Source organism: uncultured Ruegeria sp. (assembly GCF_947500045.1).
In the GTDB taxonomy this organism is placed as follows: domain Bacteria; phylum Pseudomonadota; class Alphaproteobacteria; order Rhodobacterales; family Rhodobacteraceae; genus Ruegeria.
In genome coordinates, this window is sequence record NZ_CANMQQ010000006.1 from 169,423 (window position 1) to 226,118 (window position 56,696).

The 56,696-nt window shown below is 56.3% G+C and carries 59 protein-coding genes (2 of these 59 only partly in view); 22 read left to right on the forward strand and 37 right to left on the reverse strand.

The features are described from left to right. From Q1B46_RS12250 to Q1B46_RS12310, 13 genes are all read right to left on the reverse strand, one after another. Positions 1-189: the 5' end (the start) of a Xaa-Pro peptidase family protein gene (locus Q1B46_RS12250; RefSeq protein ID WP_299948328.1), read on the reverse strand. It extends 900 nt beyond the left edge of the window; the window shows 189 of its 1,089 coding nt (coding positions 1-189); it begins with the start codon at positions 187-189; its stop codon lies off the left edge, out of view. Between the two features lie 24 nt (positions 190-213). Next, positions 214-1,017: an aspartate/glutamate racemase family protein gene (locus Q1B46_RS12255; protein WP_299948330.1), complete on the reverse strand. Its 804-nt coding sequence runs from the start codon at positions 1,015-1,017 to the stop codon at positions 214-216. A 12-nt stretch (positions 1,018-1,029) separates the two neighbouring features. Next, positions 1,030-1,830 (reverse strand): aspartate/glutamate racemase family protein, encoded by an 801-nt coding sequence (locus Q1B46_RS12260; RefSeq protein WP_299948332.1) that lies wholly within the window; start codon positions 1,828-1,830, stop codon positions 1,030-1,032. Next, complete coding sequence (locus tag Q1B46_RS12265) at positions 1,827-3,473, reverse strand: hydantoinase B/oxoprolinase family protein (RefSeq protein ID WP_299948334.1); 1,647 nt, start codon at positions 3,471-3,473, stop codon at positions 1,827-1,829. Before Q1B46_RS12265 ends, Q1B46_RS12260 begins: the two co-directional genes overlap by 4 nt. Next, entirely contained in the window at positions 3,470-5,551 is a 2,082-nt protein-coding gene (locus Q1B46_RS12270) for a hydantoinase/oxoprolinase family protein (RefSeq protein ID WP_299948336.1), read from the reverse strand. The genes Q1B46_RS12265 and Q1B46_RS12270 overlap by 4 nt, the downstream gene beginning before the upstream one ends. 1 nt (position 5,552) lies before the next feature. Beyond that, complete coding sequence (locus Q1B46_RS12275; protein WP_299948338.1) at positions 5,553-6,035, reverse strand: GAF domain-containing protein; 483 nt, start codon at positions 6,033-6,035, stop codon at positions 5,553-5,555. Next, a complete protein-coding gene (locus Q1B46_RS12280; protein WP_299948340.1) occupies positions 6,032-6,829 on the reverse strand; it encodes an ATP-binding cassette domain-containing protein in 798 nt (265 codons plus the stop codon). The genes Q1B46_RS12275 and Q1B46_RS12280 overlap by 4 nt, the downstream gene beginning before the upstream one ends. Next, positions 6,826-7,695 carry an ABC transporter ATP-binding protein gene (locus Q1B46_RS12285; protein ID WP_299948342.1) on the reverse strand — a complete coding sequence of 290 codons (870 nt, stop codon included), beginning with the start codon at positions 7,693-7,695 and terminating at the stop codon, positions 6,826-6,828. The genes Q1B46_RS12280 and Q1B46_RS12285 overlap by 4 nt, the downstream gene beginning before the upstream one ends. After that, positions 7,692-8,525, reverse strand: a complete 834-nt coding sequence (locus tag Q1B46_RS12290) for an ABC transporter permease (RefSeq protein ID WP_299948344.1) — start codon at positions 8,523-8,525, stop codon at positions 7,692-7,694. Before Q1B46_RS12290 ends, Q1B46_RS12285 begins: the two co-directional genes overlap by 4 nt. Continuing rightward, positions 8,525-9,550 carry an ABC transporter permease gene (locus Q1B46_RS12295; protein ID WP_299948346.1) on the reverse strand — a complete coding sequence of 342 codons (1,026 nt, stop codon included), beginning with the start codon at positions 9,548-9,550 and terminating at the stop codon, positions 8,525-8,527. The genes Q1B46_RS12290 and Q1B46_RS12295 overlap by 1 nt, the downstream gene beginning before the upstream one ends. A gap of 58 nt (positions 9,551-9,608) precedes the next feature. Then, the gene (locus tag Q1B46_RS12300; RefSeq protein ID WP_299948348.1) at positions 9,609-11,177 is read right to left on the reverse strand and encodes an ABC transporter substrate-binding protein; all 1,569 of its coding nucleotides are present in this window, start codon (positions 11,175-11,177) and stop codon (positions 9,609-9,611) included. Continuing rightward, a complete protein-coding gene (locus tag Q1B46_RS12305; RefSeq protein WP_299948350.1) occupies positions 11,174-11,821 on the reverse strand; it encodes a cupin domain-containing protein in 648 nt (215 codons plus the stop codon). The genes Q1B46_RS12300 and Q1B46_RS12305 overlap by 4 nt, the downstream gene beginning before the upstream one ends. Positions 11,822-12,456: 635 nt before the next feature. Next, positions 12,457-13,143 (reverse strand): response regulator transcription factor, encoded by a 687-nt coding sequence (locus Q1B46_RS12310; protein WP_008756096.1) that lies wholly within the window; start codon positions 13,141-13,143, stop codon positions 12,457-12,459. A gap of 161 nt (positions 13,144-13,304) precedes the next feature. Between Q1B46_RS12310 and ribA the strand changes: the two genes are divergently transcribed. Beyond that, positions 13,305-14,399, forward strand: coding sequence for a GTP cyclohydrolase II (gene ribA, locus Q1B46_RS12315; protein ID WP_299948352.1), 1,095 nt, complete (start codon positions 13,305-13,307; stop codon positions 14,397-14,399). Further along, the gene (locus tag Q1B46_RS12320; RefSeq protein WP_299948354.1) at positions 14,396-14,896 is read left to right on the forward strand and encodes a L,D-transpeptidase family protein; all 501 of its coding nucleotides are present in this window, start codon (positions 14,396-14,398) and stop codon (positions 14,894-14,896) included. Before ribA ends, Q1B46_RS12320 begins: the two co-directional genes overlap by 4 nt. Here Q1B46_RS12320 and Q1B46_RS12325 read toward each other — a convergent pair. Then, positions 14,880-15,539, reverse strand: a complete 660-nt coding sequence (locus Q1B46_RS12325) for a YggS family pyridoxal phosphate-dependent enzyme (protein WP_299948356.1) — start codon at positions 15,537-15,539, stop codon at positions 14,880-14,882. The two genes, Q1B46_RS12320 and Q1B46_RS12325, sit on opposite strands and share 17 nt — an antisense overlap. 102 nt (positions 15,540-15,641) lie before the next feature. Then, entirely contained in the window at positions 15,642-16,649 is a 1,008-nt protein-coding gene (locus Q1B46_RS12330; protein WP_299948358.1) for a porin, read from the reverse strand. Positions 16,650-16,930: 281 nt separating this feature from the next. On the opposite strand from Q1B46_RS12330, the gene Q1B46_RS12335 reads away from it, so the two are divergent. The 4 genes from Q1B46_RS12335 (at position 16,931) to holA (ending at position 21,520) form a co-directional block, all read left to right on the forward strand. Beyond that, on the forward strand, positions 16,931-17,419 hold the full coding sequence (locus tag Q1B46_RS12335) for a DUF3576 domain-containing protein (RefSeq protein WP_299664321.1): 489 nt from the start codon (positions 16,931-16,933) through the stop codon (positions 17,417-17,419). Between the two features lie 72 nt (positions 17,420-17,491). Then, positions 17,492-20,026 (forward strand): leucine--tRNA ligase, encoded by a 2,535-nt coding sequence (gene leuS / locus Q1B46_RS12340; RefSeq protein ID WP_299948360.1) that lies wholly within the window; start codon positions 17,492-17,494, stop codon positions 20,024-20,026. Then, positions 20,013-20,504 carry an LPS assembly lipoprotein LptE gene (gene lptE, locus Q1B46_RS12345; RefSeq protein ID WP_299948362.1) on the forward strand — a complete coding sequence of 164 codons (492 nt, stop codon included), beginning with the start codon at positions 20,013-20,015 and terminating at the stop codon, positions 20,502-20,504. Before leuS ends, lptE begins: the two co-directional genes overlap by 14 nt. Further along, entirely contained in the window at positions 20,501-21,520 is a 1,020-nt protein-coding gene (holA, locus tag Q1B46_RS12350; protein WP_299948364.1) for a DNA polymerase III subunit delta, read from the forward strand. Before lptE ends, holA begins: the two co-directional genes overlap by 4 nt. 3 nt (positions 21,521-21,523) lie before the next feature. On the opposite strand, the gene Q1B46_RS12355 is transcribed toward holA, so the two are convergent. Continuing rightward, on the reverse strand, positions 21,524-22,702 hold the full coding sequence (locus Q1B46_RS12355; RefSeq protein WP_299948366.1) for a TIGR03862 family flavoprotein: 1,179 nt from the start codon (positions 22,700-22,702) through the stop codon (positions 21,524-21,526). 44 nt (positions 22,703-22,746) lie between these two features. On the opposite strand from Q1B46_RS12355, the gene Q1B46_RS12360 reads away from it, so the two are divergent. Further along, positions 22,747-23,043 carry an HNH endonuclease gene (locus Q1B46_RS12360; protein WP_299948368.1) on the forward strand — a complete coding sequence of 99 codons (297 nt, stop codon included), beginning with the start codon at positions 22,747-22,749 and terminating at the stop codon, positions 23,041-23,043. On the opposite strand, the gene Q1B46_RS12365 is transcribed toward Q1B46_RS12360, so the two are convergent. Genes Q1B46_RS12365 through Q1B46_RS12375 form a run of 3 tightly spaced genes read right to left on the reverse strand, consistent with a single transcriptional unit; the run spans position 23,044 to position 25,132 of the window. Next, positions 23,044-23,781: a VOC family protein gene (locus Q1B46_RS12365; protein ID WP_299948370.1), complete on the reverse strand. Its 738-nt coding sequence runs from the start codon at positions 23,779-23,781 to the stop codon at positions 23,044-23,046. It abuts the gene before it with no gap. After that, positions 23,778-24,386, reverse strand: coding sequence for an enoyl-CoA hydratase/isomerase family protein (locus Q1B46_RS12370; RefSeq protein ID WP_299948371.1), 609 nt, complete (start codon positions 24,384-24,386; stop codon positions 23,778-23,780). The genes Q1B46_RS12365 and Q1B46_RS12370 overlap by 4 nt, the downstream gene beginning before the upstream one ends. After that, complete coding sequence (locus Q1B46_RS12375) at positions 24,383-25,132, reverse strand: SDR family oxidoreductase (protein WP_299948373.1); 750 nt, start codon at positions 25,130-25,132, stop codon at positions 24,383-24,385. Before Q1B46_RS12375 ends, Q1B46_RS12370 begins: the two co-directional genes overlap by 4 nt. 132 nt (positions 25,133-25,264) lie before the next feature. On the opposite strand from Q1B46_RS12375, the gene Q1B46_RS12380 reads away from it, so the two are divergent. From Q1B46_RS12380 to lpxK, 5 genes are all read left to right on the forward strand, one after another. Then, a complete protein-coding gene (locus tag Q1B46_RS12380; RefSeq protein WP_299948375.1) occupies positions 25,265-26,788 on the forward strand; it encodes a DUF2125 domain-containing protein in 1,524 nt (507 codons plus the stop codon). Between the two features lie 125 nt (positions 26,789-26,913). Further along, positions 26,914-28,260 carry a TldD/PmbA family protein gene (locus Q1B46_RS12385; RefSeq protein ID WP_299948377.1) on the forward strand — a complete coding sequence of 449 codons (1,347 nt, stop codon included), beginning with the start codon at positions 26,914-26,916 and terminating at the stop codon, positions 28,258-28,260. Continuing rightward, positions 28,247-29,047 (forward strand): 3'(2'),5'-bisphosphate nucleotidase CysQ, encoded by an 801-nt coding sequence (locus Q1B46_RS12390; RefSeq protein ID WP_299948379.1) that lies wholly within the window; start codon positions 28,247-28,249, stop codon positions 29,045-29,047. The genes Q1B46_RS12385 and Q1B46_RS12390 overlap by 14 nt, the downstream gene beginning before the upstream one ends. Beyond that, on the forward strand, positions 29,044-30,279 hold the full coding sequence (locus tag Q1B46_RS12395; protein ID WP_299948381.1) for a glycosyltransferase N-terminal domain-containing protein: 1,236 nt from the start codon (positions 29,044-29,046) through the stop codon (positions 30,277-30,279). Before Q1B46_RS12390 ends, Q1B46_RS12395 begins: the two co-directional genes overlap by 4 nt. Continuing rightward, positions 30,266-31,264, forward strand: coding sequence for a tetraacyldisaccharide 4'-kinase (lpxK, locus tag Q1B46_RS12400; RefSeq protein WP_299948383.1), 999 nt, complete (start codon positions 30,266-30,268; stop codon positions 31,262-31,264). Before Q1B46_RS12395 ends, lpxK begins: the two co-directional genes overlap by 14 nt. Positions 31,265-31,304: 40 nt before the next feature. Here the strand turns inward: lpxK and Q1B46_RS12405 are convergent, their stop codons facing one another. Both Q1B46_RS12405 and Q1B46_RS12410 read right to left on the reverse strand, forming a co-directional pair. Further along, entirely contained in the window at positions 31,305-31,970 is a 666-nt protein-coding gene (locus Q1B46_RS12405; RefSeq protein WP_299948385.1) for a DsbA family protein, read from the reverse strand. Positions 31,971-31,984: 14 nt separating this feature from the next. Next, on the reverse strand, positions 31,985-32,491 hold the full coding sequence (locus Q1B46_RS12410) for a DciA family protein (RefSeq protein WP_299948387.1): 507 nt from the start codon (positions 32,489-32,491) through the stop codon (positions 31,985-31,987). Positions 32,492-32,572: 81 nt separating this feature from the next. Here Q1B46_RS12410 and mutY point away from each other — a divergent pair, with 81 nt between their 5' ends. Both mutY and Q1B46_RS12420 read left to right on the forward strand, forming a co-directional pair. Continuing rightward, positions 32,573-33,628, forward strand: coding sequence for an A/G-specific adenine glycosylase (mutY, locus tag Q1B46_RS12415; protein WP_299948389.1), 1,056 nt, complete (start codon positions 32,573-32,575; stop codon positions 33,626-33,628). Positions 33,629-33,687: 59 nt separating this feature from the next. Then, complete coding sequence (locus Q1B46_RS12420) at positions 33,688-34,824, forward strand: alkane 1-monooxygenase (RefSeq protein WP_299948390.1); 1,137 nt, start codon at positions 33,688-33,690, stop codon at positions 34,822-34,824. Positions 34,825-34,908: 84 nt separating this feature from the next. Here Q1B46_RS12420 and Q1B46_RS12425 read toward each other — a convergent pair whose 3' ends face one another. From Q1B46_RS12425 to Q1B46_RS12440, 4 genes are all read right to left on the reverse strand, one after another. Then, complete coding sequence (locus Q1B46_RS12425; RefSeq protein WP_299948391.1) at positions 34,909-36,291, reverse strand: adenylate/guanylate cyclase domain-containing protein; 1,383 nt, start codon at positions 36,289-36,291, stop codon at positions 34,909-34,911. Between the two features lie 132 nt (positions 36,292-36,423). After that, positions 36,424-37,527, reverse strand: a complete 1,104-nt coding sequence (locus Q1B46_RS12430; RefSeq protein ID WP_299664353.1) for a site-specific DNA-methyltransferase — start codon at positions 37,525-37,527, stop codon at positions 36,424-36,426. Positions 37,528-37,632: 105 nt separating this feature from the next. Further along, positions 37,633-38,250: a ribonuclease HII gene (locus Q1B46_RS12435; protein ID WP_299948505.1), complete on the reverse strand. Its 618-nt coding sequence runs from the start codon at positions 38,248-38,250 to the stop codon at positions 37,633-37,635. Positions 38,251-38,360: 110 nt separating this feature from the next. Beyond that, a complete protein-coding gene (locus Q1B46_RS12440; RefSeq protein ID WP_299948394.1) occupies positions 38,361-38,843 on the reverse strand; it encodes a hypothetical protein in 483 nt (160 codons plus the stop codon). A gap of 175 nt (positions 38,844-39,018) precedes the next feature. On the opposite strand from Q1B46_RS12440, the gene Q1B46_RS12445 reads away from it, so the two are divergent. From Q1B46_RS12445 to Q1B46_RS12455, 3 genes are all read left to right on the forward strand, one after another. Then, complete coding sequence (locus Q1B46_RS12445) at positions 39,019-39,306, forward strand: hypothetical protein (protein WP_299948396.1); 288 nt, start codon at positions 39,019-39,021, stop codon at positions 39,304-39,306. Next, a complete protein-coding gene (locus tag Q1B46_RS12450) occupies positions 39,278-39,979 on the forward strand; it encodes a hypothetical protein (protein WP_299948398.1) in 702 nt (233 codons plus the stop codon). The genes Q1B46_RS12445 and Q1B46_RS12450 overlap by 29 nt, the downstream gene beginning before the upstream one ends. 90 nt (positions 39,980-40,069) lie before the next feature. Further along, complete coding sequence (locus tag Q1B46_RS12455) at positions 40,070-41,641, forward strand: DUF427 domain-containing protein (protein ID WP_299948400.1); 1,572 nt, start codon at positions 40,070-40,072, stop codon at positions 41,639-41,641. 141 nt (positions 41,642-41,782) lie between these two features. On the opposite strand, the gene Q1B46_RS12460 is transcribed toward Q1B46_RS12455, so the two are convergent. The 6 genes from Q1B46_RS12460 to Q1B46_RS12485 all read right to left on the reverse strand — a co-directional run bounded on the left by Q1B46_RS12460 (position 41,783) and on the right by Q1B46_RS12485 (position 45,500). Then, positions 41,783-42,580 carry a DUF1217 domain-containing protein gene (locus Q1B46_RS12460; protein ID WP_299948402.1) on the reverse strand — a complete coding sequence of 266 codons (798 nt, stop codon included), beginning with the start codon at positions 42,578-42,580 and terminating at the stop codon, positions 41,783-41,785. After that, positions 42,577-42,978 carry a flagellar biosynthesis repressor FlbT gene (flbT, locus tag Q1B46_RS12465; protein ID WP_299948404.1) on the reverse strand — a complete coding sequence of 134 codons (402 nt, stop codon included), beginning with the start codon at positions 42,976-42,978 and terminating at the stop codon, positions 42,577-42,579. The genes Q1B46_RS12460 and flbT overlap by 4 nt, the downstream gene beginning before the upstream one ends. Beyond that, on the reverse strand, positions 42,978-43,352 hold the full coding sequence (gene flaF, locus Q1B46_RS12470) for a flagellar biosynthesis regulator FlaF (protein WP_299948406.1): 375 nt from the start codon (positions 43,350-43,352) through the stop codon (positions 42,978-42,980). Before flaF ends, flbT begins: the two co-directional genes overlap by 1 nt. A 77-nt stretch (positions 43,353-43,429) precedes the next feature. After that, the gene (locus Q1B46_RS12475; protein WP_299948408.1) at positions 43,430-44,677 is read right to left on the reverse strand and encodes a flagellin; all 1,248 of its coding nucleotides are present in this window, start codon (positions 44,675-44,677) and stop codon (positions 43,430-43,432) included. Positions 44,678-44,887: 210 nt separating this feature from the next. Then, positions 44,888-45,235: a flagellar biosynthesis protein FlgN gene (locus Q1B46_RS12480; protein ID WP_299948410.1), complete on the reverse strand. Its 348-nt coding sequence runs from the start codon at positions 45,233-45,235 to the stop codon at positions 44,888-44,890. Further along, positions 45,228-45,500: a rod-binding protein gene (locus Q1B46_RS12485; RefSeq protein ID WP_299948412.1), complete on the reverse strand. Its 273-nt coding sequence runs from the start codon at positions 45,498-45,500 to the stop codon at positions 45,228-45,230. Before Q1B46_RS12485 ends, Q1B46_RS12480 begins: the two co-directional genes overlap by 8 nt. Before the next feature lie 113 nt (positions 45,501-45,613). Here Q1B46_RS12485 and Q1B46_RS12490 point away from each other — a divergent pair, with 113 nt between their 5' ends. From Q1B46_RS12490 to Q1B46_RS12500, 3 genes are all read left to right on the forward strand, one after another. Beyond that, positions 45,614-46,843: a flagellar hook-length control protein FliK gene (locus Q1B46_RS12490; protein WP_299948414.1), complete on the forward strand. Its 1,230-nt coding sequence runs from the start codon at positions 45,614-45,616 to the stop codon at positions 46,841-46,843. 3 nt (positions 46,844-46,846) lie between these two features. Further along, the gene (locus Q1B46_RS12495; RefSeq protein ID WP_299948416.1) at positions 46,847-47,512 is read left to right on the forward strand and encodes a flagellar hook capping FlgD N-terminal domain-containing protein; all 666 of its coding nucleotides are present in this window, start codon (positions 46,847-46,849) and stop codon (positions 47,510-47,512) included. Positions 47,513-47,659: 147 nt separating this feature from the next. Next, positions 47,660-48,433, forward strand: coding sequence for an aminoglycoside phosphotransferase family protein (locus Q1B46_RS12500; protein WP_299948418.1), 774 nt, complete (start codon positions 47,660-47,662; stop codon positions 48,431-48,433). Here Q1B46_RS12500 and Q1B46_RS12505 read toward each other — a convergent pair. From Q1B46_RS12505 to Q1B46_RS12525, 5 genes are all read right to left on the reverse strand, one after another. Then, positions 48,428-49,729, reverse strand: a complete 1,302-nt coding sequence (locus tag Q1B46_RS12505) for an FAD-binding oxidoreductase (RefSeq protein ID WP_299948420.1) — start codon at positions 49,727-49,729, stop codon at positions 48,428-48,430. The two genes, Q1B46_RS12500 and Q1B46_RS12505, sit on opposite strands and share 6 nt — an antisense overlap. Beyond that, complete coding sequence (locus tag Q1B46_RS12510) at positions 49,726-50,544, reverse strand: ABC transporter permease (RefSeq protein WP_299664380.1); 819 nt, start codon at positions 50,542-50,544, stop codon at positions 49,726-49,728. Before Q1B46_RS12510 ends, Q1B46_RS12505 begins: the two co-directional genes overlap by 4 nt. Continuing rightward, a complete protein-coding gene (locus tag Q1B46_RS12515; RefSeq protein WP_299948423.1) occupies positions 50,541-51,431 on the reverse strand; it encodes an ABC transporter permease subunit in 891 nt (296 codons plus the stop codon). Before Q1B46_RS12515 ends, Q1B46_RS12510 begins: the two co-directional genes overlap by 4 nt. Further along, entirely contained in the window at positions 51,431-52,558 is a 1,128-nt protein-coding gene (locus tag Q1B46_RS12520; RefSeq protein WP_299948425.1) for an ABC transporter ATP-binding protein, read from the reverse strand. The genes Q1B46_RS12515 and Q1B46_RS12520 overlap by 1 nt, the downstream gene beginning before the upstream one ends. 70 nt (positions 52,559-52,628) lie before the next feature. Then, a complete protein-coding gene (locus tag Q1B46_RS12525) occupies positions 52,629-53,714 on the reverse strand; it encodes a polyamine ABC transporter substrate-binding protein (RefSeq protein WP_299948427.1) in 1,086 nt (361 codons plus the stop codon). 140 nt (positions 53,715-53,854) lie between these two features. Between Q1B46_RS12525 and Q1B46_RS12530 the strand changes: the two genes are divergently transcribed. Next, positions 53,855-54,538, forward strand: coding sequence for a GntR family transcriptional regulator (locus tag Q1B46_RS12530; RefSeq protein ID WP_299948429.1), 684 nt, complete (start codon positions 53,855-53,857; stop codon positions 54,536-54,538). A 75-nt stretch (positions 54,539-54,613) separates the two neighbouring features. Next, positions 54,614-56,011: an aspartate aminotransferase family protein gene (locus Q1B46_RS12535; RefSeq protein ID WP_299948431.1), complete on the forward strand. Its 1,398-nt coding sequence runs from the start codon at positions 54,614-54,616 to the stop codon at positions 56,009-56,011. Positions 56,012-56,051: 40 nt separating this feature from the next. Here Q1B46_RS12535 and Q1B46_RS12540 read toward each other — a convergent pair whose 3' ends face one another. Further along, positions 56,052-56,696, reverse strand: the 3' end of a protein-coding gene (locus tag Q1B46_RS12540) for a lytic murein transglycosylase (protein ID WP_299948433.1). Its footprint extends 648 nt past the window's final position; the window shows 645 of its 1,293 coding nt (coding positions 649-1,293); its start codon lies beyond the right edge, outside the window — the gene reads right to left on this strand; it ends in the stop codon at positions 56,052-56,054.

Sequence of the window (56,696 nt, forward strand, 5' to 3'; positions counted from 1 at the left end):
GCTCTCTGCCTCAAGCGTGGGCATTAAAAAGGCGCAGTTATCTGCGCTAATGCACATCAAAAGCGGGCGTTCATCGGCATGTGGGTGCATTGAAGTCAGCCACTCAAGATGGGCACCGGAGCCGAGCACCACGAGGTCGACCCCTTCGGTTTTCATCTGTTGACGCAGTATTTTAATGCGATCAGCCATTTCTGAGCTCTCCGTTATGTTGGATTAGGCTGGCACCACGATCCGGTTGCCAAAGATATCGTCCTGATCAAACACACCGATTGCTGCCATTTCTGTTTCGGTTGGTGCTTCGCAGGACCACTTTCGACTTGGTTTCCAACCGCAGTTAGATTTCAGCTCTGCCGCATATTCTGCCTCTTTCAATGCTGCGATCGAAACATCAATCACCGGCACGCCAAGATCTTTTTCCATGGCTTCATGAAACCCGATTTCAAGTGTACACCCCAAAACGATTGCTTCGGCGTGATCTTTTTCGATCGCATCGTGGCCCACCCGTGTGAGCAACGCATTGGTCTCTGCGTGATCTGACTGAAAATCATTCACACCCAGACCAACGGAATAAAAGCCAGAACAGGAGGGGCCAAAACCGTAGGAATTTACAGTCGAACTCATTTGGTCGACCCATTTCTGCCGACCTACGATCACTCCAAATCGGTTGGCCAGATTAGTGGCCACCCGGCAGGACGCTACGCAAGGCGCAGTGACAATCATGTCACCGGAAACCTCACGCGCATCATGCAGCGCCGTGTCATAAAAACACCCAATGGCAAGAGCATCGAAGCCTTCTTTGGCGGCGGCGCGGGTTGCCTTGATGATCCCGCCTGTAACCATCGCCTCATAGGATCGAAACTCGATATGGGTGAATTTGCCTTCGGATTCTGCAAGAGACGTGATGTGGACCTCTGTTCCCGGCAACTTGTATTTTGCAGCCATGTCCGCAAAAACCTGATCATAAAGAGAGGTACCTACGGGGTTGAGGTACATGACTTTTCGTTTCGCAGCGGTCACTTTGAAATCTCCTTAGTTGATCGCAGGCACAACGATGCGATTGCCGAACGGGGCTTCGACATCAAAAACACCGAGTGCTTGCATTTCGGCTTCATCCGGGGCTTCGCAAGACCATTTGCGGCTGGGTTTCCAGCCGCAGGTCTCACGGTTGCTACCGAGATGTTCTGCGCGCAGAAATGCGGCCGTGGCAGGGTCGACAACCGGCACATCTAAAGCCCTTGCCATGGTTTCATTAAAGCCGATTTCCATGGTGCAACCCAGGATCAGCGCCTCGGCATGATCGTCCTCGACAGCCTTGCGTCCGGCCTGCATCAGACGTTCGGCAGTCGTGTCGTGATCCATTTGGAAATCGGTGACCCCCAATCCGACGGGGTAGAACCCGCTCAGCCGGTTTTCATACCCGTTCGCAACAACTGTGCTGTGCATCTGGTGGACCCATTTTTGCCGGCCAACGATGATGCCGAAACGATTGCTGAGCGATGAGGCAATGTCACATGAGGCAGCACAGGGGGCCGTGACGATCATTTCGCCGGATATCTCTTGCGCGTCTTTCAACGCGGTGTCGTAGAAACAACCGATGACACAGGCGTCGAAACCTTCGTTCGCGGCGGCTCGTACACCTTGAAGAATATGTGGCGTGACCATCGCCTCATAGCTGCGAAATTCCACATGATTGAACCGGCCCGCGCTGTCCGGCAGGCAAGTTACATGAACCTCGGTATCGGCGCGTTTGCGGTGCCGAACCATGTCAGCAAACAATTCGTCATGGCCCGACCGATGGACGACCGGGCTAAGGTACATGATGCGGGTCATGTATGAGAGCCGTAAATGTCGGTTGCTGCCTGCGCCGTCACGAAACCGTTCTTGACGTCCAAAGCAAGCGCTTTAGTGTCGCGATCTTTTGGATCACCATAGCCTGCGCCTGAGGATGTCACGACACGGACAACATCATCCGTGGTCAGATCAAGTCCCGATACAAACGAATAGCGTTCGGTTTCGTCACCTTTGATGACTTCAACGTAGTTTCCAGAGCCTTCATTGCCACCCTCAAGTGACCAGGGCTTTACTTTTGAACGAGTATAGCCCGCCGTCAGAAACCCGTGGTCAGTGCGAATGCGGTATTCCAGAACCAACCCGCGTCCGCCGGTGAATTTTCCCTCGCCACCCGGTTCGGTATTCAGTGCCATCTTATCGACATACAGACCATTGCGCGCCTCAGAGATCTCGGCGGGTGTATTGTAGGTTTCGCCGTGGAAGCCTGAGAAAATACAGGGATTTCCATCTTGCCCGTCCCAAGCGCCCCAGCCGCCAATTTGCGGCTCAATGATGGTGTACTGGCGTCCAGTATCAGGATGGATGCCGCCGATGAATGTTCCACAGATCGAACTGAAATGCCCGGCAGGCAACCGGGCTGGGATGTGAGGTGCCAGACAACGCCAGATCAAATCATAGACCCGTACCTCGGTTTCGAAATAGAATCCAATCGCTGCAGGTTCTTTTGCGTGAAACACCGATCCTTCGCGCGTTAACACTTTCAACGGGCGGAACGAGCCATCATTGGCGGGCGTTTCAGGGTCGGTCAGCGATTTAAACACCATCTGTGCACAAACATAGGTGCCATCTTGGCTTGTGTTGGTGGGCCCTGCGTCCTGATCGGGGTTGTCGCGCAGATCGACGATGAAATCCGTATCGGTGATTGTGATCTTGACATTGAATACGCGACCATCATCCTGATCTTCGCTTAGCTCAAATGTGCCCTTGGGTAGATGGGCAAGCTCGGAAATGGCGGAAGCTTCGCCAAAGGCCATGAAGTTTTCCATCGCCGTGATGAATGTGTTTGCCCCGTATTTTTCGGCCAACCCTTCCAGCCGTTTGGCCCCGACCCGAACTGACGCAATGGCAGCCCAGACATCGCCCAGCAGAAAATCAGGCATCCGGCTGTTGGTCGTTATGATGTCCATGACCGCTTGATCGGTGACGCTCTCCCGGACCAGCTTGACCGCAGGAAGGCGCAGGCCCTCTTGAAAGATCTCGGTCGCATCACCGGACAGCGATCCGGGTGCCATGCCACCCACATCGGAATTGTGGGCGATGTTCGCTGCCCATGCGATCAGCTGGTCGCCTGCAAACACAGGCATCGCCAACACCAGATCGTTCAGGTGTGTCACCCCACCGTGCCATGGATCGTTGGTGATGAAGACGTCGCCGGGGCGAATGTCATCATGCTTGCCAAGAATGAATTGAACCGACTTATCCAGTACCCCAATGAAGGCGGGGATGCCAGCGCCAGAAGATGCGATACGCCCTTGGGCATCTGTAATCCCGGTGCCCATATCCAGCACTTCGTAGATGATCGAAGACATGGCAGTTTTGCGCATAGCAGCGAACATTTCATCGGCTGCTGCCTGTAGTGAGTTCTGGATGATCTCCAGTGTGATTGGGTCAGCATTGCTCATGCGGTCTCTCCCAATTCGATATGGATATTGCGATAGGTATCCACGCTGACTTTGTTGCCGGGGTGGATGACGATTGTCGTACCGGGATCCTCGACCACAGCGGGGCCGTTAAAGGTCATGCCCGGTGATAGTTCTCCACCATCGTAGATGTCTGCCAAGTGCCGTCCCTCAAGTGCGTAATCGACCGTGCGCCTGGATTTGATTGCTCCGCTGGCGTCCGCGTCTCCCATAGGAGCTGGCGACATCTCAATCTTGCCAACTTCCGCGCGGGCGACAAGGTGGATGCCCACCATCTCGACCGGGGCATCAAGGCGATAAGTATATTCCCGTTCATACGCCTCGCGGAAGTCTTCGGCGATCTGATCCAGCTTGGCGTCAGTAACAGCGCCATCAAGCAATACTTCGGTCGTGTGTTCCTGATTTTGGTAGCGAAACTTGCCGTAACGCAAGAAAGACACTTGTTCAGCGGTGACACCGTCGGCTGCAAAGGTCTCGCGCGCTTTGGCTTCCGCCTCGGTAAAGATGTGTTCGATGACGCCGCCCGCACCTTCCGACAGTTCCGCCAGTTGCGTAACAAAAAAATCGCGCCGCAGATCTGACATCATCATCCCCCAGGCTGAGAACACCGCCGCCGCCGCAGGGACAACGACCTTTTTGACCTGTAGTTCCTGTCCAAGGGCAACGGCGTGCATGGCACCACCACCGCCAAAGGCCAGCAGCGTGAAATCGCGTGTGTCATGACCACGGTTCAGCGAGACGAGCTTCAGCGCGTTGACCATGTTGTTGTTGGCAATACGGATGATACCACGGGCCGCTTCATCCGCATCAACTTCAAGTTTGTCGCCCACGGCTTTCAGCGCAGCCTCTGTATTGGCCATATCGGCTTCGATGGAACCCCCACAGAAATAGTCGCGATTGATCCGGCCCAGCCAAAGGTTTGCATCTGTAGTTGTCGCAGCTTCGCCACCCTTGCCATAGGCCGCGGGGCCAGGTAGCGCGCCGGCTGATTGCGGGCCAACGTGCAGCTTGCCAAAGTCATCGACCCAAGCGATAGAGCCACCACCATTGCCGATCTCAACCAGATCAACCACCGGCACCATGATCGGATAGCCTGCAGATTTACGGGACCGCTCGATCCAGTAATCCGTCATGATGCGCACTTCGCCATCTTCGATCAGTGAGCATTTCGCCGTGGTGCCGCCAATATCCAGCGCAAGGATATTTGGTTCGCCAATCAGTTTGCCCAGTTCAGCTGCCCCCCAGAACCCAGAGGCCGGGCCGCTTTCCACCATGGTGATCGGCACGGCCGAAGTTGCGGCAAGGCTGTCGACGCCGCAGTTTGACTGCATGATAAACGGCGATTGCTTCAGCCCGCCCTGTTTCATCCCCTCGTCCAGTTTACCCAGATAGCGCGCTGCAACAGGCTGTACATAGGCTGACAGCACGGCGGTGTTGGAGCGTTCATATTCACGCCACTCGCGGGTGATTTGATGGCTGGCCACAACCGAGACCTCGGGCCACATGCGCGTAACCTCGGCCAACAGCGCCTCTTCATGTGCGGTGTTGGCGTAGGAATGCAGCAGGCTGATCGCGACGGCCTGGACCCTTTCGGCGCGGAAATCCTTAAGGATGGCGGGCAGACCGGACAGATCCAGCGGCGCACGTTCCGTGCCTTGATAAGTCATCCGTCCAGGGACCTCAGCACGCAAGTGACGCGGCACGAAGGGTTCAGGTTTTTCATAGTGAAGGTTAAAGAAATCCGGGCGGTTGCCGCGTGCGATCTCTAGCGTATCGCGAAACCCTTCAGTTGTGATCAGCCCAACTTTGACGCCCTTGCGTTCGGTCAGCGCGTTGATGACCACTGTTGTGCCATGTGCCATGAAATCCACATCGGCGGTGGCAATACCGTCTGCTTCCATCTTGCTCAGCACGTTCAGCACACCTTGTTCGAAATTGGGTGGGGTCGTGTCAGACTTTGCGGTTACGACGCGCATGCCATCGTCCCCTGTCTCAAAGGCCACAAGATCGGTAAATGTTCCGCCTACATCCGTGGCAACACGTCGGATTGAATTTGTCATGTCAGGCTCCTTTTCGGACGGCATTAGCGACCAGAAGTGCCAATGCGCCGGGTTGTTTCAGAGTTTCGGCGGCTGCAACGCGGTCTGCCGTATAGTGTCCCGCCTTGTGCAGGCAGTTGAGCGTGCCGATGACCTTCCCCGCGACAACGATTGGCAGGTTCAAACAGCTTTCGCAGCCAAGCGACTGGATCAGCTCGTGGTCAGGAAAAACCGAGGCGATTTCCTCTATCGTATTTGCTACAAATGTTTCGTGGCGACCCTCAACCTGAGCACTCCAGGCGTCTTCCCGCATCGGTTTTTCACCGGTCGCGGGATAGGCATCGGGCATATTTGTGTAGCTGCGTCGCGCAACACGCTTTTCTCGGTCGAGTTCCATGATTGTGAACAATTTTGCGCCAATTGTTTTGGACACCTCATCCGCGACCGCCTTGAAGATCGCTTCGGGCTGGTTGGGGTGGGATAGGATTTCTGTGAAATCTGTCATGAGGACTCCGCTAGTTTGTCTCGCAGCGCCATTTCGTCGGGATCGACCACAGGCACCGCACCGATCAGTTTTCTGGTGTATTCCGCTTGAGGCTGTGTAAAAATCTGTTCGGTCGTTCCGCTTTCGACAAGCCGGCCCGACTGAAACACTGCAACGCGGTCAGCGATGTTGCGTACTACGGCAAGATCATGGGTGATGAACACATAGGTCAACCCGCGTGACGCGCGCAGTTCATTCAGCAACCGCAAAACACGCGCTTGTACAAGCACATCCAGCGCGGAAGTGGGTTCATCAAGAACCAAAAGCTCGGGCTCGCAGGCGAGTGCACGTGCAATGCCGACACGTTGCCGCTGACCGCCAGACAACGCCGCAGGCGCACGTTTGCGCATATTGGCAGGCAGGCCGACAGCCTCAAGCGCCTGTTCAACGATCTGCCACCGATCAGCGCGCGCGCCGATCCCGTAGGTATCCAAACCCAATCGCACAGACGCCCCAACCGACCTTTTGGGATTGAGGGAAGACAACGGGTTTTGCTGGACCAGTTGAATGTGGCGACGTTGATCCGGTGTGCGTTTTGGCGACAGCACGGTGTCGTTGAACAACACATTTCCGCTGGTCTGCGCCAGAATACCAAGGATCATATTGGCGAGGGTCGTTTTCCCGGACCCGCTTTCGCCGACAATGGCAAGACATTCGCCCTGCGTCACCTCTAGCGATACATCGCGCACCGCATGTATCTTTCCGGCAGGGCTGTCGAAGGTCTTGATCAAGTTCTCGAGAGACAAAAGGCTCATGCTACGCCCCCGTGACTGATCTGAGGAGCGAAGAAGTCTTCGCTGACTTCTGGCACTTCCGGCAGTCCTGCGCCCGTGATGCGCGGAACCGCTGACATAAGGGCGCGCGTGTAAGCATGGCGCGGATCTGAAAAAAGCGCCTGCGTCGGCCCGTCCTCGACAATATTTCCGCGGTAAATCACGTAAACCCGATCGGCGAATTCGCGCACCACACCTAGATTGTGCGAGATGAACAGCACTGCCGTGCCATGATCCGCAACCAGATTGCGCATCAGCGTTAACGTCTGGGCCTGAACGGACACGTCCAAAGCGGTGCCCGGCTCATCCGCCAAAAGCAGTTTCGGACGATTGGCTAGTGCCATCGCTATCATGACCCGTTGGTTCATGCCGCCGGACAATTGAAACGCGTAGGCATTCAAAACCCGGTTCGGATCGAGGATCGAAACCTCGCCCAACATCTTCGTGGCTCTCTCTTGGCACGCATCTGCACCCATGGATGGGTCACGCCTTCGCAAAACCTCGGTGAACTGTCGCCCGATTGTAAATGCCGGGTTCAGGGATGACGTCGGGTCCTGAAAAATCATCGACATATCTGTCCCTCTAAGTGCTGCACGCGCTTTGGGGTTCATGGCTGAGATGTCGTTCCCATCGAACTTGACCGCGCCCGAAATTCGCGCCGACCGAGTTTCTTGTAAAAGGCCCAATACGATCCGCGCGGTGACCGACTTGCCCGATCCGCTTTCACCGACAAGCGCCACACGCTCGCCCTGCGCGATGTTCAGGGAAATGCCGTGCAACACGTTGTTGATACCGGACAGCCCTTTGAACCCCAGATGCAGGTCACTGATGCTTAGCAGAGCGCTCATTCGTCTACCCCCAGAACTTCACGTAGGCCGTCGCCCATCAGGTTGAACCCGAAGACTGCAATCAGAATTGCGAGGCCGGGGAAAACGGTCAGCCACCAGCTGTCTGGAAGATAGCGCGCACCCTCGGCGACCATTGATCCAAGATCCGGCGTCGGTGGCTGCACCCCAAGCCCAAGGAAAGACAGGGACGAGGCGATGATGATCACAAAGCCCATATCCAGAGTCATTTTGGTGATAATCGCTGGTAAGCAGTTAGGAAGAATTTCGCGAAAGGCGATATGGGCCGTACCCGCGCCGATCACCTCGGCAGCTAACACATAGCCTTCTTCGCGCTCTGACCGGGCAATCGCGTAGACCAGCCGCGCATACCAGGGCCACCACATGACCGTCACGGCGAGCATGGCGTTTGTCAGTGTCGGCTCCAGCACACCCATCATCGCGATGGCCAAAACCAGCGGTGGGATAGACAGGAACACATCGACAATGCGCATCAGAATTGCCTCGGCCCAACCGCCAAGATAACCCGCCAGCAGGCCGAAGATCGTACCGACCGGGGCGGCGATGGCCAGGACAACCACGCCCAGCACTAGCGAAATCTGATAGGCGTATAGAATTCGACTGAAGAGATCGCGCCCAACCAGATCAGTGCCCATCCAATTGCGCGCGGATGGGGGCTTGTTTGCAAAGGCAAAATCCACAACCGCACCGTTATGGGTGGGAAATGGTGCAATCCAGGGGGCGAAGATGGCGGCAAACACGACCAAAGCGACAAGGATCACACCCACCAGTGACAATGGGTTGGCTGCCAGTATTCGGATTGCGCGGATCATCAGGTTGCCCTCGTGGAATGGCGGATGCGCGGATTAAGAAACGCGATCAGTAGATCGACGATGACGTTCACAATGAGGAACGTCAGCGCGATGATCAAAACGGTGCCCATGATGGCGTTGAGATCCTTACGTAAGATCACCGCTACGCCATAGCGGCTCAGCCCTGGCCAAGCGAAGACTGCCTCTACCAGAAAGGCGTTGCCCAACATGGCCGCAAAATCGAGGCCAATGATCGTCAATGATGGGATCAGCGAAGGTTTAAACGCATAAATGCGCGCAATACGAGAAGGAAAGAACCCGTAGGCCTGTGCCATCTCGATGTAGGGTTTATCGTAGGTCTCTACCATATTGGCGCGGGTAAGTCGGGCCGCTTGACCTATCCCCGACAGTGCAAGCGCCACGGCGGGCAGGATCAGATGGCGAATGGCGTCACCAAACGCCGCGATATTCCCGGCCAGCAGCGTGTCGATCAGAAGGAAACCGGTATGCCGGTCGATGTCATAGATGTCCGAAATACGACCTGCGATGGGAAAGATCGGCAGATAGAATGCAAAGAGAAGCATCAGGATTACCGCCCAGACGAAACTGGGTGCTGACACCGTCAGCAACGAGAAAATTCGTATCAGATGATCAGGCCAGCGGCCACGATAGCGCGCAGCAAGTATTCCCAGTGGCAGGCCCAAGGCGACCATGATGATGCCGGCAATCAAAACCAGTTCAAGCGTTGCGGGCAAGAATTGCGCGATGTCCAGTGTCACGGGACGATTGGTATAGAGCGAGGTGCCCAAATCACCGCGGCTTACATCTGCCAAGAAATGCCCGTATTGCAACACGAGCGGTTCATCGAGGTGCATTTCCGCCCGCAGATTTGCAACCTGCTCGGGCGTGGCATTGGGGCCAAGCGCGATGCGCGCCGGATCGCCGGGAATAACTCGGGCAATGGTAAAGATCAGCATGGAAACCCCGATGAGGACAATCAAAGAGATACCAAGCCGTCTAAGAAGAAGGCGGAGGACAGGGGACATTTATTTGCTCTGGAAAAGGCCGGGCACCTGCGTAGGCGCCCGGCAGTTCAGGGAGGTACTATTCTTCAACCATTTCCATCAGACGGAAGCTGAAGCCCATTCCATCCAGACCGAAGGCCTGCGAAGGATCGCTGAGCGCCGGAGCCTTGACCCGGTTCGATGCCGCGAAGACCGACTGACGATCATATCCATAGATCGTCGGTGCGATTTCCATGAGCCGTGCATTAAGCCCAGAATACGCAGCCTCGCGCTCTTCATCCGTTGAAGCGCTACGCCCTGCATCGAGGAACGCGTCAACCTGGCTGTCATTCAGGTACTCGGGCGATTGCCATGTGCCCGGTGTGGATGAGTGATACATGCCATAAAGCAGTGTATCCGGGTCACCGGTGACGGCGTTTACAAAGATCTGGCTGACATGCGGAGTGTTTTCGGGTTTGGACACTTGTTCAGCAAACAGCGCCCAGGGAAGTTTCTTAATTTCGGATTGTACGCCCAATTGCGATAGATTCGACTGGAATAGCAGCGCAAAACGCTCTTCCAGCGGAACCTCGGCAATCCAGGATACTTCGATATTCATATCGGCAGGATCATAGGCGCAGGCTGAAAGATACTCTGCCGCCTTTTCGAGATTTTGCGCTTGAACGTTGTCAGGCCCGTTTGCCCCGAACATACCCACCGGGATTGCGCCGGTCGCAGCACTGCCAGAGGAGACATCATCGGTGATGGCAACCATCTGAATGGCAGTCTGGTAGTCGAATGCGTGAGCCAATGCCAGGCGGCAGTTCACGTCATCCAGTGGAGGCTTGGTGGTGTTCATCTTCAGATAAAAGGCACCGGTTCCGGTTTCACTGAACAACTGCGCACCATCGTTGGCGAGGGCTGTCATGACCTCGGGCGGTAGCCATTGGCTTGAAATGTCATGTTCACCCTGTGCGATCAGGGTGCGGACGGTCGCGGCCTCAAGACCATACCTCAGACGCACCGTGTCAGGCGCAACATCGGAAACGCCAAGGAAATAGCCATCATTCTTGGCCATAACCGTTTCTTCCTGTGGGTTGTGGGAGGTTACGGTGTAGGCACCCGTTCCTGCGCCATTGGCGCTGAGGAAAGCCTCGCCCCATTCGTCATCACCCTTTTTTGCTTCTACCAGCGCCTTGTCGACGATTGGCAAACGGACAAGTGAGGCAACAAACGGGGCGTATGGCTGTTCAAGCGAGAAGACGACTATATGTTCATCGACCGCTTCGGCGCTTACTCCGGCCAAAAGATAAGAAAGACCTGAACCCAGTGCCTGACTGCGTTCCAGTGAATAGACAACGTCTTCGGCGCGCAGTGGATTGCCAGACTGGAAGGTCACATCATCGCGAAGATTGAACGTGTAGGTCGAGCCATCCACCGACCAGTCGCTGGCAAGATGTGGCACATGCCCCGGTCCACCCTGTTGCGGCAGGACCAGGGTGTCATAGACGTTGAACATCAAGATCGAGTCCGCATAGTCCGATGCCTTGGCTGGATCGAGTTCACCGACCGCAACTTCATCAAGCCGCAAAACAGTCTCTGCAAAGGCTGGTGAACTGAGGGCTGTCGCGGCGCACAGAGCCGCAGCAAGCAAGGATTTCCGCTTCACTTATTCTCTCCCTTTGATTTGTTATTATTTCCTCCGCCAAGCGAAGAAATCTTGTGAATTGGGGACGGCGCGTCGCCAAAAACATCCATGGTTCCGCACCACAGGATCGACGCTGTCACAATGCCGTGGTTCCATGTCGAATGAACGCGTGTGCTGTCAAAGTGGATCGTGTCTCCCTTTCGCAGCACTTCCTTGTCGCCTTCGATTTCCACGGTAATTTCGCCTTCGAGGATGAAAAACATTTCCTCACCCTTGTGACTGATTGGCTCACTCCGATGGCCGGGTGGTTCATGCAAAACGACGGAGTGCAATTGCGATCCTGTGAAGGTCGACGAAACGCGCTCGTAGGACGCCGCAGCACCTGGAACCGAATACACTTCGCGCCCTTTGCTGCGCGTCATATCTCCTGCATCGGGCTGTACAAGGAACGACCCGCGCGGCATTTCTAGAATTTCTGTGATGCCTGCAAGAGACGCAAGAGAAGGTGCGGACAGCCCTCGTTCGATCTGGCTTATAAAGCCGACCGACAGACCTGCTGCGTTTGCGACGGCCTGCATCGTCAATCCCATTTTTTTTCGGCGAGCGCGAATGGCAAGTCCGAGTTCTAGAGCTTGGTCGTTTTCGGCGAGTGATTTTTTTAACATGACTAAAATACTACACACGCTGATGCGATCGCGTCAATATAATTTTAGTATGGGTAAAATTTTGTCATGCCTTGTTTTTAATTCAAGTTAAAATATTTGACTTTTTTGTACATTTTCAATGGCATAACAACCCAAGGCTTCCCAATTGCGCAATGCTACGTATAGGTGCTTAGGCCATTTTGCATTCAATTTCCTGAACTGGTGATAAAACTTACGGTTGTTCTGAAACCCCAAGAACAGCCCATGGGTCTCTGATTTATGGTAGGGTGCCCGCCAATCCAGTTGGTCGATAGCTGTTGCGGATAAAGTGAACGGCTGCAAAGTCCGCAACCTGTGAATTGATCACTTGGAAAAATGCTGCGCTAGGCACTAACGGCCGATCAGACTGCCGCTCTGCATCAAGAAATTTTCGCTTGCGCAGAAATCTTAGCGCTGCGAGCGGATGCAGCGGAAAAATCAAAGGAACAGATAGGACTCAAACCAGACCTCAGAACCCCGCCGTACAAAAAAAGGCCGGGCCCTAAGGCCCGGCAGTCCAACAGGGAGGTGCATGTCATAACCCGGACATGCGCGGGTTGGGAGTAATCTAAAGATACCTACAGAGTATCACTTTGATCCAAGTCAATCCACCATAGTCAAGCAACGAGGCGATATCCGCCCGATTCTGTGACCAAAAGGCGCGCATTTGACGGGTCGGGTTCGATCTTCTGGCGCAAGCGATAGATGTGAGTTTCCAGCGTATGCGTCGTTACACCGGCATTGTAACCCCACACTTCATGCAGCAGAACATCGCGGGCAACAACACCATCGGTTGACCGGTAGAGGAACTTGAGAATGTTGGTCTCTTTCTCGGTCAGGCGGATCTTACGATCATCCTCGGTCATCAGCATTTTCATCGCGGGCTTGAACGTGTAGGGGCCTAGAACAAATACCGCATCCTCAGATTGTTCGTGTTGGCGCAGCTGGGCGCGAATGCGCGCCAGAAGGACCGGGAATTTAAATGGCTTGCTGACATAGTCATTCGCACCGGCATCCAGGCCAAGGATGGTGTCTGCGTCGCTGTCGTGTCCTGTCAGCATCAGAACCGGGCTTTTGACACCTTGCTTACGCATCAGGCGGCACAGCTCACGACCGTCGGTATCGGGCAGGCCCACATCTAAAATAACCAGATCATAAATCGCCTCGCGGGCGCGCTCCATTGCAGATTGACCATCGGACGCTTCGAACACGTCAAAATCCTCGGTCATCACGAGTTGTTCGCTAAGCGCCTCGCGCAGGTCTTCATCATCATCCACCAGCAGGATTTTCTTGAGCTGAGCCATGTCCGGTCCTCCTAAGCCTTTTCCATCACTTGCGTACGGAGAATGCAATCAGCAAGAGTTACTGCAACCGCCTCACGCCCTCGTGTCTGACGCAGAGGAAATGTTTCACATTTCCCGCCGATCAGGGTAGGAGAAGGTCATATCGTTATAGGGTAACACGCATGAGTCTCGTCCCCAACATAACCGAATTGCTGGCGCGGGCGCGGGCGGACCTGCGTATGGGCGTTCCCGTTGTTCTGACCGACGAGATGGGTTTGGGTGTTCTTGCGTTCGCAACAGAAACGCTGAGCCCACAGAGATTGGCCGATCTGCGCAGCTTGGGCGGGCAGCCTGTTGTGGCCATCACAGTTCGACGCGCCGAAACATTGAAGGCGCGCGCATATGACGGCGATCTGGCTCGGGTCGTCATTCCGGCAGATGCTGAACTCGGCTGGGTTCAGGCGGTGGCCGACCCGTCGGACGATCTGAACGCCCCCATGAAGGGCCCGCTGATGACCGAGCGGCAAGGAAGCGCAAATCTGCACCGCGTCGCCATTGCGCTGACCAAGTCGGCGCATCTGCTACCTGCTGTCGTAGTCATTCCAATAGATGGGGGTCGCGAATTTGCGACAACGCATGGTTTGACCCGCATTGACCATGCGTGCGCGGCACCGCATCTAACCGATCGTAGCGTCCTGCATCCAGTTGTAGCTGCGCGCCTACCGATGGAAGTGTCCGAAGCCGGTCGCCTACATGTATTCCGCCCGGAAGATGGCGGCGAGGAGCACTATGCGGTTGAAATCGGACGTCCGGATCGCAACATGCCCGTCCTCGCCCGACTGCATTCTGCCTGTTTCACCGGCGATCTGATGGGCAGCTTAAAATGTGACTGCGGCCCGCAGTTGCGCGGTGCCCTGGCCCAGATGGGGGTCGAAGGTGCCGGAGTTCTGCTGTATCTAAATCAGGAAGGGCGCGGTATCGGGCTTGCCAACAAGATGCGCGCCTATTTCCTGCAGGATCAGGGCTTTGATACGGTCGAGGCCAATCATCGGCTTGGTTTCGAAGATGACGAGCGGGATTTTCGGCTTGGATCGGACATCCTGAAGTCGCTGGGGTTCAGTTCGGTGCGCCTGTTGACCAACAACCCCGCAAAGATCGCAATGATGGAACGGACAGGCATCGCAGTGACCGAACGCGTTCCTTTGAAGGTTGGTGAAACCGACTTCAATCGCGCGTATCTGGCGACCAAAGCAGCGAAATCGGGCCATCTGTTGTGACACCAAACGATCTGGTTCTGACGCCGCGCGGTGTTCGTTTGCTTGGGCGCGTATTTCCCTGCGCCGTGGGCAAAGGTGGATTAACTCGAGCCAAGAAGGAAGGTGACGGTGCAACGCCATTGGGCCTGCACCATATCGTGGGAATGCTCTACCGTGCGGATCGAATGCCGCGCCCTGCGCCATGGGCGCGACCTATCGGACCGCGCGACTTATGGTCAGACGACGTTGAAGACATTGCCTATAACCATCTGGTTCACGCACCTTATGGCTACAGCCACGAAAATCTGCGCCGCGCCGATCCGTTATACGATTTGATACTAATCACCGACTGGAATTATCCCAATGCGATACCCGGTAAAGGGTCAGCTATATTCCTGCATCAATGGCGTAGGCCACGTTACCCGACCGAGGGCTGCATCGCGTTCCGACGCGATCATCTTCGGTGGATTGCCCAACAAATCGCACCGGGTACGCGGCTGATCATTCCAGAGGATTAACACGCGCGCCAAAAATGGCTGATCCAACGCGAACATGGGTCGCACCGAGCGCAATGGCGGATTCGAAATCACTGCTCATGCCCATTGATAGCCCATCCAACCCGTTCCGCTCGGCAAGTTTCGCCAGAAGCGCGAAATGCAACGCAGGCTCTTCGTCAACGGGCGGGATGCACATCAATCCGCGAACAGGAAGGTCAAGGGCGCGGCATTCGTTGATGAACGATTCCGCGTCTTCAGGAAGAACACCGGCCTTCTGATCCTCTTCGCCTGTATTGACCTGTATGAACAGGTCGGGGCACCTCCCCATTTCTTGCGCCAACCGTGCAAGTGCTTTTGCGAGCTTTGGCCGATCGACCGAGTGAATCGCGTCACAAAGTTCAATCGCCTGCCGCGCCTTGTTGGTTTGCAGCGGGCCAATCAGATGCAAGTCAACATCTGGAAAGCTTTCACGAAATGCGGGCCATTTACCGGCGGCCTCCTGCACACGATTCTCTCCGAAACACCGATGACCCTGCTGTAACACGGCTTCGACCCGGTCGTTGGGCTGAACCTTGGAAACCGCAATCAGTTGCACGGATCCTGCAGCACGTCCTGCCGCGGATTCAGCTTTGGCGATACGGTCAGAGATATCTTGCAGCGACATGGGGCCCCTCATTGTGCGTTTGCCGCAGCAAAACACCATGTTGGCGCAAAAGAAAAGGGCAGGTCCGAAGACCTGCCCTTAAACCTTACGGTTCAAATCAACTTAGAAGTTGAAGTTGACACCGAAGTCTGCGCGTACGCGGCCGTCTGCGTCACCAGCTTTGGTGTTGCCCAGACCACCTTTCAGCGACACACCGCCACCCAGGTCATGGATGAAGCCGATGCCGTACTGCTGGGTGTCACCGTCTGCGCTACCGTCACCGTAAGCGGCGGTCAGCGTGGTTGCCGCGCCCAGGTTGTAGGCCAACGAGAAACCATATGCAGTGCCGTTCAGGTCATCATCAGCAACGTCATCGTCTGCGACGAACAGAGTTGCGTTCAGATCACCGAAGTCACCACCCAGGGTCAGAACGGTCAGGCTGTCTTTGTCACCACCGAACGGTCTGTCGGTCTGACCATAGGCCAGAGCGGCAGTGATGTTGCCGAAGGTGTAAGTTGCACTGATGTCCCAGCGGTCGCCGCTGTCGGTGTCAGAACCGGCAGTTGCGGTTTCAGCAAAGGTTGCCTGGTCGTACGACGCGCCGAACGAGAAGTCGCCAACTGCGTACTGGAAGAACACAGCGTTCGAACCCGAACCGGTCGACGAGTAAGCCAGGAAGTCGTAGTTAACACCGGCATACTGACCGATGAAGAATTCCAGGCCAGGCTCGTTACCGTAGTAGTTTGCCAGGTTGTCGAACGAACCTGCGACGTTACCTGCGTCAACACGCAGACCGCCATAGATCACCGAGAAGCGAGCGCCGTTCAGACCAGCCGAACCTGCTTCGCCGTTACCGGCGTTTTCGTCAGCTTGCAGACGAACACGAGCCGAGAACTCAACGCCGCCATCGGTTTCCGCGGTGCCGTCGATGTTCAGACGGAAACGCGAGATCAGGATTGTGTTGTCGGTATCAACGCCAGAAGCGGTGCCACCACCAACTGCATCAACGGTGCCGGTACGGTCTTCCAGGTAACCAATACCAAAGCGGCCATAACCGCTGAACTTAACGTCGGCCGCGGCAACACTTGCGGTTGCGATCAGAGCGGTCGATGCGAAGAGAACTTTTTTCATCTTGTTTCCCTCGGTTTCAAAGATTTATCTACTCGACACATGCAAAGCACGCGTCTCAGCACGGACACCGTTTCGCTTTTTTTACCCCGGTTGCGCAAGCTTGGCATAAACGACTTGCCGTCATTCGGATTGAATTGGTGCAAGGATGCCACAGTCAAAATTCGGCCTAATCCTGCGGGCCACTCACGCCCATATGTAAAGAATGGGCTTGTTGCAGCATCGGTCCTTGTCTAGGAGTGGCATTCAAACAGTATAAATCAAGTAAACGGGACCTTCCAACGATGCGCCTGATAACGATTCTGGGTTTGATCATGGTAACGGCGACCGTCACGGCCTGTGGCCGTGGGCGACTACCTCCTGGGGACGCCAGTGTTTTGACCGTTGATGGCAGTTCGTCGGAAGAGCGGGAACTGAACGATCCGAATCGTTCGACGATCTGGGATATCTTTGGCCCGGACACTTCCGAGCAGGTTACTCAGGTGAATCGCTACCTCTGGGCGGCTTCGCTGGATGTCCTTAACTTCCTGCCTATTCAAGAGGTCGACCCGTTTACCGGTGTAATCGTAACGGGTTACGGAACACCGCCGGGCGGTGGGCGATCATATCGGGCAACAGTGCATATCAGTGATCCCGCGTTAGAGGCGCGGTCTCTGTCTGTAGCACTTCAGACCAGTGGTGGATCCCCGGTCAGTGCTGCAACCTCGCGCGCGGTCGAAGATGCGATCCTGTCCCGTGCACGTCAGCTACGCATTGCTGACAACAAGTTCTAGCAACCCGCCTAAAACCACATTATTACCACGCCGGGTTCCTACCCGGCGTTTTCATTCTTGAAGGACCGTACAATGTCGCGCTACTCGGCCAACGAAATCGAAGCAAAATGGCAAGAGGCCTGGGACAAAGCCGGGATTTTCACCGCCAACCATAAGACGGACAAGCCGAAATACTACGTGCTTGAAATGTTCCCCTACCCGTCAGGCCGCATCCATATGGGACATGTGCGAAACTACACGATGGGCGACGTGATCGCGCGGCACAAACTGGCGACGGGCCATAACGTGTTGCATCCGATGGGTTGGGATGCCTTTGGAATGCCTGCGGAAAACGCCGCGATGGCGATTGGAGGCCACCCCAAAGACTGGACTTATGGCAACATCGCCGACATGCGCGGGCAGATGAAGCCTCTGGGCCTGTCCATCGACTGGTCACGCGAGTTTGCCACCTGTGACCCGGAATATTACGGACAACAGCAGGCACTGTTTCTGGATATGCTCAAGGCCGGTCTGGTTTACCGCAAGAACGCCGTGGTGAACTGGGATCCGGTCGATATGACTGTTCTGGCCAATGAACAGGTGGAAAACGGGCGCGGCTGGCGCTCGGGCGCGCTGGTCGAGCGGCGCGAACTGACTCAGTGGTTCTTTAAGATATCCGACTATTCCGAAGAACTGCTTGAGGCGCTGGACACTCTGGACAACTGGCCCGCCAAAGTGCGCCTGATGCAAGAGAACTGGATCGGCAAGTCCCGCGGTTTGCAATTCGGATTTGAACGCACCGATAGAGGAGAGCCGATCACCGTCTATACGACTCGCCCCGACACGTTGCTGGGTGCGTCCTTTGTGGGCATTTCACCGGATCACCCGATTGCCAAGAAGCTTGAAGCCGAAAACCCTGAAGTAGCTGAATTCGTTGCGGAATGCCGCAAATTGGGTACGACTGAAGAGGCCATCGAGACCGCTGAAAAACTGGGTTATGACACCGGTATCAAGGTGAAACACCCGCTGGACCCGAATTGGGAGCTGCCGGTCTGGATCGCGAACTTCATCCTGATGGATTATGGCACCGGCGCAATCTTTGCCTGCCCGGCGCATGATCAGCGTGATTTGGACTTTTGCCGAAAATACGACCTGCCTGTCGTAGACACGTTCTTTGCATTGGATGATGGAACACCCGTCGACAAAATCGCATTCGTGCCGCCGAAAACCGAAAAAGTCCGCTGGGTGAATCACTTCGCAGGTCTCACCGAGGCCACGGGCGATGAGGCGATTAACGCCACCGTCGATTTCGCCGAAAAGGCTGGGTGGGGCGAGGGCGTCACCAAATACCGTCTGCGCGATTGGGGCCTAAGCCGCCAACGCTATTGGGGCTGCCCGATTCCCGTTGTGCATTGTGAAAAATGCGGCGTGGTGCCGGAGAAGCAGGAAAACCTGCCCGTCCGCCTGCCCGACGATGTCACTTTTGACAAACCAGGCAACCCGCTGGACCGTCATCCGACCTGGCGTGATTGTAATTGCCCGTCGTGCGGAGCCCCCGCGAAACGGGAAACCGACACGATGGACACATTCGTCGATTCGTCGTGGTATTTCGCCCGCTTCACAGCACCCCACGCCGAAACGCCAACCGATCTGGCCGAAGCCGAATACTGGATGAATGTCGATCAGTATATCGGAGGGATTGAACACGCGATACTGCACCTGCTCTATTCCCGTTTCTTTGCACGGGCGATGCAGATCACAGGCCACCTGCCCCAAAGTGCGATCGAGCCCTTTGACGCGCTATTCACCCAAGGCATGGTGACGCATGAGATTTATCAGACCCGTGATGACAACGGCCGCCCGGTCTATCACCTGCCCGAGGATGTGACCGACGGCAAACTGGCCGACGGCACCGAGGTTGAGATCATCCCCTCTGCCAAGATGTCAAAATCCAAAAAGAACGTGGTGGACCCGGTCAGCATCATCTCGGCCTTCGGCGCTGATACCGCGCGCTGGTTCGTTCTGTCCGATTCGCCACCTGAACGTGACGTGGAATGGACAGCCTCGGGCGCGGAAGCCGCGTTCAAACACCTGAGCCGTGTACATCGCATCGCCTCGGAAATCGCCGAGTCGAACCTTCCGGCCAACACCGAAGACGAAACCCTGCTGCGTGAGATGCACAAGGCGATCCACGATGTGTCGGGCGGCGTCGAATCCTTTGGTTTCAACGCCTCGATCGCCAAGCTTTACGCGTTCACCAACACATTGGCGAAGTCCAAAGCGGGCACATCAGCCAAGCGCCAAGCGGCCAAAACGCTGGCACAGCTGATGTCGCCGATGACCCCACACCTGTCCGAGGAGCTGTGGCAGATGCTGGGTGGTGAAGGGTTGGTCGCAACCGCAACATGGCCTGTGGCTGATGAGGCCATGTTGGTTGACGAAACCGTCACCCTGCCGATCCAGATCAACGGCAAGCGCCGTGCTGAAATCAGCGTGGCGAAAGATCTCGATAAGGCAGAGGTTGAAAAAATCGCTCTCAGCACCGAAGCTGTGCAAAAGGCGCTGGATGGAGCCGCGCCGAAGAAAGTGATCGTTGTACCTGGCCGGATCGTAAATGTCGTCGTTTGATCGAAGAACCGTATTGCTGATGCCGCTGGCGCTTGCCGCTTGCGGGTTCGAGCCCGTTTATGCGCCCGGAGGTTCAGGGGCAGCATTGAACGGGACGGTCGAAGTGTCGGCACCGAATACGGTCGAGAGTTTTCTGCTTGTCCAAAATTTGGAACGCCAGTTGGGTCGCAGTGTGACCTCGGGCAACGCGTATCAACTGGATGTTGGGGTGTCGACAGTCACCCGCAGGGCTTCGATCACCACAGCGAATGAGACCAATCGCTATACCATCGACGGGAACGCCACATACGCGCTGAAATCCAACGCGACCGGGCAGATCCTTGCGTCGGGCAATGTCGCCGATTTCGTCGGTTACTCTGCTGCGGGTTCAACCGTGTCCACGCTGGCGGATGAACGTGATGCGATCGAGCGCTTGATGGTGATTCTATCCGATCAGATCATGAATCGCCTTTATGCAACACCGGGCCTGTCCGCATGAAGCTGAGCCCGCGCGAGGCAGAAGGGTATTTCGCCAAGCCAAACGCGGACAAAGCCGGATTGCTGATCTACGGGGCGGATCCGATGCGCGTTGCCCTGAAACGTCAACAGGTACTGGCTGCATTGCTGGGACCGGGCGCCGAAGAGGAAATGCGCCTGACCCGCATCTCGGGAACCGACCTGCGCAGCGATCCGGCCCGGTTGCTGGACGCAGTAAAGGCAGTTGGGTTCTTTCCCGGCCCACGCGCGGTTTTTGTCGAAGACGCCACCGATGTGGCGGCATCCGCGATACTGGCAACCTTGGAAGACTGGGATCATGGCGACGCGCAGGTCATAGTCACGGCAGGGCAACTCAAACCCAGTTCAAAAATCCGCAAAGCGTTTGAGGCGAATCCGGCAGTTTTTGCGGTTGGTATCTATGATGACCCGCCCTCGCGCGCAGAGGTGGAGCGGATCCTAAAACAGGCCGGGTTGCAGAATATTCCGCGCGATTCGATGTCGGCGATCAGCGAACTTGCTTTGGCGCTAAGCCCCGGAGATTTCACACAAACCGTTGAGAAGCTATCTCTTTACAAGCGAGGCGACCTGACGATCGAAGATATCGAGGCTTGCGCGCCGCGTTCCACCGAAGCCGCGCTGGATGATGTATTGAACGTCGTCGCCGAAGGCCGGGCTCAGGAAATCGGGCCTTTGATCCGGCGGTTGCAGGCGCAAGGCACCAACGGCGTCACCCTTTGTATTGGTGCGACGCGGCATTTTCGGACCCTCTATGCCTGCGCTTCTGATCCGGGTGGCGCGACGCAGGGAATCGGTAAATTGCGCCCTCCGGTCTATGGCAAACGGCGTGACCTGATCTTGCGGCAAGCGCAGGGTTGGGGCGCGCAGAAACTACAAACCGCATTAACAGTGCTGACTGATACGGACCTGTCGTTGCGGTCGGCAGGTCAGACCGCGCCCGCCATGGCGTTGGTGGAACGGGCCATGATCCGCCTGGCTATGCTGGCCCGATCGGGCTGAAGCCTAGCGCTCCAACCACTTTACTGCCGACCGCCCGGCCCAACGTCCGGTCGCCAGGCAGGCGGTTAGTAGATAGCCTCCGGTTGGGGCTTCCCAATCCAGCATCTCACCCGCACAGAATACACCCGGCAAAGTGGTCAGCATCAAGCCGCTGTCCAGAGCGCCGCGTTCAACACCGCCAGCGGTCGAGATCGCCTCATCTATCGGGCGCAGACCGGCGTGACGGACGGGCAAGTTTTTTAGCGCATCGACCCATTGCGATTGCGTCAATGCACGGCCCTTGGTCATCTCGTGAAACAGAGCAATCTTTTGCGAGGGCAAGCGCAGGCCATTCTTCAGCCAATGTGACAGGGTCGCTTTGGCCTTCTTCGCGTCCAGTCGCGCCTGCAGCGCATCAACCGTGATATCTGGGACCAAATCCAAATAAAGTGGCAGGTCCTTCCTTAGCGCCGGCGTCAGGGAATACAAACCTCCACCTTCCAGGCCTCTCGCGGAAATCGTGGCTTCACCTCGGCTTTCTTGCCCACCCGTCATCCAGCGAACTGATTTGAGGGCCGCACCGAAATGAGGCGGCATATACGGGCTCCAATCAACAGACAGCGCCGAATTTGCGGGGGCAAACGACGCCAGGGCGGCACCTTTGTCTGTAAGAAATCGCGCCCAAACACCATCCGAGCCCAGCCGCGCCCAGCTGGCACCGCCCAGCGCCAAAACCGTCGCATCGGGTGCACAAAGTTGCTCGCCATCGGGTGTGTCGAACACCAGGTCGCCCTCGCGCCAACCCCGCCAGCGCCAGCGCGTTCTTATCTGGACACCCGTTTGATCCAGACGCGTCAACCACGCCCGCAACAGGGGTGAGGCCTTCATGGCCGTCGGGAACACGCGGCCGGTTGAGCCCGTAAACACCTGTTGATCCAGTCCTGCGGCCCAGGCCATGATTGCTCGGGCGTCGAACGCGCGGATCATTGGGCTTAGCCAGTCCTCAGCATCCCCATAAGCGCTCATAAGCGTATCAAACGGTTCGTCTTTGGTCAGGTTCAAGCCAGATTTCCCCGCCATCAGGAATTTGCGCGCGACCGAGGGTTTGGCTTCGGCCACAAGAACCTGATGCCCTGCGTCGGCAAGCTGTTCGGCTGCCATTAGCCCCGCCGGTCCTGCCCCAATGACAATGGTTCGTGCCATTGTGTCCCTCTTGCCCTGCGCCCGATTCAGCGCGAAATTATGTCATGGCAAATTCCGATCCGATCTGCCCGCTCTGCGACCGCCCGATCCCCGAAGGCCGCGGCAGCCTGCACCATCTGATCCCAAAGCTCAAAGGAGGCAAGGGCGGGCCTACCGTTTTGTTGCATCAGATCTGCCACAAAGAGATCCACGCAACACTGACCGAGGCTGAACTTGCGCGCGACTTCAACTCTGTCGATGCGCTCCGCACACACCCGAGGCTTCGGAAGTTTCTGGACTGGGTGCGCAAACGCCCTCCGGAGTTTCATTCCAGGGTACCGGGTAAACGGCGCGGTCGTTGATCAGGTCGGAAGCCACGGATCGCCGAAGGCATCCTTTTGCGGGTCGGCCAACCCTTCGACTTCGGCCCCCAGATAATCCGGCACCGGCGCAAACCGGGCATTCGGGATATGTTGGAATTCCAGCGTGGTATAAGGGCGCTTCCACAACCACTCACGATTCTCGACCGCCCAAAGATCGGGATTGGGGGATTTATCCGCAGTGAACGCATAGAAATGCAGATCAAACCCATAAGGTTCGACATCCTGCATGGACAGCAATGACAGTCCCATGGATTGGCAGAACGCATCCTCGGCAGCGATATCTCCGGTCCGTAAGGTAATCTGGCCGATGCAGGCTTTGGCAAATGGGGCGTCCGGGCTGGCTGCACCAACCGGTCGGTTGCCTTCAAAATCATGCTGCAGAAGCTCGATCCCAAAACCCTCGGGGTCATTCAGATGGCACATATAGCCGATATCCAGAAACTGACCCGGAGCGCTGACCGGGACATCCTTCTGACGAAGGTCATCCACCGCAAGATCAACATCGGGCAGCGTGATCCCGATTTTCCAGTATCGCTGTCCGCGATCGTGGTGGTACCCACCTCCGCCCGGCATCAACAACAAATCGGCATCCCGACCGGGATATCCCACGCGCCGATTGGCCCCTTCGATCTGAACAGACATGCCAAGCGCCTCGCGATAGAATGCCGCCAACGCATCCGGGTCCGCCACCCGCAATCGGAGCGCAGCCATCCTCATGGGCATAATCCGGCAATACCCGCTGCAATCGTCGGGTCCGCAGCAAGACTGTCTGCGACAAGCGCATGTGCAGTTGGCATCAACTGTTCCGGTTCGACCACGCGATCAACCAGCCCGAAGGCACAAGCTTCTTCTGCGGATATCTTTTGCCCTGCCATCAAGATCATTTTGGTTCGAGATGGACCAATCAGCGCCGCCATGCGTTTCGGATCAGAGGGTTGGGGCAAAAAACCAAGCTTCATAACCGGGTAAAAAAACTTGGCCGAAGGAACAGCAATGCGCAGGTCACAGGCCAGAACCATCCCGTTGGCCCCGCCCGCCAGAGTGCCGTTTAGCGCAGCCACCGTCAGGCAGGGCAACGCGGCTATCGCACCGGACAGTTGTTCCCAAAGGTCCGAGGTTGCAAGACCCACCCGCGCCTCATCAAGGTCAGCGCCTGCGCTGAATACGCGCCCCGCACCGGTCAGGATCAATGCGCGCGCTTCGGTCGCCGTCTCGGCAATGCGGACCAGTTCAACCAGCATGGCCGAGGTCAGCGCATTGGCCTTCTCAGGGTTGTTCAGCGTGACCGTCCACAACCCATCATCCTGTGTCAGATCGATCACGTCAGCCCGATCCGTTTGCGAATGTCTTCATTGCGCAATGATATTTCGGTTCCTAAAAACTCATCCGCATCAGCCGAACACATCCACATCAGCGCCCTTGCGGGCCAGTCGGCGGGGATGTGATCGTCCCAATCCAGCTGGCTGACCGGGTTGATGCCGCTGGCCTTGATCACCCGCTGCATGTCTGTGGCCACGGTACCTGGCGACAGACCCATGGTACGGATGCCGTGATGCGCCTCTTCAAGATGCAGGCATTCTGTCAGCATCCTGGCCCCGGCCTTGGACGCGCAATAGTGGCTCCAGGCTTCGACCGGATTAGACGCAGCACCTGACGAGACGGTGAGTACCGTCCCACCACCTGCTGCCCGCATGATGGGCAGGGCAGCGCGCATTCCGTAAAAAACACCTTTCAGGTTGATGTCGATCGCACGGCTCCATGCCTGTGTATCCGCATTCGACAGATGAAAGATTGGATCAATCACGCCTGCATTACCGATCAACACATCCAGCGCGCCAAACTGATCGATGCAATCGGCGACCGTCTGCTCGACCTGCGCAAAATCGCTGACATCACAGGCCAGTGCGATGACGTTTTCACCCAGCGCCGCCGCCAGCGCCTCGATCTGGTCACGGCTGCGCGCGACCAAAGCCACATTGGCCCCGGCTGCGGCAAAAACGCGCCCGGCCTCTGCCCCGATACCCCGGCTGGCGCCTGTGATCAGTACGGTTTTTCCTTGCATATGCATCGTTTAAATCCCAGCATTTGAAATTGTCTTAACTCGTACCCTGCAAATGGGGAATTGGTCTACCCCTTCCCCCTTGACGCTGACCGCCACAGGCACGACGATGCGCGCAAATTTATCAAGAAGGGTTCTATTATGACTGTTTTCCTTCGCCGTGGCTGTTGTGCAGCTTTGGCCTATGCGGTTGCTACAACCGGCGCCTTTGCAGATGTGACCGCCAATGATGTCTGGGCCGATTGGCAGGCTTATCTGGGTGGGATGGGCTACAACGTGTCCGGTGAACAAAGCGTGTCGGGCGACGTGACCACCATATCGAACATGACAATGGCCATGGCAATTCCGGAAACCGAAGGCACCTTCGATATGGTCATCCCGGAAATGACACTCACCGAGAATGGCGACGGTACTGTCAACATCGGCCTCCCTGCCAGCTTTCCCATGACGATTTCGGGTGAGGCTGAGGGCGAAACTTTTTCGGCTGATCTGGTGTATTCCCACGACGCATTGGAAATGGTCGTGTCGGGCACGCCCAAAAACATGACTTATGACTATTCGGCGAACAGCGTGAATCTGGCAATGGATTCGATGGAGTTCGACGGTGAAACCGTATCGAGCGACATGTTGGCTCTGAATGTCAATATGAACGAGATTGCCGGTTCATCCCAGATGGAAGTCGGTGAAAAACGCGATATCGCGCAGCAGTTCACCGCCGGCAGCCTGTCCTATGACGTCGCTTTCAACGAACCTGACAGCGAAGATACGGGCCGGATCAGCGGCAAGCTGGACGACCTAAATTTTGAAGGCGATACGATCATCCCGCCCGGATTAGACGTATCCAATATTCAGGACATTTATAAGGCCGGATTTGCCGCATCAGGGATCTTCACCTACGCCTCGGGCAGCACCGAAATGGCAGGAACTTCGGAAGGTGAAGCGTTCTCGCTCAGCAGCAGTTCCGAAGGTGGCACCTTCACCGGCAGCATCGACGCCCAGCGCCTTGTCTACGATCTTGCACAGAACAGCACCAAACTGGCCGTCACCACTGCCGATCTTCCGTTCCCGATCGAAGTGGCAATGGCCAATGCCGGGTTGAAGTTCGAGTTCCCAGTTCAGGCCTCAGAAGAAATTCAACCCTTTGGCTTTGGCATGAACCTGACGGATTTCACCATGTCCGACGTATTGTGGAGCATGTTTGATCCTGCCGGTTCCCTGCCCCGCGATCCAGCGACAATCGCGCTTGATGCAACCGGCACTGCCAAAGTTCTGGTTGATTTCATGGACCCCGAAGCCGTCGAAGAGCTTGAGTTATCTGATGCAGCTCCGGGTGAGCTGCATTCGTTGAAGATCAGCAAGTTGCTTGTGTCGCTAGTCGGTGCCCAACTGACCGGCGATGGCGACTTCTCATTCGACAATTCCAACACGGAAGAATTTGATGGCCTGCCCACCCCTTCTGGTGTTGCCAACCTGAAACTTGTTGGGGCCAACGCACTGCTGGACAAGCTGATTGGCATGGGATTTGTCTCAGAGAATGACGCTCTTGGCGCACGTATGATGATGGGTTTGATGGCTGTTCCGGGTGAAGAACCGGACACGTTGAATTCGAAAATCGAATTCACCGAAGACGGACAGATCCTGGCCAACGGTCAGCGTATCAAGTGATGAACACTTCCGGAAAGGCTGCATTCGCGGCCTTTCCTGTCTGCGGCACATAACGCTATTGTGCTGCAGGCCTTGCGGGACGGACGGTCCGAGGCTAGGTCCAGTACTACCAGACCGGAGGCCTCATGACACGAACACCTCAGAACATCAGTGACGAACTGCTGGATGCTGCACGCAAGGCAGGCGCCGAGGCAGCAGATGCCATTGTTATTGATGGATCATCCGTTTCGGTCGAGGTGCGCGGTGGTGCGCTGGAACATGCCGAACGCTCGGAAGCGGTCGATCTGGGGCTGCGGGTTTTTCTGGGTAAACGACAGGCGATTGTATCGAGTTCAGACAGTCGTGCTGAAACGCTCAAAGCGATGGCTGAACGGGCCGTTGCAATGGCCCGGGAAGCACCGGAAGATCCGTTCACCGGTTTGGCTGCACCCGAGCAATTGGCCACCAACTGGGATCTGGACGCGCTAGAGCTGTTTGACCCGACACCTGAACCCACTGCAGACGCGTTGATGCAGGATGCGCTGACCGCCGAGGCCGCAGCGCTGGACGTCGCTGGCATTTCTCAGGTTTCCGACGCTGCAGCCTCGTATGGCACCCACTGTGTTCATCTTGCGGCGACAAACGGCTTTTCAGGCGGCTACATGCGCAGCAGCCGATCAACCTCATGTGTCGCAATTTCCGGTGAAGGCACGGGAATGGAGCGCGATTATGATGGCGACGGCCGAACCTTTCAGTCCGACCTTCGCAGCCCATCCGAAATTGGCCGCACGGCTGCGGAGCGCGCCGTTGGACTTGTTGGGGCACGCAAGCCCCAAACCGGTAGTTTCCCCGTGGTTTTTGACGAACGTATCTCTTCGTCACTGATCGGTCATCTGCTGGCGGCCAGTAATGGGGCCGCGATTGCGCGTGGTGCATCGTGGCTGAAGGAAAACTTGGGTGAGCAGGTGCTACCGGCGCACATATCGCTGATTGAGGACCCGCATCGCCCGCGCATATCAGGCTCACGTCCTTTTGATGCTGAAGGGCTGGCAACCCGTCGCAGGGCTATAATCGAAGATGGCGTGCTGACCGGATGGACGCTGGACCTGTCCAGCGCCCGCAAACTAGAAATGAAATCCACCGGGAACGCAGCGCGCGGTGTATCTGGGCCACCTTCGCCAAGCAACTGGAACCTTAGCCTGACGCAGGGCGATAAAACCCGTGCGGAGCTTCTACGCGACATGGGGACCGGGCTGTTGGTGACCTCTATGATCGGATCAACCATCAATCCGAACACCGGCGACTATTCCCGTGGCGCATCCGGTTTTTGGGTGGAAAACGGTGAGATCACGCATCCGGTCAACGAATGCACCATCGCAGGTAATCTTCGCGACATGCTGTTGCGGATCATTCCGGCGAACGATGCGCGGACGTATCTTTCGCGCGTTGTGCCGTCGCTGTTGATCGAAGGAATGACACTTGCCGGCAACTGACCTGTCCCTGTTGATCGACGCAGCGCTTGAAGCCGGAAAGATCGCCACGCGCTATTCGGGCCCTCAGGCACAGCGCTGGGACAAGCCCGAAGGCGCTGGCCCGGTGACCGAGGCCGATCTAGCGGTCAACGCGATGCTCGAGCGTGATCTGCAAGCCGCTCGACCTGATTATGGCTGGCTCAGTGAAGAGACCGAGGATACCCCCGATCGTCTAACCCGCGACCGGGTATTCATTGTCGACCCCATCGACGGCACCCGGAGTTTCGCCGAAGGGTCGCGCACTTGGGCCCATTCGCTCGCCGTAGCCGAGCACGGAGAGGTTACGGCAGCTGTTATCTATCTGCCATTGCGCGATCTGCTTTATGCGGCCGCAAGGGCACAAGGTGCCACATTAAACGGATCAGCAATCCAAGTTTCAAAGCATACATACCTGCCCGACGCCGAGATTCTGGCCGCAAAACCCAATCTTGATCCACGCCACTGGCAATCCGGAAGTGCCCCTAAGTTTCGCCGTGTATATCGCCCATCACTGGCCTATCGGATGGCGCTGGTGGCACAAGGACGGTTTGACGGAATGCTGACACTGCGCCCCAGTTGGGAGTGGGATATCGCCGCAGGCGATCTGATCCTGCGCGAGGCGGGTGGGGTATGCACAGATCGGTCGGGGCAACCTCTGCGCTTCAACAATGCCCGTCCTCGCCTGAATGGTGTCGTAGCGGCGGGTTCCGACATACACGCCAGCCTTTGCGCCCAACTTGATCCGAAAGGTGTCGGCATTTCGGCATGAGCAAACCGCGATCTCTCAGCCTGGCGGCCTATCGTGTCCTGTCCTGGGGCGTGCCGCACAGTCCAAGCCAGTCGGACACAACGCGCCCCGACGGCGAAGTTTTGTGGGTGCATGTCAGCTCGCCATACCGGCTGCGCGCCGTTGATGATTTTTGCCACCGCCTGATGTCCGCCCGACCAGGCCTGTCGCTGCTCCTCACAGCGCCACCCGATGCCAACCTTGAGGACTGGGAGGTAGGCAGCGTTCCGATCTTGAAGCTGCCAGCTGAACATACCGGGGCTGCACGTGCTTTTTGGGATCATTGGCGCCCCGACATGGGGCTTTGGTTCGGAGGCGGGCTGATGCCAAACATCATTACCCGCGCGCAGGAACGATCAATTCCGCTAATCCTGCTGGAAGCACTGGTTGAGGTTAAGACCGCGCGAGGTGGGCGTTGGTTGCCTGATATCACCCGATATACACTTGATTGCTTTACGACGATCCTTACCACAAATGATGACATTGCGCGTCAAATCCGAAGGCTGGGCGTCAACTCTGCAAAAATCTCGGTTGAGCCTCCTCTTCACATCAGCCCGAATCCACCCCCCTGGCCTGAGGATGAGTTGATCGAAACCAACCATGTAATGGCGGGACGACCGGTTTGGTTGGCTGCTTGGGTTCAGGCCAAGGAGTTCATCTCGGTTCTCAGTGCACATCGTCAGGCGCTGCGACTGTTACCGCGCCTGGCCTTAGTGCTGCATGTGGCGGATATATCCGAGGCCGCGCCATTGTACCAACGGCTAGAATCTATGGATCTGCGATGCGCCAACTGGGATGAAGGCCATGCCATTGAGGATACTACACAGGTCATCCTGACCGCCGAACCCAAAGATCTGGGCCTTTGGCACCGTGTGTCAGCAGTTTCATTCATGGGCAGTTCGTTGGAGCGCGGCGCGGGTGGGCATGATCCGTTGACTGCGGTGGCATTGGGTTCTGCCGTAATCCACGGCCCGCACGTCAGCAAGTATCGCGGCCTTTATGATAGGCTGAACCAGGCTAAGGCCGCGCTAACCATAAAATCCGCAACAGAGCTGGGTGATGGTGTTGTCGAACTGTTGGCGCCTGACCGTACCGCTGACATGGCTTTGGCCGGGTGGCAGATTGTCACCGAAGGTGCGCCACAGGCCGACCAACTGATCGAAATGGTGCAAGACACACTGGACCGGCGGAGAGCCCACGATGCGCGCCCCTGATTTCTGGAACTCGGACCCCGATCGCCTTGACCTGCGCGCCCGGTTGCTGGCACCGCTCGGTCTCATCTATGCCGCTGCAACGGCGCGCCGCGTGGCAGGTGGGCAAGGCATTTCACCGGGCGTGCCGGTGATATGCGTCGGCAATCTGAACGCCGGTGGCACGGGCAAGACACCCACGGTGATCTGGGTGCTGGACTACCTGAGGGGTATTTGGCACCAGCCTCATGTCGTAACCCGCGGCCACGGTGGTTCGCTTGAGGGTCCGGTGCATGTTGATCCCCAAAAACACACGGCCGCACAGGTGGGGGACGAGCCACTTTTACTCGCCGCCTTCGGTGATGTCTGGGTCGCCAAAGATCGCGCCGCTGGGGCACAAGCCGCGGCAGCGGCAGGTGCAACTGCGATTGTTCTGGATGACGGGTTTCAGAACCCAGCCGTCGAAAAGGACTTTTCGATTATCGTGGTGGATGCCGCGCGCGGGTTTGGCAACGGCCTGTGTCTTCCCGCGGGACCGTTACGGGAACCCGTGAGCGCAGGGTTGAAACGGGCTGATCTAGTGCTTTCACTTGGGGATGCCCAAGCACAATCATCATTCGCTGATAGATGGGGCCACGCCCTGACGCTCGCCCACGTCACAGGTGAAGTGAGCCCGCTACAAACCGGCATGGACTGGAGCAACACGCCCGTTCTGGCCTTTGCTGGCATCGGATACCCCGAGAAGTTTTTTGAGACTCTGCGGCAGCAAGGCGCCAAATTACTGCGGGCCGAGGCCTTGGACGACCATCAACCGCTGACCTCTGCGTTGGTGACCCGATTGGAAAGCGACGCCAAAGCGCTCGGCGCGCAATTGGTTACGACCGAGAAGGACGCCGTGCGCTTACCCGCCAAATTCCGAAGCAAAGTTCTGACTTTACCGGTTCGGTTGCGGATCAATCAGGATGACAAAGTCAAAGAGATGTTGGCACAGGTCGCGCCCTCGCCCTGATTGGCTGGACAGCCCGAATGCAGGCTGACCCCAAAAAGGCTTAGCTGCCCAATTCGTCCTCGATCAGCTTCTTGAAATCGTCATAGGACTGGTTATCAACCTTTTTGCCATTCACGATGAACGATGGCGTCGCCTGGATTCCATCACGTTCGGCATTTTCCTGATACCAGGCCACCAGAGTTTGCGCCCGGGTTCCATCCTGCAAACAGGCCTCAAGTTGATCATTGTCGACGCCCGCAAGACGACCGATCTTGCGCAGTTCATCAACGATTTCAGCAGGACCGCCGGCGCGGGTCCATTCGGACTGGCCTTCATAGATTAGGTCGGTGATGCCAAAGAACTTCTCAGGTCCGGCACAGCGCGCCACCATCGACGCCCACAGGCCATAGCGGTCAAAAAACACTTCGCGATAGGTGAACTTGACCTTACCGGTATCGATGAAATCCTTCTTGAGCTGCTTATACGCGCCGGTGTGAAAATTCGCACAATGCGGACAGGTGTACGAGGCATATTCAATGATCTCGACCGGCGCATCCTGGGCACCCTGTACCATTTCGACGATGGTCGACGTATCTAGATCAGCCTCCTGCGCCTCTGCAACACCGATCAGCGGGTTGGATGGGGTGATCTTACTTGACTGGGTCAGCCAATAGCCACCAGCCGCCACGGCGACAGCCGCACAAATTACAGTTGCAATCCGGCTCATTCCTCAGCCCTTTCTTAGCGTTTCTGTCTGGATAGAACATTGCGGCCAAGACGTTCAAGGGCCGCACGTAAATCTTCATCATGAACCGCACGCGACACTTTGTCGGCCTCGGCTGCCAACTCCGGTGCAATCGCAGGTTTTGCAGGTTTCGGTTTATGGTCGAAACTGGCCTGTCCTTCAGCAAATCCGGTCGGAGCGGTCTGGGTAATACGAATGCGATTGATCGCGTTATACCCATAGACCGCGTTCACCTTGTCGCGCAGCTGCTCTTTCTGCATCTCCAGAATCGGCGCCTGCGGTCCGGTGGTCAGCACCGTCAGCGTCGCGCCAAAGCCACCTTTGGCGTAGCCCACATTCACTGGCCGGGCGATCGCTGCGATGTCCTGCCCCACAATCTCGGCCCAATGGGTCAACAGGCGCGAAACGGCAAAGCCCCGGCTTTCCCCAGCCTGCCTGATCCGCTCATTCAGCAAAGTCGCGGTGCGCTTGAACCCGCGGGTCGAGGAACGTCTGCGTTGCATCTGGTTTCCAACTCCTGCCCAGCTATTGTAATAGGCTGAGACCCGGACGCCAGTGAAACCCGACAGGGAGATACTTAAAACTTGCGTGACTGCACTGAAATTGACCTGAGCCAGGCGTTGCTGGAGTGGTACGACCGCCATTCGCGCGAAATGCCATGGCGCATAGGCCCGGCGGATCGCGCGATTGGCGTGATGCCTGATCCTTATCGGGTCTGGTTGTCCGAAGTAATGCTGCAGCAAACCACAGTTGCAGCTGTTCGGGAGTATTTCCTGCGGTTTACTGCGCGCTGGCCCACGGTCGAAGCGTTGGCGGCTGCAGAAGACGAACAGGTCATGGGTGAGTGGGCTGGGTTGGGATATTACGCTCGCGCCCGCAACCTGCTGAAATGCGCGCGCGTCGTGGCATCCGAGCACAACGGACAATTCCCCGACCGATACGATGCACTGCTCGCATTGCCGGGCATCGGCCCATATACGGCAGCAGCCATCGCTGCCATTGCATTTGATCAGCCCGAAACCGTTTTGGACGGCAATGTCGAACGGGTCATGGCCCGACTCTATGACATTCACGAGCCCCTACCCGGCTCAAAACCCAAGCTGAAGGAAAAGGCGGCAGCGCTGACCCCACCGCGCCGACCCGGAGATTATGCGCAGGCGGTCATGGATCTGGGCGCAACAATCTGCACACCGAAATCACCGGCCTGCGGCATTTGTCCCTTATACGCTCCCTGTCTTGCGCGGGCGGCTGGCACACATACGGAACTACCTCGGAAGACACCCAAGAAACCTAAACCCACGCGGATGGGCCACGTCTACATCGCCCAACGCAATGACGGCGCGATGCTGATGGAACGCCGACCCAACAAAGGTCTGTTGGGCGGGATGCTGGGCTGGCCAGGCTCGGACTGGTCCGACACGCCATCAGAAACCCCGCCTTTCCCAGCACCATGGCGCGAAATACCGGGCGAAGTGAGACACACATTCACCCATTTTCACCTTATCCTGCGCATTTGGGCAGCAGAGCTGCCGACTGGAACCGGCCCGAACGGCCTGATAATCCTGGGCAAACATCAGTTTAGACCCGGCGATCTTCCCACGGTTATGCGCAAGGCTTTTGACCTCTGGCGTGGCCAATAGACCGCTGTGCAAAACCAGGTGATCGGTCTACTGTTCCAGCGACGTTTTGGAGCCTCAATTTGATCGCATCTGACACCTTGTCCCGCTGGCAATCTGCCCTTCCCTTCTGGGTTTCATACCTGCTTATCCCACTGATATGGATAACGACAGTTGCGGGCGGTTGGTGGGTCCTGCTTGTGCCTCTCTCTACCTGGTGGGCCTTTGCCGTGCTTGACCGGCTGACAGGCCTCAATCTGGCGAACGCCGACCCAGATACTCCGGATGCTGACCTGCATTGGTATATCTGGCTGACCAAAGCCTGGGCACCTGTGCAAATCCTCACACTTTATGGGCTGATCTGGTATACGACCCGCGCCGCTGATCTGACCTCGGCGGAAAAGATCGGCATTTTCTTCGGAATGGGCGTCATTTCAGGCACCATCGGGATCAACTACAGCCATGAATTGATGCACCAGAAAGGCAAGCTGGAACGTTGGCTGGGCGATGCCCTGTTGGCAATGGTCCTTTACTCTCATTTCCGGTCTGAACATCTGTTGGTCCATCACCGCCATGTCGGCACGCCCCGTGACCCGGTAACAGCACGCTACAACGAGGGCTTCCACAGGTTCTATCCGCGCGTCCTGCGCCAAAGCCTGATTTCCGCGTTCTGGGCAGAAAAGGAAAAACTGGCCCGCAAAGACCGTCCATGGACCGACCCGGCAAACCCCTTCTGGCGATATTGGGCCCTGCAAGGTGCTATGCTGATTCTAGCGCTTCTGATCGGCGGATGGGCCGGCCTGGGCTTGTTCCTGGTGCAGGCAGGTACTGCGATCTGGCAACTTGAGCTGGTCAATTATGTCGAACATTATGGCCTGACACGCAAACATCTGGGTGACGGTAAATACGAACATGTGCGCCCGTGTCACTCGTGGAACGCGTCACAAAAGGCATCCAACTGGCTGCTGATCAACCTCCAACGCCACTCGGATCACCACTACAAGCCAAATCGCCGGTTCCCCTTGCTGCAACATCATTCGCCGGACGCCGCCCCCCAACTGCCATATGGATATCCGGTCATGACAATCGCCGCCATGATCCCGCCCTTGTGGCGGCGCATCATGAACCCTAAGGTCCGCGCCTGGCGACGGCAGTATTACCCCGAAATCACCAACTGGCAGCCCTACAACGACGCGCAAACCCCTTGGCCCCGCGCCTGACTGCAGCGCGCGCCAGCGTGCTGCCCGGCCCAACGGGAAGCATCGCATCTTTGATGCGGTTCTGACGGGCGGGAGCTTTAGTTGTTACAGCACCCAAACATCCATTGGGGCGGCAACGCCTCGTACCGGTTGTCCCAGGTGCTGCTCAAACCCAGCCATCAAGTCTTGCGCATTCTGCGCTTCTTCCAACGCCCGGGCTCGCAACGCATCACTGACAATAATGCGCGCTTGTAGATCGCGTGTCATGGCCTCCAGCTTGGCGGCGACATTGACCGCATCACCAATCACGGCGAACTCCAGTCTATTGGCGCCTATGTCACCCAAGACGACCGAGCCATAGTGGACCCCAACGCCGATCTGAATCTCTGGCTCGCCTGCACGCTTGCGATCAAGGTTCCAGCGATCGATCATCTCAACCATCCCTCGCGCACAAGCCAACGCGCTGCTGGCGTCCAGTTGACCCGGCACCGGAGTGCCAAACGTGGCCATCAACCCATCGCCCAAATACTTGTCCAACGTTCCGTGATGACGAAACACTTCTGTCTCCATCCGGGCATGGAAACCACGCAGAACTTCGATAACCTCGTAGGGATCACGTCCTGCCGAAAACTTGGTGAAACCGACGATGTCTATGAAAAGGACTGCGATATCCTCTTTGCGAACCTGTTTCAGCGGCTCGTCATTCTGGCTCAGCTCTTCAACCACGTTCGGCGAGAAATACCGCGACAGGTTCGCGCGCTCACGCTCGAGCCCGGCGTTTGACATCAGCAAATGATTGAGTCGTCGCATCGAAACCCCAAGCGTCACCGCGACCATGACAAATACAATCACCTGTTGGATGCGCTGAGACACCATGAAACTGTTTGGATCAAGCATCTCGGCAACAGCCGGGTACCCTTGCAACGCCTCGGCGACATCTTCGCTGATCTCGGGTATGGGCGTGGCAACCCACCATGCGATGATCCAGCCTGCCGTCCACATCGCTGCGGTCCATGATCCAATCGCGATGACCGTGCGCCAGGAATAGGCGAGCGTGCCTGCCGCCAAAATGATGAAGAAATACTGAAAGTTATCGAACCGGTACTGCATCGCCAGTGGCCGCACGTCATCGCTGAACGGATTGGGCACGATCATACCCAGCGTCATGATCAGAAGATCTACGAAAATCAAAAGCAACTCAGTCCGGGATTGGCCTACCCGTCCTGCGCGTCGGATCAGCCAACCATTGGCACAGATCAGCAGCAGAATGAAGTGATACCAGAGGACATCCCATTGGGGGTTCAGATAGATCAGCAGCAACCCAGTGAATGCCATCGCGATCCAACGCGCCCGAACGGCAAGTTCCAGCCCTTCGCGCTTGTTTCGTTCAAGTGCCGCCTCGGTGTACTTATTGTTCAAATCGAAATGATCCGGCTGCGTGACGAACAATCTGCTCAGACGAGATTGACTGGCGGTGGTCTCGGTCATTGCCTTTATCTCCCATATGGGCTTTCAGGGGCTGCCCTATGCAATCACCCTACGGGCAAAAACAAAAGACCCCGCCGGAAACGGCGGGGCAAGGATTAGTGCCTTGTGTCAGGCCACAGGCACCGGCGGTATTCAGTTGTGCATTTCAGACCGGATCTGTTGACGCAACACATCGATTGGCACGGTTTTGCCATCGCGTTTGAAACACCAATATGTCCAGCCGTTGCAAGACGGCGCGTTTTCAAGATGCGCCCCAACTTGGTGGATCGAGCCTTTGACGTTATCGCCCACCAAAGTCCCGTCAGCGCGAACCTTGGCTTTGTGACGTTGGTTCATGGAATAAAGCTCTTCTCCCGGACGCAACATGCCGCGTTCGACCAGCTGACCAAAGGGCACACGCGGCTCTGCGCGTTTGCTGGCACTGACTTCCAGCGCCTCGCGGTCGAATTTGCGGACCTTGGCGATGCGCTTCAGGGCCACTTTGCGATAGCTCTCCTCGCGCTCGATCCCGATGAACTCACGGCCTAGCATCTTGGCAACAGCACCCGTCGTGCCGGTGCCGAAGAAAGGGTCCAACACGACATCGCCCGGATTGGTCGAACCAATCAGAACACGGTGTAGCAGAGATTCGGGTTTCTGTGTCGGATGCGCTTTGTCGCCGTTTTCATCCTTAAGACGCTCATGCCCGGTACAAATTGGCAGCACCCAGTCGCTGCGCATCTGCACGCCCTCGTTCAGCGCCTTCAGGGCCTCATAGTTGAACGTGTATTTAGCGCCTTCGCGTTTCGACGCCCAAATCATGGTCTCGTGTGCGTTGGTAAACCGCTTACCGCGGAAATTCGGCATCGGGTTCGATTTGCGCCACACAACGTCGTTCAGAATCCAATAACCCGCGTCCTGCAACGCCGAACCAACACGGAAAATATTGTGATAGGACCCGATCACCCAGATCGCGCCATTGGGTTTCAGCAGACGATGGGCTGCCTTCAGCCATTCGCGCGTGAACTGGTCATAGACCGCAAAGCTGGAAAACTGATCCCAGTGATCATCAACCGCGTCGACCTGAGAGTTATCTGGGCGGTGCAACTGGCCTTTCAGTTGCAGGTTATACGGGGGGTCCGCAAATATCAGGTCAACCGACGCTTCGGGCAGACTGTTCATCGCCTCGATGCAGTCCCCGGATAGAATCGTGTTTAAAGGGAGCGCGGCTGCGCCCTTTGTCTTGATTGTGGTCATATCACTGCCTCAGTTCCACGGCGCTTTTGCGCTCATTTGGTTGAGACAAGGATGAGTCAAAGATGATTCGCCGTCAATTTCTTTTTTGAATCAGCGGCTTACGATTTACTCTTGATACAAGATATTGTGGACCGGTTTGAAGGAACGTCTATGGTGTGGGGTCACGCCAAGATTTTGCAACGCATCGCGGTGTTGTTTTGTCGGATAACCGGCGTTGGCCTCCCATCCATAGCCGGGATGCTGTTGCGCCAAATCCACCATCAGCCGATCGCGCCAGATTTTTGCAACGATCGACGCGGCCGCAATCGACACCGACCGCGCATCTCCCTTCACCACCGCCTGTGACGACAGTTTCATGCCGCGCGGGATCATGTTGCCATCGATCAGCAGGAAATCAGGCGCTGGGTCCAGCGCTGCGACCGCGCGCGTCATCGCCAGATGCGAGGCGCGCAAAATGTTGTGCTCGTCAATCTCAGCAACTGAGGCTTCGGCGATGGCCACCTGCGCCCGATCCTGCAACTCCGCATCCAAACCAACGCGACGCTTGGCAGTCAGTTTTTTGGAATCGTTCAGCCCATCGGGAATATCATCCGGGTTCAGCACAACGGCTGCGGCAACCACTGGCCCCGCCAAAGGGCCGCGCCCGACCTCGTCCACTCCGGCAATTCGGAGGTATCCGCGCGCCAACAATGCCCTTTCGAGTTCAAAATCTGGTGTCGCCATACCTTTGGCAAACCGCGTTTCAGCGCTGGGCGCAAGAAAAAAGAAGAGGGCAGCTTGCGCCACCCTCTCCCGCGTGGCGCTTCTTTGGCGCCACTCCTGCTCGAAACCGGTTACTGGTACACGACACGGTATCCATTCTGGCGCAGGCAGGCGGGTTCATATGCCCGTTTTACCTTTTTACCATTCCAGAAACCAACCTTGCATTGGTGGGGCAGGCTATCGGCATGTTTGTAGTGCTTCTTGAGGCAATTCGGCCCAAGCAGCGGATGCTTCTTCGAATAGGCGTTGAACGTGCGCAGGCAACGCTGTGGCAGATCGTAGCGTGCAACGCGATTGGGTAGCGGACGAACGTGGTTCTTATGTATCTTCTTTTGTGCCTGCTTCTTTGCCTTCTTTTTCTGTTGTTTATGACGCCGTTTCTTTTCTTCTTCGCGTTTCTCATCCTGATAGTGATGTACCGCCGCACCAATGATAGCGAGCGCGGCCAACCCGCCGAGAATGTCCCTGGTATCCGCTGCCCGCGCCTGTGACGCGGATATCCCGGTAACTGCGACGGCTGTGGCGACGATCAAAGCGATGAATTTCCGATGCATGATGCGTTTCCTTTCGGATGATGGGCAGGCCCTAAGCGGACCGCGTATTTGATGCACCGACATTGCGACCGACCCTCTCAGACAAGCAATAACGGCAAGGTGTTATCCAATATCAGCACCGCAAACCCCCTGAGGTTATTGAATATCCGCCCAACCCGTGCGCAGGATGCAGCCCATGAAACAGATCCTCTCTTCTCTGGCTCTGACGGCCCTGATATCGGTTGGGTCGCAGGCCGCTGCGGCAGATTGTTATGCCGACTACAAAGCCAAGCAGGACAACCCCTTGCGTCTGCACTATGGCGTCATGCAGGTCTCTAGCTGTAGTAAGGGATCCGCGCAGAAGGAGGTCGCGAAGCGGCTAAAGTCGAACGGTTGGACCCTGCTGAACGTCATGTCCGTGTTCGAAGCGGATGGGTTGGATCAAAGGAAGGCCAATGCCGGAAAATTCTATCTCCGTTACTAAAGCGCGTCGTTCGGGGGTTCGGCTGGTTGGACTGGGGATTGCAGCAATCGTTGCAATCCTGGTAACCGCTGCGATTTTCCTGTTCTGGACACTGCCCGATGCGAACGCTTTCAATGCGCGGGTCGAAAGGTTGTTTGTCGAGGCTGACCTGACCTCGCAATCTGAAATCCGCCTGCTTGAAATTCTCGCCCAATCCGGCACTGCGTTTGCCGATACCCTGTCCAGCTACAGGATGGTGATCTTTGTGCTGTTGGTCTTCGCAAGCGCCATGCTGATCACTGCGCTGGTGTTTCTGGTCATGCTGGTTCTGCTGAATCGCCGCATGGCACAGATCGAAAGGACCGGGATTCAGGTGACCTCGCTGCTGATCAGCCGCGAAGAAAACACCGTTTACCTCAACAACATGGATTTCAAACTAACGCCTGCGGCGATGGAAACACTGTCGGTATTGGCCGAATCCCGGCTCGATGACGAGGTTCTGTCGGGCGCTCAGATTGAAGCGATGATCTCAGGCAGGAACGTGGTTGATTGCGAAGAAGCGGCAGGAGCCACCCGCATCAAGCGCTTACGCGATACTCTCGGCAATCAAATGGTCAGTGAACTGCTGGTGAAAAACATCGCAAAAAAGGGCTATATGCTGTCGATCGAAAAAGACGTTATTCAAATGGTCTGAGGACGTCATTACGATAAAATATGTGCGCGCACCTTGGAATTACTGCCCTCAAGGCCCATCATATAAGGGCTTGGCCAGGGGAGGTTGCAGATGAACGTCCATGCCACACCAAATGTCAAAGGCTATGGGATTTCCGTTGAGCCGCTGCAGGGACGGGTCGCGATCTATCGGGGCGATATCTTGCTGGCCAAAAGCCACAACGCCAAAGTCATGTATGAAACGCGGCTACCACCCGCGATATATGTCCCACGTGAAGACCTGTGCGTAGAACTCAGCCCCGAAACCGATCTACAGACCTTTTGCCCCTTCAAAGGCACCGCAACCTATCACGACATCAGCCTGCCGGAAGAGCATCTGACCAACTCGATCTGGGCCTATGAAGACGCCTTTCCTGAAAGTGCCGGCATTCAAGGCCATATCGGTTTCATGCCAAATATCGTAACGCGGATTGACCTTGGTGAAAACCAGCTGCGTCAACCCGATTACGGCAACATCAGCGGGCCTCTGATCGACTGGCTGATGCGCGGTGCGTCCGAGGTGAATACGCCAGATGGCTTCACAAAAGCGCTGGCTGAGAAGATGCTGGAACATGGTATTGCCATTCAGCGCCTCAGCATTCTAGTCTGGTCGCTTCACCCCCTGATCGCGGGCAAGCATTATATCTGGGAAAAGGACGCGGCCGAGATCTCGACCCATACCCCGAGCTATGAGATCCACGATCACCCGGCCTTTACCAATAGCCCTCTGCGTCACGTATCGAACGGGTTGGGTGGCGTGCGTCAGCGCCTGAATAACGACAACCCGCATAACAGTTTTCCGATCATCGAAGACCTGCGCGCAAAAGGGGCCACCGATTATGTTGCCATGCCGCTGCCCTTCTCGGATGGTCGGACCAACGTCCTGACCCTAACCTGTGATCACCCCGATGGATTCACTACGGAAAACCTCGGGCTGGTCTTTGAGTGCTCTACCGTCATCGCGCGTTTCTACGAAGTATTCATGCAGCGCGAAAACGCGCAGGTTCTGTTGGAAACCTATGTGGGCAAACGATCAGGTGCACGGGTTTTGGGGGGTGAAATTCGCCGTGGGGATGGTGATGACATTGATGCAGCTATCATGTTCTGCGATCTTCGAAACTCGACCGCGCTGGAGGAACAACTCGGGCGTGATGCCTATATCGAAGTGCTTAATGGGTTCTTTGAAACTGTGTCCGGGATCGTGCACGATCATGACGGCGAAGTTCTGAAATTCATCGGCGACGCTGTGCTCGCCGTATTCCCAGCCGGTGATGACGCGGTCGGGGCGCGATCCAACGCGCAAGGCTCAGCGATTGAGATCGTTGAGAAATTGGCCGAACTTCGCAGTGACGAGAATGACTACCATTGCGACTGCTCGATTGGCGTCGCCTATGGTCGCGTTACATATGGCAATGTAGGCTCCCGCGAACGGCTGGATTTTACCGTGATCGGACAAGCGGCAAATGTCGCCGCCAGGTTGGGTGAATATGGTAAGACCGTCGGCCATAGAATTGTTGTCTCACAGGATATCGAGCCCGCCTGCAAACAAGCCATCCCATTAGGCGCGATCAAGCTGCACAATGTTTCGCAGCCGGTTAGGTCGTTTGCTCTGCAAACCTCAGCCGATACTTTGATGAATGCGTGAGAAGCCAGCTGACAGGTCGCCACACAAGATTTGAACACCTATCTGGCAAAGATGCGTTTGCAAATTATCCCAAGTTATCAGCCCAGCACTGCCCGGGCTCAGGACCCTTGTACGATCTCCGATCGTAACTGAAGAACTGGTTCAAAAGCCGCCGCCAAGCAAGATCAACGCCGTCTGAGCGGTTGAAGTCACGCTTTGGATTTGCGCGATCTGACTGCGTGCCAGATAAGTATCCGTCAATTTTTCAACAGCCTCATTGTCTGTGAACTGCGCCAAATCCGAGGACCCTGTGGCGCGCTGCAATCGGTCTTTGAAAACCTCAAGCTGTTTGTCCAGATCAAGTTGTGCAAATGCTCTGGGCAGACCCAAAGCGGTTTCCATCATGCTGCGCAGGGGGGGCAACCCCATCAGGTCAAACCACTTTCTGTTTTCGCTACCATCTTGCGCTGCCAGTTCTTGCAGGGCGTGCTGGGTAAACAACGCGATCCGCATCGATTCATCCGCTTCACCAACCGATATTTCAAATCGGGCGGTCAGATTGTCGTTGGCGATCTTCTCCATAGCGCTGACGGAACTGGTTTTGGGTACATCGCCCGGCCCCAACCCAAATGCGTTTGCGAATTCACGGTATCTGCTATCCGCCAATCTGTTCGCCAGCGCATCATCGGCCTGTGTACCGTCCGACAGGATCTTTTGGATGAAGAACCGGTTATTTAGGTCGCCTTCAAGGCCAAAAGCCCCCAAGGCCACCTGCAATAGCCGGCGATCAGAAACCAGATCCTCAGCCGAGCGAACATTTCCGATGTTTTCAAGGAAGTACGACGTCTCTCTTTCGTTCACCGCCGAGCTCGAAAAACTCTGGATCTGCGCATCATACGTACGCTGTAAGAATCGCCAACCCACTATCCCGCCAGTGGGAATGACCGGTTGAAAGGTCATTGCTCATATGCCATCAGGCGCTCTTCCCGCGGCAACAGAGAGCGTAGCGCTTTCAAACACTTATAGTATTGCTCGGCCACCAGCGCTTCGGTCGCATCAGCAAGTACCCGGCGGCTGTCGATATCGGTGAACACCTGACTCAACTCCTCGACGCGCCGTAGCAATTGCTGACGTGCCTGATCAGGCGCGGTGTCACCCGACAGGACGAGCTGTGCGGCATAACATACGCGACGCACTGGCGTATTAACCTCTTCCGGATGTATAGCGTCACGAAGGCGCAAAACATTGGCTTGCGGGGTCATGATCGAGAATCTGCTGCGGCGATCACCGTTTTCTATGACGACACCATTGATCAAAACCCGTTCTTTAGGAGCAAGTTTCAGAACCAGACCACCCATCAGTTCCCCCTCATCTGACGCAGGCCACGCAAGACAGCCATGTTAATCTCTAGCAACGGCTCAACCGATGCCTTGTTCCCCAATACTTGGCTGCTGTGTTGTTCCGTGAATTCCGCCAGATAGAATATTCGGGCACGCAAACTGTTCGGTAGTGAATTGTCTGCATCGGCTACACCTGTCGCCAGCACGCTCCACAAACGGCGATTTTCGTGCAAAGCTTGAACAAACCCTCCAAAATCCGTCGCCTTACGCGCCGCGGCGGCTTTCAAGCGGTGCGTGATCTTGGATATCGCTTCATATTCCGTATCCCGGGGCGTGCGTGTCGGCGCAGCGGATTGTGTATAAGCGCGTTGTGCGAGCGTTTGCGGTGTCACTTGAAATCCTTCCAATTGTCCATCAACGGGCAGTTATGACCGGGGCACGGCGCACGCGCCCCGGTTCAGTTCCTGAATTACCGGAACAGCGACAGGATGGACTGTGGTGCCTGGTTTGCGATCGACAGCGATTGCGTTGCCAATTGCTGTTGCACCTGCAACGCCTGCAGCCGGGCCGATGTCTCTTCCATATCGGCGTCAACCAAAGCGCCAATCCCCGATTTGAACGAGTCAGACAGGTTCGAGATGAACTCTTTCTGGGTCTCGATCCGGCCCTGCGACGAACCAAAGGCGGCGGATGCATCGATCGCAGTATCGATCAATGTCTCGATGGTTCCCAGCGCGGCTGCCGCTCCCGCATCGGTCGACACGTCGATTGAGGAAACGGCACCCAGACCTCCGGCCCCGGCATTGGTGAATTGCGCCGAAACAGTTACGTCGCGTTCTGCGTCAGCGCCTGCAGTGGCTGTCCCTGAAACGAACGAAAGCGTACCTGGTGAACCGGAGTCATAATCGATTGCAACCCCTGTGATGCCCAAAGCATCAACCTGGTTCTTCAGCCCAACGGCAACAATTGCATCGGTATAAGCCGAGTCGTAAGTGCCCGATGGATCCAGATCACCGGCCTGAACCGTATAGGAGGCAACTTTATCACCGATGGTAATCGATACCTTGTCACCCGCCGCAAAGTTATCGGTCGAACTATCGATGACAATATCGCCCGAGCCTCCGGACTTATCCATCGTGAAACCCGCTGCATCGTTGTCAGTGGTCACGTTGTCCGATCCCGCCAGTACACCTTTTGAGGCGTAGCCACCGGTCGACAAATCCTGACTTGCAACCGAGATCGACGACGCAGTTACACCGCCTGCGCTGTCACGATCCAGCGATGCGAGAATGGATGCCGTACCCGCCGACCCATCGACCAGGTTCAGCCCGTTGAATTGCGCTGCACCCACAACCGAGGCAATCTGGTCGCGCAATGCCGTTACATCATCATTGATCTTGGCACGGTCGACGTTGTCTTCCTGAGCCGCGACAATCTTGCCTTTCATCTGGTTCAGCAGGTCCGTCACGGTTTCTGATGCGTTCCTTGCAACAGCGACGGTTGATTCACCCAGCGCCAAGCTGTCCTTGATGGCGTTAAAACCCTTAACGTCCGATTCCATCACCTTGGAGATGGCCCAGACAGCAGAGTTATCTTTGGCCGTGGCCACATCCTTACCGGTCGAAATCGCATTTTGCGTCATCGCCAGGTTCTTGTTCACTGATTTGAGAGTTTGCAGCGCAACCATTGCGCCATTGTTCGTCAGAATGCTGGACATATTAGTCATCCTCTTTGCGTTCGGGCGCCTTTGACGCCCATGTTGGACCCACCGGACCGGCAGGCATTCTGTCGTTCTGACCTGTGCGTCGTCCCTTGCGGTCTTCGCGCCACCTGCTGTCTCAGGTGCATTCCAACATTTGGCAGTGATCCCCTAACGGAGTGCTAAGATGAACAAACCCAAAGCCTTGGATTTGAATTAAACCAGACGCTATGCCCGTTTCTCTAGCTTCGCCTGCGGGCGCAGGGCATAGCCGTTCCGCTGCCCCGTCGCATCATACGTGCTGAACTCCTGCCGCACGCGACGCAATTCCGACATGCGCTCCGCCACGGCGCGAATGCCTTCGGCCGCACTACTCAAAAGCGCTTGATTGCGCGCTACCTTCTGCTGAACGCGAACCAGATCACCGCTATTCATGACGGAAAGTTCGTTCAGCGCATCGATCAGGCTTTCCTTTTCAGGCACCAATCGATTCAGTTCGCCAAGATCGCCTTCAACCAACGCCACACGCTCTAGATCAAGCAGATCTTCCAGCGCTCTGATCGAGCTTTCATCCATCTGACTTCTCCATCATCGCGTTAAAAAGCACCTCTGACAGGCCAATGCCACCGGTCTGGGCCATCTGCCGGGCCTGCTGTTGGATTAGGAATGAGGAAAATTGATCCTCTCCCGCTCCTCCTCCGAACGATTCCCGTGCTTGGCCGAGGCCCGCTGATTTCAACATTTCGGCGAGAAACGTGGCCTCAAGCTCGACCGAGGCCTCTCTCAGCCTCTCTGCAACCAAAGCGGCCTGCGCCGTTGGTTCCGTCGCTGATATCATCATCGGATTCTCCGTAAATTGCTTCGAACTTTCATGATCAAAGAAGAAAGCAGTTAAAATAAACGTAACTTCCTGCGGTCACAGTCCGGATCAGGCAAACAGAGCCGGAGCAAGAAATGTCCAACCCGCTAACCATCATTACAGCCGCTACGACAACAGGGCCCAAATCCGATGCGCCTCGGGGAGGTGAGCGGGAGGGTAAGGCCGGTTTTGCCTTTGAGGATGCGCTGAATGAAGAACTTGAACTGAATGAGTCCGAGAATTCCCTAACAGCCTTAGCCCAGCAGACAGAGATGACAGATCAACCAGATGTCGAGATTATCGATCCTACTGAGGCCCCGGAAGACCCGCAGACCGAGACAGATGAATGGGTGGTAGAGAACCCTGATACTGGCTTGCTGCAATCGTCGGCATCACTCAACAACAAAACCCCAGTCGCCGAGGACAAGGCAGGCAGCACCGCTTCTCCTCAGTTCGTACAGCGGGCAAATCAAACCGTATCCCCAAACCGATTGGATCAAGGAAATCGTCCGCCAGCAGCACCTTCGATCTCCTCTCCCCCCCCTGAAAACCTGCATAGATTCCCAGTGCAGACTCAAGCTTTTGACAACTCAAAAAACCGGATTCCGGGACAGGCACCCATCCAACATGCAATGAGCCCCGAATCGGATGCACACTCACAACGGATACGCGCCAAAATCGAAACCAGATACCATCTGGATACCGATGCGGCCAACATGCTAACCAACAAGCACGGCCTACAACAGCCAGTCGCAATCACCGCAAAGACCGTAATATCGGCGCAATTCGCGGGATTGGCTGCGATCGAACACCCCCACGACGCAGAACAAACCCACGAACTTCACGATATCTCAGCGCTCAAAGAAATTTCATTGGGTTCCGGTCAGCGTGAGGCCTTGGCGACCGGCCCTGTTATACCCCCCCGCGTGGATACCGCCCGCTCCATTGCCGGTCAGCTGGCCGCCGTCATCTCGGCAAGGCCCGGTGCACAGGGTGTGGACATCGCGCTGAACCCCGAGGAACTGGGCCGCGTATCGATCACATTCACCAGCCGAGAAGACGGATTGCACATGATGATCACGACTGAACGGCCAGAAACTCTTGACCTGATGCGCCGTCACATTGCGCTTTTGTCCGCCGAGTTTGAAAAGCTTGGATACGAAGGACTGTCGCTTGATCTGGGCATGTCCAACGACCCCTCTCAACAAGACGATCACTCGGAGTCTGGGGGATTCTTCGACACTCCGGAGGCAGTGGATTTTGACGCGCCTCGGACGCCAGTTACCCCAATCGGCCCCCAACGTGGCCTAGATGTAAGGCTTTGAGCAATGATTACTCCAACCAGTTCAACCGCGACCACAAATGTTGCATCGGGCGCAAGCGACGGTTCGCAGAGCTCGGCTTTGACATCCGATTTCGAAACCTTCCTTCGGATGCTGACGGTACAGGCGCGAAATCAGGATCCGTTGGAGCCGCTGGATTCATCGGAATACGCCGCGCAGCTCGCACAGTTTTCGATGGTAGAGCAACAAGTAAAGGCGAACGAACTTTTGTCCGATCTGGCGTTGACATTAGGAGCGGTCAACCTGAACCAGCTTGCAAGCTGGGTGGGGATGGATGTTCAGGTTGCGGCACCATTTCGCTTTGATGAACGGCCAGTTCCGATCTTTGCCAGCGCAGCACCTGAAGCAAACAGGGCAGAGCTTGTCATCCGCAATGACCAGGACGTCGTGGTTGATCGGATCGCCGTACCTGTCAACAATTCTGAATTTGAGTGGGCGGGTGTTGATGCCACAGGCAATGCCTATCCGGCGGGCACCTACTCGGCGGCACTTGCGAGTTTTAAGGGGGATAAATTGCTGACCGAGGCCCCCGCGACCGTATTCAGCCGCGTGGTCGAGGCGCAGGTTGGCGAGGGCAAGATCATGTTAAAACTGGACAGCGGGGTTGAAGTATCTGCAGATAAGGTCACACAGATTCGAACGGGTGCTTGAACTGTTGGACAACGCAGGTCAAAGCTGAGCAAACCCGACTCGCTGCTCAACCCGGTAACTCCTCTGTCTGACCATAGCCAACCCCCGCCAGATCTGGTTGCCCAGCTAGATGCCCAAGGGCTGATAGATGTCGGCGTTCGGTTTCAGGTGCTGTATGGCGGACGCACAAATCGGGTGTGGAAGGTATTATCCGGCCCCAGCGACGCGGTGCTCAAGCTTTATGGTGCGCCGTTTCAAAACCCTATGTTCCGCAACGACGCTCAGCTCGAGGCCGATTGTCTGCGCGCGCTCAACAATACCGGCTATGTTCCCAACCTGCGGGCGACAGGCTCAATCGGAGCGGCGAGTTGGGTCTATTACGATCATGCACCAGGCAATCCCTGGCGTGACGGGGTTGAAAGCGTCGCGACCTTGCTGCGGCACCTACATGGGCTTCCCATCGATCTGGAACTTCCCCAAGGCTGTAACGGCAGCGTTGAACTTAGAGAACAGGCTGAACAAATCTTGCTCAGTTGCCAGTCAGCTGAAAAGCAGCGGCTGACCGCACTAAGGCCTGAGGGGGTCGTGGAACCACTTGCTAACCGGCGTTTGATCCACGGCGATCCGGTGGCCGGCAACATCCTGCAGGCTTCGACGGGGCTGACACTCATCGACTGGCAATGCCCAGCCATGGGTGACCCGTGCGAAGATCTGGCTATATTCCTGTCCCCTGCGATGCAGCATCTCTATCGCGATGCGACGCTGTCGGAAGCAGAGGTCGCAAGCTTCCTTACAGCCTACGATCAGCGTGAAATCACCGAGCGTTATTTGCTGTTGCGTCCTTGGTTCAGCTGGCGAATGGCGGCTTATTGTCTGTGGCGGATCGAAAATGGATCACCCGACTATATCCCGGCCTTTGAACTAGAGATCAACGAACTATAGATCCGCCAACCCCAGCAGCGCATAGGCAGGTGGCATCAAGGCGCGGCGCCATCTGCCCAGCGGAAAGCGCGTCGGCGGACGTTCAATTGGCAACGGAAGTTCACTGTGTTGCCCTAGTGCCAATCGGGCCAGAGCACGCCCGCAATAGGTACCCATCGCCACACCGTTGCCGTGGTAAGCAAACCCCGCAAACGCTCCGGCTTGTCCCGGAATCGGACCGGCAAAGGGTACAAGATCACGAGCCAGACAAACCATACCGGACCAGATATGTGTGACATCGATGGAGGCCCAGACCGGGAACAGTCGCCTGAAATCCCGCAATGCTTTTTGGCGAATACGTGCTTCGGCACCGGGCGATGACATTAGTCCTCCGCGCATTCCGAACAGAAACCGCCGATCCGGCATCAGCCGAAAATAGTGAAGCAGATTGCGTGTGTCATACGCCATCTGATCCGAAGTCCACCCCTGCGCCTGCAATTCATCTTGTGACATGGCGCGCGTCACTAACGCCGTGGACTGCGTGGGCATATAACGCGCGGCCATCCACGGATGCAGATCCTCGCTGGAATACCCATTGGTACACAATAGGACCTTGGACGCCCGAACATGACCTGTGGAAGTCTGCAGATCAAAGCCCTGCGGCACTTTGCTGATTTTCTGGATCGCACTTTGCTGATACAGCCCCGCGCCCTTGGTCCGCGCAGCTTTGGCCAGTCCGAACAGGTATTTGCGAGGGTTCAGGCCAAAGCCGACGGGCGTGGTGTAACCACCAAAGAACGCGCCGCCCAACCCTAGGCCCGCCAACTCATGCTGTTCATGCAACTGGCCTTGGGCGTTCGAATTTCGGCGCAATCGCTCCATCGCGCGTTTTGAATGGGCCAGTTGAGTTTCACCCCGAGAATGCCTGTCCGCATCTATTCCATGGCGCGTCAGAAGTTCGGCAACCAACGAAACCGCATCAATTTCTGCTTGAAAATAGGCGTCTGCCGCCTGTTCACCATAGCGACGAACAAGGGTGGTCTCACTTAGTTTCGACCCACCCAGACAGCAGAATCCACCGTTTCGCCCCGATGCACCCCAACCCGGGGATTCCGCCTCGAACACAGCAACTGATGCACCCGTTTCCGCCAGATGAAGCGCGGCAGAAATGCCCGTGAAACCGCCGCCAATAATGGCGACATCGACACTCAACGCGCCGTGAAGAATTGGCCAATCCGGGGCCTCAATTGTCTCATCCCACCAGCAGGTCGACCGGGGGGCGGAACTGTAGGCATAATCAGAATAGATCCGTTTCATTCAGTACGCGCCGCAGCCTGTTCATCCTGCTTTTGCCGCATCATCGCGCGTTTTGTCACCAATGATGCGGTAATGACACCCACGGTAACAACCGCAATCATAAGCGTGGACAACGCGTTGATTTCAGGACTGACACCGAGACGCACAGCCGAGAATATCTTGATCGGTAAGGTGGTAGCAGAAGGCCCGGACGTGAAAGACGCGATGACCAGATCATCCAACGACAAGGTGAACGCCAGCAACCAGCCGGACACCACGGCAGGTGCTATGATCGGCAATGTGACGAGGCGAAAGGCTTGTGCGGACGAGCATCCCAGATCCAGCGCGGCCTCCTCCAACGACTGATCAAACGTGACAAGGCGCGATGAGACAACGACCGAAACGAAGCACATCGAAAAGGTTGTATGCGCCAGCACGATCGTCAGGATACCACGATCCAGCCCGATACCGATAAAGAGCAGCAGCAGCGACAGGCCTGTGATCACCTCGGGCATTACCAGCGGCGCGTAGATCATCCCCGAAAACAATGTGCGGCCAAAGAACCGACCACCTCGAACCAGAACATATGCCGCGGCAGTTCCAAGGATCGTCGCCAATGTGGATGAAAAGACTGCGACCCGCAGTGTAACCCATGCAGCATCCAGAAATGCCTCGTTCTGAACAAGCTCGCCATACCATTTGGTAGAAAATCCGGCCCAAACGGTGACCAGTTTACTTTCGTTGAAACTGAAGATGATCAGGATGATCATCGGGATGTACAGAAAGGCGAACCCCAGCGTCAGTGAGACTGTGTTGAACCAGCTGAGCTTGTTCATTGTTCAGCCTCCGTCTGTTTTTGCTGGTTCCGCTGAAACAGCACGATCGGAATCACGAGGATCAGCAACAGAACCACTGCCACGGCACTGGCAACTGGCCAATCGCGGTTTGAGAAGAATTCCTCCCACAACACCTTGCCGATCATCAACGTTCCTGATCCGCCCAGAAGCGATGGGATCACGAACTCACCGATCACCGGGATCATCACCAGAAAGCAGCCGGCGATAATACCCGGGCGCGACAAAGGTATCGTCACCAGCCAAAAGGCTTGCAGGCGCGAACACCCAAGGTCTTCGGCGGCTTCGATCAGCGAGCCGTCCATCCGTTCAAGCGACGAATAGATCGGTAAAATCATGAACGGAAGATAGGTGTATACGATGCCGATATAGACCGCCGTATTGGTGTTTAGAATGGTCAGCGGAGTTGAAATGATCCCGGTCCACAGCAGCAGTTGGTTTAGATATCCTTCGTTACTGAGGATACCCATCCACGCATAGACCCGGATCAGAAACGACGTCCAGAAGGGCAAGATGACCAGCATCATAAGGGTCGGCCGCCACTCTTCAGGTGCGCGGGCCATGGCATAGGCAATGGGATATCCGACAATCAGGGTGAAAATAGTGGAAATCAAGGCGATCTTGACGGAAGACAGATAAGCCTTCCAGTAAAGATCGTCTTCAGTCAGCCAGATGAAATTCTCCAGATCAAGCTGGCTAAAGAATTCCCTGATACCTACCCAACCCGCGGACAAGTCCAGCGTTGGCGTGTAGGGCGGGATGGCAAGGTCGGTGTCCGAAAGTGAGATCTTCAGAACTATGAAGAAGGGCACCAGAAACAGCGCCAGCAGCCATACGTAGGGGATGGCGATCAGAAAAGCCCGGCGCATCAGTTTTCCAGCAAAACCGCGGCCGTCGCTGTCCAAGACAGCCAGACTGGGTCTTCCCACGTGAAGGAGCGGCGCGAGATGCGGCGGGTATTTGCCGTTTGCGCCTTGATGATCGTGCCGTTTGGCAGTTCGACATGATAGGTCGACAGATTGCCCAAATAAGCGATGTCGTGCACCTTGCCCTGAATGGCATTGATCGCATCTGTTGGGCGCTCGGCAGAGATGGCCACCTTCTCGGGCCGGATCGCCACGTGGCAGCTCTGGCCCTTGGACAGCGCTGTTGCGGATGTGGCCGTAAGCGGAGGCTGCCCCTCGGCCCAATCGATTTGATAGCTTTCATCGCCCTGCGCGGTGGCACGCCCTTCGATGATGTTCACATCCCCAATGAAATCAGCCACATATACCGAATTCGGTGTCTCATAGATGCGATCCGGCGTCGCCACTTGCATCAGCTTGCCCTGGTCCATAACGGCCACCCGGCTGGCAACCGTCATCGCCTCTTCCTGATCGTGCGTCACGATGACAAAGGTCGTGCCAGTCTTTTCCTGAATATCCATCAACTCAAACTGAGTGTCCTGACGCAGTTTCTTATCAAGCGCACCCAAAGGCTCATCCAGAAGCAGCAGTTTTGGCGCCTTGGCCAGCGACCGGGCGAGTGCCACACGCTGGCGCTGACCACCCGAGATCTGGTGCGGCTTGCGACGTGCAAATTGCTCCAGCCGGGTGAGGCGCAGCATCTCTTCCACACGCTCTTCCAGATCGCGCTTGGACATTTTGTCCCGGCGCAGGCCAAAGGCGATGTTGTCCCAGATGCTGAGATGCGGAAACAAAGCGTAGGACTGAAACATCATGTTCACAGCCCGCTTGTTGGGCGGAATCGGGTCGATATCCTGCCCTCCCAGAAGAATATGGCCTGCGGTCGGGGTTTCAAAACCAGCCAGCATGCGCATCATCGTGGTCTTGCCACAACCCGACGGGCCAAGCAGAGCAAAGAATTCTTGCTCATAGATGTCCAGCGAAAGATCGTCGATTGCCGTGAATGCACCAAAGCGTTTGGTGACGTTCTGGAACTGGATCAAGGGTTTCGCCTGCGGGTCCTCCCACGGCGCAAATACGTCAGAGTTCAAAGCGACCCCCGTTTATCGGTCAGGATAAGAAAAACGCAAGGCAGTCAGTCTGCCTTGCGTTACCATCAGATCAGGTGCCTGATTTCACTTTGGTCCAAAGACGCGTCACCACCCGTTGGATCTTTGCCGGATAGGGCGTGGTGATATAGAGGTTCTGCATCGTCGCATCGTCCGGATAGATTGCCGGATCACCTATTACGTCCTCTTCCAGGAACTCCTGCGAGGCCTGATTGCCGTTGGCATAATAAACATAGTTCGACGCGGCAGCCATGTTGTTGGCATCCAGAATGAAGTTCAGGAACTTATGCGCGCCTTCCGGGTTCGGAGCATCGACAGGTATCGCCATCTGGTCAAACCACATCAGTGATCCTTCCGCAAAGGGGTGGTATTCGATGACCACGCCATTATCCGCCTCATCAGCGCGGTCGCGGGCCTGCAGAATATCGCCCGACCAACCCACGGCCACGCAGATATCACCGTTGGCAAGCGCATTGATGTATTCCGAGCTGTGGAACTTTTGAATATGCGGACGCACGCCGGTCAGAACCTCTTCGGCCTTCTCGATCACGTCCTTGTCATGGCTGTCCGGGTCCTCGCCGATATACTGGAGCACCATTGGAATGATCTCGGCAGGCGCGTCCAGGAAATGAACCCCGCACGAGGCCAGCTTTTCCATGTTCTCGGGCTTCAGCACAAGGTCCATGCTGTTAAGCGCAACATCGTCGCCTAATACCTCTTTGACCTTGTCGACATTTACGCCAAGACCGGTTGTCCCCCACATATAGTTGATCGAGTATGCGTTTTTGGGGTCATAGCCCGCAGTACGTTCCTGAATCACGTCCCACAGGTTCCCCGCATTCGACAGCTTGGCGGCGTCGAGTTCCTGGAATGCGCCGGCCTGAATCTGGCGTTGCAAAAACGTCCCCGAAGGCACCACGACGTCATACCCCGACCCTCCGGCCAGCATCTTGGTTTCCAGAACCTCGTTGCTGTCAAACACATCGTAGATCAGGGTCAGGCCCGTCTCACTTTCGAATTTGCTCAGCAGTTCTTCGTCAATGTAGTCGGACCAGTTATAGACACGCACCTCTTCGGCAAACGCAGCCGAAGTCCCCAATGCGACAACCGCTGCCGTCCCCAGCGTTTTCAGTTTCATGTTACTCTCCCTGCAACTGTGCGGCCATTTTGACCTTTTTTTGGATTTGATCAAGTTTTGCGTTTCGACGCAGTTTCACTTATGGTTGGGACGGGTGTAGAATCCAGCAAGATAGAAACACGCGCATTGGGGTGAACCATTTGGATTTGATCAAAAATAAGGCAGGTATACCTCTGGATGATGAAGAAAAGCGCCCCGCACATGAACAGGTCTATCGTACACTGAAATCGCAGATTCTGTTTGGTGATCTGGTACCCGGACAGCCGGTTACGATTCAGGGTTTGACCGATTCTCTGGGCGTGGGCATGACGCCAGTACGTGAAGCGATTCGCCGCCTGATATCTGACGGCGCCTTGATCTTTCAGGGCAATCGACGGGTCAGTGTTCCCCTATTGTCAGCCAGCGATATCGAGCAGATGATATTCGCAAGAATTTCAATCGAAACAGAGCTTTCAAGGCGTTCTGCCAAGAATATCGCGGCCACCGACATTGACCGGCTCGAAGATTTAGATCAACGCTTGGATGATATGATCGCAGATGGGGATGTGGGCGGGTATCTGCGTTTGAACCACGCGTTTCACCAAGCGCTTTACTCGCACGCCGAGGCCCCGATTCTGGTTGATCTGGCCGAACGGTTGTGGCTGAGATTCGGCCCCTCGCTACGGATCGTATGTGGCCGCTTCGGGACTCAGAGCCTGCCCGACAGGCATAAAGATATTATCGCCGCTTTGCGTGATCAAAACGCCGAAAAGGCAGCAATAGCGACTGCGCAGGACATTGAGCAAGGCATCGGAATGATGGGCGACGCCCTGACCACCGCCTAGAATTCAGCGATTCGATTGACAGTATAAAATTTGATCATATTCTATCTCGCAACCACTGTTGCAGGAGATTCTCCGATGTCTACCATCACAAACCACTTGCCCACCGCTGAATTGCAGGCGCTGGATGCCGCACATCACCTGCATCCGTTTTCCTCCAATACAGCATTGGGAGAAGAAGGCGTCCGGGTCATCACGCGCGCAAACGGTATTTACCTGACCGACAGCGAAGGTCATGAAATTCTGGATGGCATGGCCGGATTGTGGTGCGTGAACATCGGATATGGCCGTGAGGAGCTTGCCGAAGCTGCCGCGCGCCAAATGCGCGAGCTGCCTTATTACAACACCTTCTTCAAAACAACTCATACTCCGGCCATTGCTCTCGCGGCGAAGCTGGCCGAACTTGCACCTGGCGATCTGAACCACGTCTTTTTCGCGGCAGGTGGCTCTGAGGCCAATGACACCAACATCCGCCTGGTGCGCACCTACTGGGCAGAAAAGGGTCAACCTGACAAGAACATCATCATTAGCCGCAAGAACGCCTATCACGGATCATCCGTAGGCTCGGCCTCTTTGGGGGGCATGGTGGGAATGCATGCGCAGGGCGGCATTCCGATCCCGAATATCCATCACATCAACCAGCCGAACTGGTGGGCAGAAGGTGGCGACATGACGCCCGAAGAGTTCGGCCTTGCCCGCGCACGCGAATTGGAAGAGGCCATTCAGGAACTGGGCGAAGATCGCGTCGCGGCCTTCATCGCCGAGCCGGTGCAGGGCGCAGGCGGCGTGATCATCGCCCCCGATACCTACTGGCCAGAAATTCAACGTATCTGCGACAAATACGATATCCTGCTGATCGCGGATGAGGTGATCTGTGGATTTGGCCGTACCGGCAACTGGTTTGGTTCAGAAACGGTCGGCATCAAGCCGCATATCATGACCATCGCCAAGGGCCTAAGCTCGGGCTATGCGCCCATCGGAGGCTCGATTGTTTGTGACGAGGTGGCTGAAGTCATCAGCGGCACTGAGTTCAATCATGGCTACACCTATTCCGGCCACCCGGTTGCTGCGGCTGTGGCGCTAGAAAATCTGCGCATTCTTGAAGAAGAGAAAATCATCGACCACGTGCGCGATGTGGCCGCCCCCTATCTCAAACAGAAATGGGAGGCGTTGATCGAGCATCCACTGGTCGGCGAGGCCAAGATCGTTGGTATGATGGCGTCGATTGCGCTGACACCCGATAAATCCAGCCGCGCCAAATTTGCCTCTGATCCGGGCACGGTTGGGTATATTTGCCGTGATCGTTGTTTCGCCAACAACTTGGTTATGCGCCATGTGGGTGATCGGTTGATCATCTCACCACCATTGATCCTGACACCTGCAGATATCGACGAGATGTTCGTGCGCATTCACAAATCGCTGGACGAAGCGCTGGTCGAGATCAACGAAAAAGGGTTGATGAAACCCGCATCGTGATCGGTGAATCAAGGGCGGTCTGTTTGGGTCGCCCTGACACTCAACGCATCCGTTCCAGTAAACTGAGCGATGGGTACCCGTCCGGGACCAGCCCTTGCGCAACCTGAAATGCGCGCACAGCGTCGATGGTATTCGGCCCAGTGCGCCCATCGATACCTTGTGTGTCAAAGCCCGCCTGCGTCAGTCGGCGCTGCAACTCTTTGCGTTCGATGAAGCTAAGGACACGGTCGCCGCGCGGCCAAGTCGCTTGAAACGGGGGGGCGCTTGCAAGCCTGTCGGACAGATGCCCGATCCCAATCACATACGCGTCGGCGCCGTTGTAGGCTTCAATCACCTTGAAATTGTTAAAGATCATCAGCGCGACACCCCGGCCACCTGCCGGTAGCAGGATCGCCGCCTGGCCGTGATCAGGTACTGCTTCGCCAGTATGTGTTAAAACACCCCGGGCCGCCCATTCCGATGGCATCAAGGTAAAGTCGCGTCTCGCTTCGGTATAATCAAAGCCCGACGGCAACTGCACCTCTACCCCCCAGGGTTGACCTTGGGTCCATCCATGTTTGGCCAAATACGCCGCGGCCGAAGCCAACGCGTCGGTTGGATCGTCCGACCAGATATCACGCCGCCCATCACCATCGAAATCGACGGCATGATCAAGAAATGAGGTCGGCATGAACTGCGTGTGCCC

Excerpts from the sequence above, each read along its gene's own strand:
- Q1B46_RS12440 (WP_299948394.1), bottom strand. The coding sequence starts at position 38,843 with ATGCATCGGAAATTCATCGCTTTGATCGTCGCCACAGCCGTCGCAGTT.
- Q1B46_RS12485 (WP_299948412.1), bottom strand. The coding sequence starts at position 45,500 with ATGATGATATCAGCGACGGAACCAACGGCGCAGGCCGCTTTGGTTGCA.
- Q1B46_RS12430 (WP_299664353.1), bottom strand. The coding sequence starts at position 37,527 with ATGACCACAATCAAGACAAAGGGCGCAGCCGCGCTCCCTTTAAACACG.
- Q1B46_RS12360 (WP_299948368.1), top strand. The coding sequence starts at position 22,747 with ATGGCAAATTCCGATCCGATCTGCCCGCTCTGCGACCGCCCGATCCCC.
- Q1B46_RS12270 (WP_299948336.1), bottom strand. The coding sequence starts at position 5,551 with ATGACAAATTCAATCCGACGTGTTGCCACGGATGTAGGCGGAACATTT.
- Q1B46_RS12385 (WP_299948377.1), top strand. The coding sequence starts at position 26,914 with ATGACACGAACACCTCAGAACATCAGTGACGAACTGCTGGATGCTGCA.
- Q1B46_RS12455 (WP_299948400.1), top strand. The coding sequence starts at position 40,070 with ATGAACGTCCATGCCACACCAAATGTCAAAGGCTATGGGATTTCCGTT.
- Q1B46_RS12275 (WP_299948338.1), bottom strand. The coding sequence starts at position 6,035 with ATGACAGATTTCACAGAAATCCTATCCCACCCCAACCAGCCCGAAGCG.
- Q1B46_RS12355 (WP_299948366.1), bottom strand. The coding sequence starts at position 22,702 with ATGGCACGAACCATTGTCATTGGGGCAGGACCGGCGGGGCTAATGGCA.
- Q1B46_RS12505 (WP_299948420.1), bottom strand. The coding sequence starts at position 49,729 with ATGAAACGGATCTATTCTGATTATGCCTACAGTTCCGCCCCCCGGTCG.
- ribA (WP_299948352.1), top strand. The coding sequence starts at position 13,305 with ATGAGTCTCGTCCCCAACATAACCGAATTGCTGGCGCGGGCGCGGGCG.
- Q1B46_RS12445 (WP_299948396.1), top strand. The coding sequence starts at position 39,019 with ATGAAACAGATCCTCTCTTCTCTGGCTCTGACGGCCCTGATATCGGTT.
- Q1B46_RS12405 (WP_299948385.1), bottom strand. The coding sequence starts at position 31,970 with ATGAGCCGGATTGCAACTGTAATTTGTGCGGCTGTCGCCGTGGCGGCT.
- Q1B46_RS12410 (WP_299948387.1), bottom strand. The coding sequence starts at position 32,491 with ATGCAACGCAGACGTTCCTCGACCCGCGGGTTCAAGCGCACCGCGACT.
- Q1B46_RS12515 (WP_299948423.1), bottom strand. The coding sequence starts at position 51,431 with ATGCGCCGGGCTTTTCTGATCGCCATCCCCTACGTATGGCTGCTGGCG.
- Q1B46_RS12460 (WP_299948402.1), bottom strand. The coding sequence starts at position 42,580 with ATGACCTTTCAACCGGTCATTCCCACTGGCGGGATAGTGGGTTGGCGA.
- Q1B46_RS12480 (WP_299948410.1), bottom strand. The coding sequence starts at position 45,235 with ATGGATGAAAGCTCGATCAGAGCGCTGGAAGATCTGCTTGATCTAGAG.
- Q1B46_RS12305 (WP_299948350.1), bottom strand. The coding sequence starts at position 11,821 with ATGTTAAAAAAATCACTCGCCGAAAACGACCAAGCTCTAGAACTCGGA.
- Q1B46_RS12375 (WP_299948373.1), bottom strand. The coding sequence starts at position 25,132 with ATGCATATGCAAGGAAAAACCGTACTGATCACAGGCGCCAGCCGGGGT.
- Q1B46_RS12265 (WP_299948334.1), bottom strand. The coding sequence starts at position 3,473 with ATGAGCAATGCTGACCCAATCACACTGGAGATCATCCAGAACTCACTA.
- Q1B46_RS12290 (WP_299948344.1), bottom strand. The coding sequence starts at position 8,525 with ATGATCCGCGCAATCCGAATACTGGCAGCCAACCCATTGTCACTGGTG.
- Q1B46_RS12260 (WP_299948332.1), bottom strand. The coding sequence starts at position 1,830 with ATGACCCGCATCATGTACCTTAGCCCGGTCGTCCATCGGTCGGGCCAT.
- Q1B46_RS12510 (WP_299664380.1), bottom strand. The coding sequence starts at position 50,544 with ATGAACAAGCTCAGCTGGTTCAACACAGTCTCACTGACGCTGGGGTTC.
- leuS (WP_299948360.1), top strand. The coding sequence starts at position 17,492 with ATGTCGCGCTACTCGGCCAACGAAATCGAAGCAAAATGGCAAGAGGCC.
- Q1B46_RS12335 (WP_299664321.1), top strand. The coding sequence starts at position 16,931 with ATGCGCCTGATAACGATTCTGGGTTTGATCATGGTAACGGCGACCGTC.
- flbT (WP_299948404.1), bottom strand. The coding sequence starts at position 42,978 with ATGGGTGGTCTGGTTCTGAAACTTGCTCCTAAAGAACGGGTTTTGATC.
- Q1B46_RS12285 (WP_299948342.1), bottom strand. The coding sequence starts at position 7,695 with ATGAGCGCTCTGCTAAGCATCAGTGACCTGCATCTGGGGTTCAAAGGG.
- Q1B46_RS12280 (WP_299948340.1), bottom strand. The coding sequence starts at position 6,829 with ATGAGCCTTTTGTCTCTCGAGAACTTGATCAAGACCTTCGACAGCCCT.
- Q1B46_RS12450 (WP_299948398.1), top strand. The coding sequence starts at position 39,278 with ATGCCGGAAAATTCTATCTCCGTTACTAAAGCGCGTCGTTCGGGGGTT.
- Q1B46_RS12395 (WP_299948381.1), top strand. The coding sequence starts at position 29,044 with ATGAGCAAACCGCGATCTCTCAGCCTGGCGGCCTATCGTGTCCTGTCC.
- Q1B46_RS12330 (WP_299948358.1), bottom strand. The coding sequence starts at position 16,649 with ATGAAAAAAGTTCTCTTCGCATCGACCGCTCTGATCGCAACCGCAAGT.
- Q1B46_RS12380 (WP_299948375.1), top strand. The coding sequence starts at position 25,265 with ATGACTGTTTTCCTTCGCCGTGGCTGTTGTGCAGCTTTGGCCTATGCG.
- Q1B46_RS12365 (WP_299948370.1), bottom strand. The coding sequence starts at position 23,781 with ATGAGGATGGCTGCGCTCCGATTGCGGGTGGCGGACCCGGATGCGTTG.
- lpxK (WP_299948383.1), top strand. The coding sequence starts at position 30,266 with ATGCGCGCCCCTGATTTCTGGAACTCGGACCCCGATCGCCTTGACCTG.
- holA (WP_299948364.1), top strand. The coding sequence starts at position 20,501 with ATGAAGCTGAGCCCGCGCGAGGCAGAAGGGTATTTCGCCAAGCCAAAC.
- Q1B46_RS12435 (WP_299948505.1), bottom strand. The coding sequence starts at position 38,250 with ATGGCGACACCAGATTTTGAACTCGAAAGGGCATTGTTGGCGCGCGGA.
- Q1B46_RS12495 (WP_299948416.1), top strand. The coding sequence starts at position 46,847 with ATGATTACTCCAACCAGTTCAACCGCGACCACAAATGTTGCATCGGGC.
- Q1B46_RS12310 (WP_008756096.1), bottom strand. The coding sequence starts at position 13,143 with ATGGCTCAGCTCAAGAAAATCCTGCTGGTGGATGATGATGAAGACCTG.
- Q1B46_RS12325 (WP_299948356.1), bottom strand. The coding sequence starts at position 15,539 with ATGTCGCTGCAAGATATCTCTGACCGTATCGCCAAAGCTGAATCCGCG.
- Q1B46_RS12490 (WP_299948414.1), top strand. The coding sequence starts at position 45,614 with ATGTCCAACCCGCTAACCATCATTACAGCCGCTACGACAACAGGGCCC.
- Q1B46_RS12525 (WP_299948427.1), bottom strand. The coding sequence starts at position 53,714 with ATGAAACTGAAAACGCTGGGGACGGCAGCGGTTGTCGCATTGGGGACT.
- Q1B46_RS12425 (WP_299948391.1), bottom strand. The coding sequence starts at position 36,291 with ATGACCGAGACCACCGCCAGTCAATCTCGTCTGAGCAGATTGTTCGTC.
- Q1B46_RS12295 (WP_299948346.1), bottom strand. The coding sequence starts at position 9,550 with ATGTCCCCTGTCCTCCGCCTTCTTCTTAGACGGCTTGGTATCTCTTTG.
- Q1B46_RS12475 (WP_299948408.1), bottom strand. The coding sequence starts at position 44,677 with ATGTCCAGCATTCTGACGAACAATGGCGCAATGGTTGCGCTGCAAACT.
- lptE (WP_299948362.1), top strand. The coding sequence starts at position 20,013 with ATGTCGTCGTTTGATCGAAGAACCGTATTGCTGATGCCGCTGGCGCTT.
- Q1B46_RS12535 (WP_299948431.1), top strand. The coding sequence starts at position 54,614 with ATGTCTACCATCACAAACCACTTGCCCACCGCTGAATTGCAGGCGCTG.